The organism is Mucilaginibacter tolerans (assembly GCF_030519375.1).
In the GTDB taxonomy this organism is placed as follows: domain Bacteria; phylum Bacteroidota; class Bacteroidia; order Sphingobacteriales; family Sphingobacteriaceae; genus Mucilaginibacter.
The window spans coordinates 230,686-288,356 of the sequence record NZ_JAUMKB010000002.1; the positions used below are offsets into that span (position 1 = coordinate 230,686).

52 protein-coding genes and 2 tRNA genes (2 of these 54 only partly in view) are annotated in these 57,671 nt (G+C 41.4%); 30 read left to right on the forward strand and 24 right to left on the reverse strand.

Annotated elements, in window-relative coordinates; translation table 11 throughout:
* The 6 genes from Q3A68_RS03600 to Q3A68_RS03625 form a co-directional block, all read right to left on the reverse strand.
* On the reverse strand, positions 1 to 207 hold the 5' end (the start) of the coding sequence (locus Q3A68_RS03600; protein ID WP_302899681.1) for an aldose epimerase family protein. 867 nt of this gene lie to the left of the window's left edge; 207 of the gene's 1,074 nt are visible here — the first part of the coding sequence; its start codon is at positions 205 to 207; its stop codon lies beyond the left edge, outside the window.
* 127 nt (positions 208 to 334) lie between these two features.
* Positions 335 to 1,402 carry a glycoside hydrolase 5 family protein gene (locus Q3A68_RS03605; RefSeq protein WP_302899682.1) on the reverse strand — a complete coding sequence of 356 codons (1,068 nt, stop codon included), beginning with the start codon at positions 1,400 to 1,402 and terminating at the stop codon, positions 335 to 337.
* An 83-nt stretch (positions 1,403 to 1,485) separates the two neighbouring features.
* On the reverse strand, positions 1,486 to 2,784 hold the full coding sequence (locus Q3A68_RS03610) for a hypothetical protein (RefSeq protein ID WP_302899683.1): 1,299 nt from the start codon (positions 2,782 to 2,784) through the stop codon (positions 1,486 to 1,488).
* A 54-nt stretch (positions 2,785 to 2,838) separates the two neighbouring features.
* Positions 2,839 to 3,708 carry an HAD-IIA family hydrolase gene (locus tag Q3A68_RS03615; RefSeq protein WP_302899684.1) on the reverse strand — a complete coding sequence of 290 codons (870 nt, stop codon included), beginning with the start codon at positions 3,706 to 3,708 and terminating at the stop codon, positions 2,839 to 2,841.
* A gap of 19 nt (positions 3,709 to 3,727) precedes the next feature.
* Complete coding sequence (locus tag Q3A68_RS03620; RefSeq protein WP_302899685.1) at positions 3,728 to 4,783, reverse strand: hypothetical protein; 1,056 nt, start codon at positions 4,781 to 4,783, stop codon at positions 3,728 to 3,730.
* Complete coding sequence (locus tag Q3A68_RS03625) at positions 4,784 to 6,142, reverse strand: glutamine synthetase family protein (RefSeq protein ID WP_302899686.1); 1,359 nt, start codon at positions 6,140 to 6,142, stop codon at positions 4,784 to 4,786.
* A gap of 121 nt (positions 6,143 to 6,263) precedes the next feature.
* Between Q3A68_RS03625 and Q3A68_RS03630 the strand changes: the two genes are divergently transcribed.
* Positions 6,264 to 6,650 carry a gamma-glutamylcyclotransferase family protein gene (locus tag Q3A68_RS03630; protein WP_302899687.1) on the forward strand — a complete coding sequence of 129 codons (387 nt, stop codon included), beginning with the start codon at positions 6,264 to 6,266 and terminating at the stop codon, positions 6,648 to 6,650.
* A 55-nt stretch (positions 6,651 to 6,705) separates the two neighbouring features.
* Here Q3A68_RS03630 and Q3A68_RS03635 read toward each other — a convergent pair whose 3' ends face one another.
* On the reverse strand, positions 6,706 to 7,710 hold the full coding sequence (locus Q3A68_RS03635; protein ID WP_302899688.1) for a glutamine synthetase beta-grasp domain-containing protein: 1,005 nt from the start codon (positions 7,708 to 7,710) through the stop codon (positions 6,706 to 6,708).
* Between the two features lie 568 nt (positions 7,711 to 8,278).
* Between Q3A68_RS03635 and mdh the strand changes: the two genes are divergently transcribed.
* From mdh to Q3A68_RS03665, 6 genes are all read left to right on the forward strand, one after another.
* Complete coding sequence (gene mdh / locus Q3A68_RS03640; RefSeq protein WP_302899689.1) at positions 8,279 to 9,217, forward strand: malate dehydrogenase; 939 nt, start codon at positions 8,279 to 8,281, stop codon at positions 9,215 to 9,217.
* A gap of 121 nt (positions 9,218 to 9,338) precedes the next feature.
* On the forward strand, positions 9,339 to 10,205 hold the full coding sequence (fdhD, locus tag Q3A68_RS03645; RefSeq protein WP_302899690.1) for a formate dehydrogenase accessory sulfurtransferase FdhD: 867 nt from the start codon (positions 9,339 to 9,341) through the stop codon (positions 10,203 to 10,205).
* Positions 10,189 to 10,545 carry a DUF7009 family protein gene (locus Q3A68_RS03650; protein WP_302899691.1) on the forward strand — a complete coding sequence of 119 codons (357 nt, stop codon included), beginning with the start codon at positions 10,189 to 10,191 and terminating at the stop codon, positions 10,543 to 10,545. The genes fdhD and Q3A68_RS03650 overlap by 17 nt, the downstream gene beginning before the upstream one ends.
* A complete protein-coding gene (locus Q3A68_RS03655) occupies positions 10,542 to 12,854 on the forward strand; it encodes an FdhF/YdeP family oxidoreductase (RefSeq protein ID WP_302899692.1) in 2,313 nt (770 codons plus the stop codon). The genes Q3A68_RS03650 and Q3A68_RS03655 overlap by 4 nt, the downstream gene beginning before the upstream one ends.
* Before the next feature lie 808 nt (positions 12,855 to 13,662).
* Entirely contained in the window at positions 13,663 to 15,006 is a 1,344-nt protein-coding gene (locus Q3A68_RS03660; RefSeq protein ID WP_302899693.1) for a PhoH family protein, read from the forward strand.
* Positions 15,007 to 15,140: 134 nt separating this feature from the next.
* The gene (locus tag Q3A68_RS03665; protein WP_302899694.1) at positions 15,141 to 15,299 is read left to right on the forward strand and encodes a lmo0937 family membrane protein; all 159 of its coding nucleotides are present in this window, start codon (positions 15,141 to 15,143) and stop codon (positions 15,297 to 15,299) included.
* Positions 15,300 to 15,366: 67 nt separating this feature from the next.
* Here the strand turns inward: Q3A68_RS03665 and Q3A68_RS03670 are convergent, their stop codons facing one another.
* Complete coding sequence (locus Q3A68_RS03670; protein ID WP_302899695.1) at positions 15,367 to 17,508, reverse strand: FUSC family membrane protein; 2,142 nt, start codon at positions 17,506 to 17,508, stop codon at positions 15,367 to 15,369.
* Positions 17,509 to 17,698: 190 nt separating this feature from the next.
* On the opposite strand from Q3A68_RS03670, the gene Q3A68_RS03675 reads away from it, so the two are divergent.
* The 3 genes from Q3A68_RS03675 (at position 17,699) to Q3A68_RS03685 (ending at position 22,555) form a co-directional block, all read left to right on the forward strand.
* Positions 17,699 to 20,284 (forward strand): phosphoenolpyruvate carboxylase, encoded by a 2,586-nt coding sequence (locus Q3A68_RS03675; RefSeq protein WP_302899696.1) that lies wholly within the window; start codon positions 17,699 to 17,701, stop codon positions 20,282 to 20,284.
* 108 nt (positions 20,285 to 20,392) lie between these two features.
* A complete protein-coding gene (locus Q3A68_RS03680) occupies positions 20,393 to 21,934 on the forward strand; it encodes an MFS transporter (protein WP_302899697.1) in 1,542 nt (513 codons plus the stop codon).
* Between the two features lie 87 nt (positions 21,935 to 22,021).
* Entirely contained in the window at positions 22,022 to 22,555 is a 534-nt protein-coding gene (locus Q3A68_RS03685; RefSeq protein WP_302899698.1) for a DUF4142 domain-containing protein, read from the forward strand.
* Positions 22,556 to 22,563: 8 nt separating this feature from the next.
* Here the strand turns inward: Q3A68_RS03685 and Q3A68_RS03690 are convergent, their stop codons facing one another.
* Complete coding sequence (locus Q3A68_RS03690; protein WP_302899699.1) at positions 22,564 to 24,126, reverse strand: serine hydrolase domain-containing protein; 1,563 nt, start codon at positions 24,124 to 24,126, stop codon at positions 22,564 to 22,566.
* Between the two features lie 74 nt (positions 24,127 to 24,200).
* Positions 24,201 to 24,512 (reverse strand): hypothetical protein, encoded by a 312-nt coding sequence (locus Q3A68_RS03695; protein WP_302899700.1) that lies wholly within the window; start codon positions 24,510 to 24,512, stop codon positions 24,201 to 24,203.
* Positions 24,513 to 24,685: 173 nt separating this feature from the next.
* Between Q3A68_RS03695 and Q3A68_RS03700 the strand changes: the two genes are divergently transcribed.
* Positions 24,686 to 24,826, forward strand: a complete 141-nt coding sequence (locus Q3A68_RS03700) for a hypothetical protein (protein ID WP_302899701.1) — start codon at positions 24,686 to 24,688, stop codon at positions 24,824 to 24,826.
* 52 nt (positions 24,827 to 24,878) lie between these two features.
* Here the strand turns inward: Q3A68_RS03700 and Q3A68_RS03705 are convergent, their stop codons facing one another.
* Both Q3A68_RS03705 and Q3A68_RS03710 read right to left on the reverse strand, forming a co-directional pair.
* Positions 24,879 to 26,081 (reverse strand): DUF763 domain-containing protein, encoded by a 1,203-nt coding sequence (locus Q3A68_RS03705; protein ID WP_302899702.1) that lies wholly within the window; start codon positions 26,079 to 26,081, stop codon positions 24,879 to 24,881.
* 39 nt (positions 26,082 to 26,120) lie between these two features.
* Positions 26,121 to 26,660: a carboxymuconolactone decarboxylase family protein gene (locus Q3A68_RS03710; RefSeq protein WP_302899703.1), complete on the reverse strand. Its 540-nt coding sequence runs from the start codon at positions 26,658 to 26,660 to the stop codon at positions 26,121 to 26,123.
* A gap of 324 nt (positions 26,661 to 26,984) precedes the next feature.
* On the opposite strand from Q3A68_RS03710, the gene Q3A68_RS03715 reads away from it, so the two are divergent.
* Positions 26,985 to 29,576, forward strand: coding sequence for a glycoside hydrolase family 3 N-terminal domain-containing protein (locus tag Q3A68_RS03715; RefSeq protein WP_302899704.1), 2,592 nt, complete (start codon positions 26,985 to 26,987; stop codon positions 29,574 to 29,576).
* A 101-nt stretch (positions 29,577 to 29,677) separates the two neighbouring features.
* Here the strand turns inward: Q3A68_RS03715 and Q3A68_RS03720 are convergent, their stop codons facing one another.
* The 5 genes from Q3A68_RS03720 to Q3A68_RS03740 all read right to left on the reverse strand — a co-directional run bounded on the left by Q3A68_RS03720 (position 29,678) and on the right by Q3A68_RS03740 (position 32,483).
* Positions 29,678 to 30,013: a TfoX/Sxy family protein gene (locus tag Q3A68_RS03720; protein ID WP_302899705.1), complete on the reverse strand. Its 336-nt coding sequence runs from the start codon at positions 30,011 to 30,013 to the stop codon at positions 29,678 to 29,680.
* 24 nt (positions 30,014 to 30,037) lie between these two features.
* Positions 30,038 to 31,282 carry an RNA polymerase sigma factor gene (locus Q3A68_RS03725; RefSeq protein ID WP_302899706.1) on the reverse strand — a complete coding sequence of 415 codons (1,245 nt, stop codon included), beginning with the start codon at positions 31,280 to 31,282 and terminating at the stop codon, positions 30,038 to 30,040.
* A 59-nt stretch (positions 31,283 to 31,341) separates the two neighbouring features.
* Positions 31,342 to 31,692 (reverse strand): YciI family protein, encoded by a 351-nt coding sequence (locus Q3A68_RS03730; RefSeq protein ID WP_302899707.1) that lies wholly within the window; start codon positions 31,690 to 31,692, stop codon positions 31,342 to 31,344.
* A 23-nt stretch (positions 31,693 to 31,715) separates the two neighbouring features.
* The gene (locus tag Q3A68_RS03735) at positions 31,716 to 32,066 is read right to left on the reverse strand and encodes a YciI family protein (protein WP_302899708.1); all 351 of its coding nucleotides are present in this window, start codon (positions 32,064 to 32,066) and stop codon (positions 31,716 to 31,718) included.
* A 75-nt stretch (positions 32,067 to 32,141) separates the two neighbouring features.
* Positions 32,142 to 32,483: a YciI family protein gene (locus Q3A68_RS03740; RefSeq protein WP_302899709.1), complete on the reverse strand. Its 342-nt coding sequence runs from the start codon at positions 32,481 to 32,483 to the stop codon at positions 32,142 to 32,144.
* 130 nt (positions 32,484 to 32,613) lie between these two features.
* On the opposite strand from Q3A68_RS03740, the gene Q3A68_RS03745 reads away from it, so the two are divergent.
* From Q3A68_RS03745 to Q3A68_RS03780, 8 genes are all read left to right on the forward strand, one after another.
* Positions 32,614 to 33,714, forward strand: a complete 1,101-nt coding sequence (locus Q3A68_RS03745; RefSeq protein WP_302899710.1) for a glycoside hydrolase family 88/105 protein — start codon at positions 32,614 to 32,616, stop codon at positions 33,712 to 33,714.
* Between the two features lie 41 nt (positions 33,715 to 33,755).
* Entirely contained in the window at positions 33,756 to 34,415 is a 660-nt protein-coding gene (locus tag Q3A68_RS03750; RefSeq protein ID WP_302899711.1) for an SDR family oxidoreductase, read from the forward strand.
* Positions 34,416 to 34,420: 5 nt separating this feature from the next.
* Positions 34,421 to 35,266 carry a ThuA domain-containing protein gene (locus tag Q3A68_RS03755; RefSeq protein ID WP_302899712.1) on the forward strand — a complete coding sequence of 282 codons (846 nt, stop codon included), beginning with the start codon at positions 34,421 to 34,423 and terminating at the stop codon, positions 35,264 to 35,266.
* 107 nt (positions 35,267 to 35,373) lie between these two features.
* Positions 35,374 to 36,312: a sugar phosphate isomerase/epimerase family protein gene (locus tag Q3A68_RS03760; protein ID WP_302899713.1), complete on the forward strand. Its 939-nt coding sequence runs from the start codon at positions 35,374 to 35,376 to the stop codon at positions 36,310 to 36,312.
* A gap of 131 nt (positions 36,313 to 36,443) precedes the next feature.
* The gene (locus tag Q3A68_RS03765; protein ID WP_302899714.1) at positions 36,444 to 38,126 is read left to right on the forward strand and encodes a GMC oxidoreductase; all 1,683 of its coding nucleotides are present in this window, start codon (positions 36,444 to 36,446) and stop codon (positions 38,124 to 38,126) included.
* A 138-nt stretch (positions 38,127 to 38,264) separates the two neighbouring features.
* Positions 38,265 to 40,085 (forward strand): glycoside hydrolase family 9 protein, encoded by a 1,821-nt coding sequence (locus tag Q3A68_RS03770; protein WP_302899715.1) that lies wholly within the window; start codon positions 38,265 to 38,267, stop codon positions 40,083 to 40,085.
* A gap of 213 nt (positions 40,086 to 40,298) precedes the next feature.
* Complete coding sequence (locus tag Q3A68_RS03775; protein ID WP_302899716.1) at positions 40,299 to 41,546, forward strand: sensor histidine kinase; 1,248 nt, start codon at positions 40,299 to 40,301, stop codon at positions 41,544 to 41,546.
* Between the two features lie 119 nt (positions 41,547 to 41,665).
* Positions 41,666 to 42,952, forward strand: a complete 1,287-nt coding sequence (locus Q3A68_RS03780) for a sugar MFS transporter (protein WP_302899717.1) — start codon at positions 41,666 to 41,668, stop codon at positions 42,950 to 42,952.
* A 1-nt stretch (position 42,953) separates the two neighbouring features.
* Here the strand turns inward: Q3A68_RS03780 and Q3A68_RS03785 are convergent, their stop codons facing one another.
* On the reverse strand, positions 42,954 to 43,376 hold the full coding sequence (locus tag Q3A68_RS03785; RefSeq protein ID WP_302899718.1) for a secondary thiamine-phosphate synthase enzyme YjbQ: 423 nt from the start codon (positions 43,374 to 43,376) through the stop codon (positions 42,954 to 42,956).
* Positions 43,377 to 43,497: 121 nt separating this feature from the next.
* Here Q3A68_RS03785 and Q3A68_RS03790 point away from each other — a divergent pair, with 121 nt between their 5' ends.
* Together Q3A68_RS03790 and Q3A68_RS03795 are read left to right on the forward strand one after the other, a co-directional pair.
* A complete protein-coding gene (locus Q3A68_RS03790) occupies positions 43,498 to 44,724 on the forward strand; it encodes a DUF1015 domain-containing protein (RefSeq protein ID WP_302899719.1) in 1,227 nt (408 codons plus the stop codon).
* Positions 44,725 to 44,749: 25 nt separating this feature from the next.
* Positions 44,750 to 45,112, forward strand: coding sequence for a DUF8817 family protein (locus Q3A68_RS03795; RefSeq protein ID WP_489671729.1), 363 nt, complete (start codon positions 44,750 to 44,752; stop codon positions 45,110 to 45,112).
* A 16-nt stretch (positions 45,113 to 45,128) separates the two neighbouring features.
* Here the strand turns inward: Q3A68_RS03795 and Q3A68_RS03800 are convergent, their stop codons facing one another.
* Both Q3A68_RS03800 and Q3A68_RS03805 read right to left on the reverse strand, forming a co-directional pair.
* Entirely contained in the window at positions 45,129 to 45,536 is a 408-nt protein-coding gene (locus Q3A68_RS03800) for a hypothetical protein (protein WP_302899721.1), read from the reverse strand.
* A gap of 197 nt (positions 45,537 to 45,733) precedes the next feature.
* Positions 45,734 to 48,376 carry a glycoside hydrolase family 2 protein gene (locus Q3A68_RS03805; protein WP_302899722.1) on the reverse strand — a complete coding sequence of 881 codons (2,643 nt, stop codon included), beginning with the start codon at positions 48,374 to 48,376 and terminating at the stop codon, positions 45,734 to 45,736.
* Between the two features lie 102 nt (positions 48,377 to 48,478).
* On the opposite strand from Q3A68_RS03805, the gene Q3A68_RS03810 reads away from it, so the two are divergent.
* From Q3A68_RS03810 to Q3A68_RS03820, 3 genes are all read left to right on the forward strand, one after another.
* Positions 48,479 to 48,748 (forward strand): hypothetical protein, encoded by a 270-nt coding sequence (locus Q3A68_RS03810; RefSeq protein ID WP_302899723.1) that lies wholly within the window; start codon positions 48,479 to 48,481, stop codon positions 48,746 to 48,748.
* A 274-nt stretch (positions 48,749 to 49,022) separates the two neighbouring features.
* The gene (locus Q3A68_RS03815) at positions 49,023 to 49,187 is read left to right on the forward strand and encodes a VOC family protein (RefSeq protein ID WP_302899724.1); all 165 of its coding nucleotides are present in this window, start codon (positions 49,023 to 49,025) and stop codon (positions 49,185 to 49,187) included.
* A 149-nt stretch (positions 49,188 to 49,336) separates the two neighbouring features.
* Positions 49,337 to 49,759: an organic hydroperoxide resistance protein gene (locus Q3A68_RS03820; RefSeq protein ID WP_302899725.1), complete on the forward strand. Its 423-nt coding sequence runs from the start codon at positions 49,337 to 49,339 to the stop codon at positions 49,757 to 49,759.
* A gap of 113 nt (positions 49,760 to 49,872) precedes the next feature.
* Here Q3A68_RS03820 and Q3A68_RS03825 read toward each other — a convergent pair.
* Both Q3A68_RS03825 and hscB read right to left on the reverse strand, forming a co-directional pair.
* Positions 49,873 to 49,956: transfer RNA gene (locus Q3A68_RS03825), tRNA-Leu, on the reverse strand.
* 31 nt (positions 49,957 to 49,987) lie between these two features.
* Positions 49,988 to 50,515 carry a Fe-S protein assembly co-chaperone HscB gene (gene hscB, locus Q3A68_RS03830; RefSeq protein ID WP_302899726.1) on the reverse strand — a complete coding sequence of 176 codons (528 nt, stop codon included), beginning with the start codon at positions 50,513 to 50,515 and terminating at the stop codon, positions 49,988 to 49,990.
* Between the two features lie 106 nt (positions 50,516 to 50,621).
* On the opposite strand from hscB, the gene kdsA reads away from it, so the two are divergent.
* From kdsA to Q3A68_RS03855, 5 genes are all read left to right on the forward strand, one after another.
* Positions 50,622 to 51,401, forward strand: coding sequence for a 3-deoxy-8-phosphooctulonate synthase (gene kdsA / locus Q3A68_RS03835; RefSeq protein WP_302899727.1), 780 nt, complete (start codon positions 50,622 to 50,624; stop codon positions 51,399 to 51,401).
* A gap of 9 nt (positions 51,402 to 51,410) precedes the next feature.
* The gene (locus tag Q3A68_RS03840; RefSeq protein ID WP_302899728.1) at positions 51,411 to 52,346 is read left to right on the forward strand and encodes a KpsF/GutQ family sugar-phosphate isomerase; all 936 of its coding nucleotides are present in this window, start codon (positions 51,411 to 51,413) and stop codon (positions 52,344 to 52,346) included.
* A gap of 6 nt (positions 52,347 to 52,352) precedes the next feature.
* Positions 52,353 to 53,138: an ABC transporter substrate-binding protein gene (locus tag Q3A68_RS03845; RefSeq protein ID WP_302899729.1), complete on the forward strand. Its 786-nt coding sequence runs from the start codon at positions 52,353 to 52,355 to the stop codon at positions 53,136 to 53,138.
* Between the two features lie 66 nt (positions 53,139 to 53,204).
* Positions 53,205 to 53,286, forward strand: a tRNA-Leu gene (locus Q3A68_RS03850).
* Positions 53,287 to 53,406: 120 nt separating this feature from the next.
* Positions 53,407 to 54,180 carry a hypothetical protein gene (locus Q3A68_RS03855; RefSeq protein ID WP_302899730.1) on the forward strand — a complete coding sequence of 258 codons (774 nt, stop codon included), beginning with the start codon at positions 53,407 to 53,409 and terminating at the stop codon, positions 54,178 to 54,180.
* A 249-nt stretch (positions 54,181 to 54,429) separates the two neighbouring features.
* Here Q3A68_RS03855 and Q3A68_RS03860 read toward each other — a convergent pair whose 3' ends face one another.
* Positions 54,430 to 55,815, reverse strand: coding sequence for a SusD/RagB family nutrient-binding outer membrane lipoprotein (locus Q3A68_RS03860; protein ID WP_302899731.1), 1,386 nt, complete (start codon positions 55,813 to 55,815; stop codon positions 54,430 to 54,432).
* Positions 55,816 to 55,841: 26 nt separating this feature from the next.
* Positions 55,842 to 57,671 carry the 3' portion of a SusC/RagA family TonB-linked outer membrane protein gene (locus tag Q3A68_RS03865; protein WP_302899732.1) on the reverse strand. Its footprint extends 1,206 nt past the window's final position, so the window shows 1,830 of its 3,036 coding nt (coding positions 1,207-3,036); its start codon lies off the right edge, out of view — the gene reads right to left on this strand; it ends in the stop codon at positions 55,842 to 55,844.

Consider the following 57,671-nt stretch of genomic DNA (forward strand, 5'->3'; position numbering starts at 1 on the left):
CACATTACCCATACCTACCGAAACATCTATCATTTTGCCAGCACTATCCGGGACCAATAAAGCCACCAAACGACCACCGTAATTGGTTATCGCTGCCTCCATGCCATTTTTGTTTTTTAGCACGAATAAATGTGTTTGTTTACCATCAATAGTTTTTTCAAAGGCCGAATCAGCCGGTAGTTTGGTGTAGGTTATACTATCTTTCATATTTTTTGATGTGTCTGAATTGTTATTAGCGGATTGTTTGCAGGCTCCCATCAAAGCCACGCAACCAGATAAAAGGCCCAAAGATAAATTCCTTAGTTTCATATTTATATTATTTATAGTTGGTTTATTATTTGTTATTTAACTGCTTTATCAAATTGGTTTCCTCCTGTTTGTAAGGGGTGCCATCTTTTCTAAAAACATCATGAAACCATAATTTGGGTTCGTCACCGTTAGGCATGGGTGTGTCCCAGGCGTATATAGTGTTTGTTTTACCCGACACCAGCCCCCAATTGATAGCACCTATATTTTCCTTCTTCAACATAGGCATGGTATTCTCAAAAGTGCTTCCGCGCAAACGTGCCATATATTCGGTACAAATTACCGGCCGGCCAGTGGCTTTTAATATCTGTACAACACGCTGATGGTTTTCAGGCTCCTCGTAATCATGATAGGTGATCACATCTGAATGGGTTAATTGAAACTTATTGAGTTTCTCTAAATTCCAGTCCCACATTCCGGAGCTTACCGGTTGGTCAGGGTTTACAGTTTTGGCCCACGAAAATATTTTAGAAAGTAAATCCAGTGAGGCATTACCCTTGTTGCTATTACCGGGTTCATTATACAAATCCCATAAAAGGATACGCTTATCATGCTTAAATGTAATTAGTACATTGGTCACATATTTTTGAAGTAAAGGCAATTCACCGGCATTTTTTATCCTATTCCCCGGGTCTTGCAACCACCCTGAATTATGGATACCTGTCTTTGGTTCCGGCTGCTTACCAATCTTAGATTCAGCGTTCCAGCAATCATCCAGGAATACAAATATGGTTTGGATATGATGCTTATCAGCAATAGTTAAATATTGATTGACACGGTTGTTAAAACCTTTAGGATCCTGCTGCCAGGCCATACTATGTAAGAAAACACGCATGGCGTTAAATCCTATTCCTTCGGCGTAACCTAACTCCCGGTCAATAGTTTTTGGATCGAACGTATCGGCCTGCCACATTTCCAACTGGTTAATGGCAGTACTTGGCGTAAAATTGGCCCCATTTATCCATTTGTGTTTGGCATACCAGGCATTCGCTTTGGCCGCTGACCAGATGGGAGCGGGTTGCATTTTTTGCGCCCCAACAGACAATGTAAAAAGAATAAAGAATAAGATCAGGAAAAATTGATTTCTGGGCCTCATGATATTCAGGTGTGCAGGACTGGTTAATTCCTGAATGCTAAATTGATAAAAAATGTAATAATTACAATTAATTTTAATTCATTTTATCTTTCGATGCGTTGCTGATGCTCAGTTACCCAGTGAAATTTCTGTTTTAACAGCGGCAAACTATCCAGATTAAACCGCTTTAACCGTATTTGCAGTGAATCAGTATAATGTTTCCCGGAAAGAGATAACACGCTGTCTTTTAAATTATAAGATAATATATAACGATTTGTGGCATCATTTTCAGCGGTTAGCAGAATCGTTCTCCTTACTGTATCCGGTTTAATATCAAAATACCGCATATCATTATTCATCAGTACTATGCCAGCTTTTCCGGATATAGAGGAAATAACCAATTTCCTCCATCGGGTTGTATCTGAAGTTAAAGGCTTTAGCGTGTCTTTGTTAACAATGAAAGTTTCTGCGTTGTAAACTCCATAAAGTGGGGCTTTTTTGCCGATGTAGCCTAATTGTTTGGATTTACCTGATAGGGCATGCAGGTCAAAGAATATCACAAATACAATTAACCCGCATTTGAAAATATTAAATACGATGTTTTTGCCTCTCGTATTAAAGCGAAAAAAATCTGTTGTTTCAAGCGATGCTGCTTTGCCACGGAAAAAGAAATCTGTTAGACGCCTTATATCTCTTGCCAATAAAAACAGGCTCATGACCATCAGCATTGTGGATAATAGCTTTACATTATCATCAAAGTAGTAGTTAAAGGCCAGTACATTTGCCAATGCACCTATAGCAAGCAGGTTTCCAAGCGTATAAGTTCTTCTGAAAAAGAGCAAAATGCCAATGATATATTCAGCAATACCTATAAAATAATTAAACCCGGTGGAATATCCCATAAAATTCCAGGCCAACTCTCGTGGCATTGAATTCCCGTAAGTATGTAATAGCGTTATAGGCGTAAGTTCGGGAAACTGGAGGTGAATGATCTTAAGTGTAGCATAAGTAATCCATGTTATACCTAAATAATATCTGAGGACAATGATTAACGCTTCATTTATTTTACTGTAATTGGATGATTTTCTGTCTATTGTCCCCCAAATAACGGAAGCAATAGCAGCAATGCAAATAGTAAATAAAACTATCAGATAATTAGATACAGTGTCAGTGGCGGGGTGCCTGGCATTGGATAAAGTGCCCGGTATATTAAAAAAAAAGCTGCCAAACCAATTTACCAAATGATAATAAGGCCACCTGGTAAATTTCTGTACAACAGAAAAATATGGAACAATATCATTAGGGTTTATCAGGATAAAAAGCGATAAAAAGATAAATGAAAATCGAAATACCTGTTTTTTACCAGGCGACCATTCATTTACAGAAGAATTAGCTTCGGGCATTGATTGGTTAGATTGCTCGGAATAAATATAAAGAATACCCGGAATTACTTTACACTAAAAGTCGAGGCCGCTCAAATCAACGACCGCTGAATCGCAAATATAGGTAGGCATAATGCCCGCAGCTGTGATGCGTGTCTCATAGTCTTTTGCCAACGTATTGCCCGTTAGCACCAACACAGTATCCAGACCAAACTTATTTCCCCCCAGGATATCTGTATTTAAAGTATCACCAACCATTACGATCTCACTTTTGCTAATTTGACGGTATTCACGTATCAGATCGTAAGCAAACATAAACATTTGCGAATCAGGCTTACCAAAGCGAATAAATTGCTTACCGACAACACTTTCTATCATGGCTGCGATACCACCAATAGCAATCGACACGTTAGCAGCAGAAAGGGGATAAGCACGGTCAGTATTGGCTACAATAACAGGAATAGTCTTCTTCCTGATCAGATTGACAGTTTTATTCAGATCCTGGCACCAGTCGAAACCTTCATCATCTAGAAATATCAAGGCACTCACTTTATCCAGGTTGCTTTCGTTCACCTCACTCATGGGCAAAGTTTGCAAACCTGATCTTTCAATATAGTGCGCCGAATTTGGCGTGCCGAGATAGGCGACAATTCCATCGGGAACTTTCAGGTCAAGAAACTCTTTAGTTAACATTCCTGATGAAACAATACGGTCGGCAGTGATAGCCTTTAAGCCCATGCGATGGTAAGATTCAGCTAACTGCTGCGGACCGCGTGAAGCATCGTTAGTAACTATGTAGTATTCCTTGTTTTCCTTTTCGAGGTAAGTAAAGGTACTTTCAATTCCACTAACCAAACCTGAATAATTTTTAATAACTCCAAAAGCGTCAAAAAAGATAATCTTATACTTATCTACTATCGATTTAAAGTTATCTACTTTCTTCATTTATAATTGGTTAGTTTGTTTATACTAAAGTTTTACTTTCTTCAAGATTAAGGGCTTGTATAATGTGCTCTGCGTCAAAATCACGATCAACTGATGGCAGATAAATATCAAAAGCCTCAGCCTGAAGTTTTTTTGCGTATTGCTCGTTAAAGAAGTATTTACCATCTTTTATTACATAATTCAGGATAAAGAAACGGTAGGCTTCTTTCAAAAACCGGATTTCATTAGCTGTCAATGGATTAACTTTATGATATTCCTTCAGGAATATAACAAAACGATCTTCCATTAAAGTATTGATGCCATAGCTGAATACGGTTCTATCTCCGAGATTAGAAACTACACGACTAAAGAAGTAGAAGTCAAGTACACGGTAGCTCATCCTAAACCAATCATAGTCCCAGCGGGAGTAAAGCTCCAAATCTTTGGTGACAGAGAAATTACCGATGTTCCAGTCAATAAATACCGGAATGATCTCAAATGAGCTCATATTGTATTTCGAACGGTTTTTAAGAAACAATTCGCAATGATATTTCAGAAAATCCACCTGCATGGCAGAGCCAAATCGCTTTTCATTCTTTTCCAATTGCTGCTGAAGGGCATAAATATCCGTGCGAAGTGTTTTCGAAGATTTTGGCAACACATTCTTGGCACGTGAGCAAGCTTTATGAAACTTGCCGATCTGTTGCCCTAATTTGCGAATATGCTGCTCATCTAAGCGTCGTGGCATGCGTTCAGCAATACGGGTGGGGTTATAAAACACCACCCAGGCATCCTCTTTTCCCTGTTTATGGCGATAAATATAAACCCGGTTGTTCTTTAAAAGCGATTTAGATAGTACGTTTTCAAAAGGGTAAAGCAGGTTATTGGACAAGCTATGTATGATCCTGTGATCTTCTTTAAAAAGTTCGAATTTTCCAAAATGTGAAAGCTTGGCAATAATAATATCATCATCCTGAAAGGTTATCTTAAACACATGATTGGTTGAAACCATGGCGCTGATATCCTCAATATCACGTATCGTTTTAGAAGCATCATAGCCTTCCCAGGCTCTTTTTAGTATAAAATGGTAGTTCATTTAAATTATCTCAAAATATCTCTTCAATTCCCAGTCGGTCACACTTTTTGCAAATTGTTTGCATTCCCATAGGCGGGTTGTAACAAAATGATTTACAAAGCCTTCGCCAAACAACTCGCGGGCGATCTTTGAATCTTTCATCATATTTGCAGCATCGAGCAGATTAGATGGTATAACTCCATTTTTAGTATCATGATAGCCATTTCCTGCTGTGGCTGGAATATCCAACGACAGTTTATTCTTCACACCATATAATCCCGACGCTAATGCAGCTGCCATAGCCAGGTAAGGATTTGTATCAGAACCTGGAATGCGTGTTTCTAACCTGGTATAAGCAGGAGAGGTGTTGATTACGCGGAAAGCTGTAGTCCTGTTTTCAACCGCCCAGGTAATGGTAGTTGGCGCCCATGCACCTTCAACCAAACGTTTATAACTGTTTATGGTAGGCGCATACATTGGTAAAATATGTGGCAAACAATACAACTGGCCGGCAAGGTAATGCTTATGCAGATCACTCATTTTATTGGCATCGTCCGCTTTATAAAATAGATTTTCGGTTTTATCCTTATTCCACAAACTCTGGTGTACATGTCCGCCACAACCTGGTAAATTCTCGTTCCATTTTGCCATAAAGGTTGCCATGATACCATGCCGATAGGCAATTTCTTTGATGGCTGTTTTTAGCAATACGGCTCTGTCGGCAGCTTCTATTACATGATCGTGTAATATCGCTGCTTCGTACACTCCCGGACCTGTTTCGGTATGCAAACCTTCTAACGGGATGCCGAACTGCATCAACAGATTAAACAGGTCATAATAGAAATCACTATTTTCTGATGTACGGAGTAAGGAGTAACCAAACATTCCCGGTGTTAAGGTTTCCAGATTGGTAAAGCTTTTCTCCTGCAGTGATTGTGGCGTTTCCCTGAAATTGAACCATTCAAACTCCTGCGCAAATTCAGGGTAAAAACCTAGTGATTCGCAATCCTTGGTGATTCGTTTTAGTAAACTCCTTGGACAAGCGGGCAAATCATTTCCATCTGCTTTGCTAAAATCAGCCAGGAAAAAAGGAATATTATCTTGCCACGGAATTGTACGAAAAGTTGACAGGTCAATGCGGCAAATCTGATCCGGATATCCTGTATGCCAACCGGTCAGTTCTATATTGTTATTACAAACGTCGCTGCTATCCCAGCCAAAAACAACGTCACAAAAACCATAGCCCTTTTGCAACCCGTCGGCAAATTTTTTATGGTGGATCACTTTTCCGCGCAACACGCCATCGATATCAGCAAAAGCGAACTTAATTTTATCAATATTTTTTTCCTTTAACCAGGTTATAATTTGTTGTTCATCCATGAGTAGTGATACGAAAAAAACGTTGGCAAGTTAGGTATAAAATTAGTGAATTAGTGATTGAGTGAATTAGTGAAAGGTTAATTAAGCGATATTTTATTTAGGAGTATTAACTTTGATCATCATGAAAAGTGCACTGTTATTTGTATATGGCACATTGTTAAATCATAACAATGAATTTGCGGTTTACCTGAAGGAGCATAGTCATTTCTATGCAAATGGTAAGGTTAGAGGAAAGCTTTATGATATTGGCGAATATCCGGGTGCAATATTAGACAAGAGCGATGAATACATCTATGGCGTCATTTTGCAAATCGATGATCCCGAGGTGGTATTTTCTGAAATAGATAACTATGAAGGTTATGGCGATGAGCAACCAGAGCCTAATGAGTTTATCAGGGTATCAGCGGATGTTGAAACAGCATCAGAAATTGTTCCTTGTTACACCTATGTTTACAATCTACCAATCGATAGTTTGGAAAAGATTGAAGGTGGCAGATATGTTAAATAAAAAGCCCCGCAGAAACACAGATCTGCAGGGCTCAGTTTAAATTAATTAGGAGTTATTATATTGCTGACTTAACAGTTTTAATGATACGAGCAGCTACTTTGTATGGATCAGCAGCTGAGTTTGGACGACGATCTTCCAGGTAGCCCTTCCAGCCTTTTTGTACAGTATACAAAGGGATACGGATAGAAGCACCACGGTCAGATACACCATAGCTATAATCGTGAATAGAAGCAGTTTCGTGTTTACCGGTCAAACGCTGATCGTTGTCAGCACCGTAAACTGCGATGTGTTCTGCAACTACTGGGCGGAAAGCTTCAAGGATTTTTTTGTAAACATCCTCGCTGCCGGTAGTTCTCAATAATGTATTTGAGAAGTTAGCGTGCATACCTGAACCGTTCCAGTCCAGTTGACCAAGCGGTTTACAATGCCAGTTGATAGAAACTCCATATTTCTCACCAATTCTTTCCAGTAAATAACGGGCAACCCAAATTTCGTCACCGGCTTCTTTAGCTCCTTTAGCAAAGATCTGGAATTCCCACTGCCCAGCAGCAACCTCAGCGTTGATACCTTCAACGTTCAGACCAGCATCCAAACAAGCATCTAAATGCTCCTCAACGATTTCGCGGCCATAAGCGTTTTTAGCACCTACAGAGCAGTAGTATGGACCTTGAGGGCCAGGGTAACCGCCAGCAGGGAAGCCCAGCGGCTTATTAGTTTCAGGATCCCACAGGAAGTATTCCTGCTCAAAACCAAACCAAAAATCGTTATCGTCATCTTCAATTAGAGCACGGCCATTAGATTCATGGGGTTTGCCAGTTGAATCAAGTACTTCGCACATTACCAGGTAAGCGTCTTTTCTTTGAGGATCTTTACAGATGTAAACAGGTTTCAAAATACAATCAGAAGATCCGCCTGGTGCCTGTTCGGTTGATGAACCATCAAAGCTCCAATTTGGGCAATCTTCTAATTTACCGCTAAAATCGCCTTCAATTTTTGTTTTACTACGAAGGCTTTGTGTTGGTTTGTAGCCGTCAAGCCAGATGTACTCTAATTTTGCCATTGTTTAGTTGTTTTTGAAAATTGGATTCAAGTATTAGTTCTAATAACGTAAGTTTAAATTTCGAGTGCGAATTTAAATATTTTTTACAATTTTCATCATAATTGTGATAAAAAATTAAAAATATTTTCAAAAACCATCATTTTATCCATAAAAATAGATAAAAAATCAATCAAAAACGCTTTTCGATTAAAAATGAAAAAAAATCCACCATAAAAACGGATAAAAATTCAATTTTATGATTAAGGCCTAAAAATATTAACGACATAAGATTACCAAAGTCCGGGCTTTTTATCAAAATGTCAAAAAATAGAAGGTTTTAATCCATAAAATAATGAAAATGATAAATTTCAACACTTTGCTGACTGATAGTTATATTTTCAATTAATTAAAGATGCTATTCTAAAATTTTCTTAAAATTGCCTGAAATTTTTTGACAGGCGATCTGCCGGTCGTTAATTTAAATGTCTCTTCCATAAATTAATTACAATATGAAACCACCAATGAGCAGCCAAAACAAAAAACACACGCTCATGGCAGCTTCATTGCCTTTTAAAAACAAATTAAGAAAATGAAAATAACTGTTGTTGGTGCCGGGGCTGTAGGCGCCACTTGCGCAGATAATATCGCAAGAAAAGAGCTGGCCGAAGAATTAATTTTGTTAGACATCCGCGAAGGCTTTGCAGAAGGTAAAGCGATCGATATGATGCAAACTTCGGCACTGCTTGGTTTTGATACCAAGATAAAAGGTGTTACCAATGATTACGCCGCTACTGCCGGTTCAGAAGTGGTTGTAATTACTTCTGGTCTGCCACGCAAACCAGGAATGACTCGCGAAGAATTAATCGGCACCAACGCTGGTATCGTAAAAAGTGTCACCGAAAGTATTTTAAAGTATTCTCCGAATACCATTATAATAGTAGTATCGAACCCGATGGATACGATGAACTACTTAACCCTGAAAACTTCAGGCTTGCCTAAAAATAAAATATTAGGTATGGGTGGTGCATTAGATTCATCACGATTTAAATATTATCTGAGCCAGGAACTAAACTGCTCACCTGCCGACTTGAATGCGGTAGTAATTGGCGGTCACGGTGATACTACTATGATCCCATTGATCAAACATGCTACCTGGAACAGCATCCCTGTAACTGAGTTCCTGAGCCAGGAGCAACAGGATAAGATTGTTGCTGCTACAATGGTGGGGGGTGCTACATTAACCAAACTGATCGGTACTTCTGCTTGGTATGCACCGGGCGCAGGTACTGCTGCAATGGTTGAAAGCATTGTTCGTGATGAGAAAAAACTAATCAGCTGCGGTGTGGCCCTTGACGGCGAATACGATCAGAAAGACATATCACTTGTTGTACCTGTGGTATTAGGCAAAAGCGGTTGGGAGCAGATCGTTAACTTCAAATTGAGCGATGCTGAACAAGCTGAGTTCAATAAGAGTGCTGATGCTGTTCGTAACATGAACCAGGTATTGGTTGACAGCAAAATCATCTAATTTAATTTCCTAATTAAATATCAAACGGCTTCTCTTAACCGAGAGGCCGTTTTTATTTAAACCATTATTTGGCTGTGATGTTATCCTGTAAAAGATTAAATTAGCTTATCATTTACCTGTTATGTCCATCAATTCAAGCACACGGTTACCTGTTATCAAAATAACTGATAACGAAGAATTTGCCACTCATGACACACTTGCTATTGAGGAGCCATTAGAAATTCGCATGGAATATGGAGACACTGATGAACGTATAATACGGAGCATTTCCGTCACCATGCGTACTCCTGGCAATGACGCCGAACTTGCATTAGGCTTTTTGTTTACCGAAGGAATCATCAGACAACCAGAAGATGTCAATTCTGCTAAGCATTGTTTCATCGCCTGCACTGAGAATAAGGAAAACATCATACAGGTAAGTTTAAAAGAAGGCGTTGAACCTGTTCTTCACAATACCGAACGTAATTTTTATACCACTTCAAGTTGTGGAGTTTGCGGGAAGGCGTCTATCAATTCAATAAAAACCGTTAGCACCTATAATAATAGCATTACAGAAAATCGGGTTAGCTCAAATTTGCTGCATGCACTGCCGTCTGCATTGCAAAAACATCAGAAAGTATTTGCTGCTACCGGTGGCCTGCATGCCTCCGCATTATTTACCTTTGATGGTGAATTGGTATTAGTTAAAGAAGATGTAGGCAGACATAATGCGCTGGATAAAATGATCGGCGCAGCTTTGAATAAAAACATACTGCCGTTAAATCAACATATATTATTGTTAAGCGGCAGGATAAGTTTTGAATTGGTGCAAAAAGCGGCAATGGCAGGCATTACCATTATAGCCGCAGTAGGAGCGCCGTCGAGTCTGGCGGTGCAATTGGCCGAAGAATTTAATATAACACTGGTTGGTTTTTTGCGCGATCAACGGTTTAACATGTATACCAAACCTGAGCGCATTTTATTATTAAAATATGAAGATTCGTATTAAGGGCAATTCACTGCGTTACCGGCTTACCAAAAGCGATATGTACAGATTGTCACATGAGGGGTATTTAGAGGATAAAACCAATTTTGGTAAGAGAGAACTGGTATATGTCATTCAAAAAACGAATGAAAGCAAGCTTTCTGCCTTTTTTGATGATAACGTGATCTGCCTGCAAATGCCGGGCAATATGATACAAGAATTGGATAAAACGGATAGGGTAGGATTTGAAGGTAAGCAAGATGATCTGCTGTTATTGGTAGAAAAAGATTTTACCTGCCTGGATAATGTTGATGAAGACCAGAGCGATAATTACCCCAATCCCTTAGCTGAGAAATTGAAATGAATAAGAAAGTTGAACAACCATCAGCCGAGAACCCTGAAGAATTATTGGATTTAGAAGTTACCGAGCCAAAGCAATGGGCTGCGGGGTTGCCTGCGGTTTATGAAGCTGTTAAAGATATCGTTCATGAAACAGGTGCCATTCGCGGAATGATGGCTGCCTTTAAAATGAACCAAAAAGGTGGGTTTGACTGTTCAAGCTGTGCCTGGCCCGATCCGGATGATGACCGTTCGCCCATAGCTGAATATTGTGAGAACGGTGCAAAGGCGCTGGCGGAAGAAGCTACCACAAAAAAGCTAACAGGTGATTTTTTCGCACAAAATTCGGTAGCAGATCTGGCCAAACTGAATGACTATGAAATAGGGAAGAAGGGCCGGATAGCTCAGCCGGTATATTTAGCTGAAGGTGCTACGCATTATGAAGTAATTAGCTGGGAAGATGCTTTTAAAAAGATTGCTAACAAACTCAATGGCCTTAATTCTCCAAATGAAGCCGCTTTTTACACTTCCGGACGTACCAGTAATGAGGCCTCATTTATGTACCAGTTGTTTGTGCGAGAATTCGGTACTAACAACATGCCCGATTGTTCGAATATGTGCCATGAATCTAGTGGAACAGCACTTAACGAAGTAATTGGCATAGGAAAAGGAACTGTGACGCTCAATGACTTTTATAAAACTGATGTTATCATCATTATGGGGCAAAATCCGGGTACTAATCACCCGCGGATGTTGACTGCGCTTGAAAAAGCCAAAAATAATGGCGCTAAAATAATAGCTATTAATCCGTTACATGAGGCTGGCCTGACTGCATTTAAAGATCCGCAAAAAGTAAAAGGTTTTTTAGGCATAAGTACAAAATTGGCCGATCTGTATTTACAGGTTAAAATTAATGGCGATATGGCCCTGCTAAAGGCGATTGAAAAGCTATTACTGGATGCAGAAAAAGAAAACCCAGGAAAAGTATTCGATCATGATTTTATCGATAAAAGTACAGTTGGGTATAATGAATTAATACAACACCTTGAAAAACAGGACGCAGTTCGGTTGGCTGAACAATCAGGTGTGCCTTTTGAGGCTGTAAGCGAAGCGGCTGGAATGCTAAAGGACAAACACCGGATTATAATTTGCTGGGCAATGGGCATTACGCAGCATGTAAACGGGGTAGACACTATTAAAGAGATCGTCAACCTAACTTTGTTAAAAGGAAGTATTGGTAAGCCCGGAGCTGGATTGTGCCCTGTTCGTGGTCACAGCAATGTGCAGGGTAACCGAACCATGCTGATCTGGGAAAAACTGAAAGAAAGCTCAGCTAAAAAAATAAAGGAAGTTTTCGGTTTCGACCCGCCTAAAGAGAATGGGTACGATGTGGTAGAGTCAATAAAGGCGATGAATGAAGGTAAATTAAAAGTGCTTTTTGCAATGGGCGGTAACTTTCTTTCGGCAACGCCAGATACAAATTACACAGCTAATAGTATCAGAAACCTGGATATGACGGTGCATGTATCTACCAAATTAAACCGTAGTCATTTGGTGCATGGGAAAGAAGCGTTAATCCTGCCTTGTTATTCACGAAGTGATAAAGATATCATCAATGGCGTAGAACAGATCGTGACATGCGAAAACTCAATGGGGGTAGTGCAGGCATCCAAAGGTGTTCTTAAGCCGATATCCGATCAGTTTTTAAGTGAAACACAAATAGTTTGCCGTCTTGCTAAAGCAACGTTGGGCGATCGAACAAAAGTGGATTGGGAGAAATACGAATCGAATTATGACCAGATACGAGACCTTATAGCGAAAGTTATTCCAGGCTGCGAGAATTATAACGAAAAGATTCGTCAACCTGGAGGTTTTTACTTACCCAATGGCCCCCGTGAAGGAAAATTTAAGACTGAAAAATATGCTGATAAGGCGGCCTTTTCAGTTGTAGAAGTACCTGAAGAAAAATTGGAAGCTGATGATTATATCATGATGTCTATTCGTAGCCACGATCAGTTTAACACTACCATTTATGGATTGGAGGACCGCTATCGTGGTATCCACAATGAGCGCAGGGTGATATTCATGAATCCAAAAGATATCGCCTTGGCTGGTTTTCAGGCAGGCGATAAGGTGGATTTATTTAATTACAGTAACGGGATGTCGCGTGTTGCCCGGCTATTTGTAATTGTACCTTATAATATACCGGAGCGAAATACCGCTACTTATTACCCTGAAACCAATGTGCTGGTGCCTATTGACAGCGTTGCCGCGGGAAGCAATACTCCGGTTTCTAAGAAGGTAATCATCAAAATAAGAAGGCATGCTGAATAAAATTCATTCATTAAATTAAGCATAAACACCACTTAATTTCATTCTGAAATAACAGCACTTTGAAGAGTGTTTTCTATTAATTTTCTTATTTTGGGATTTTTTTTCCTTGAAGTAATATCTCCGGTGGGTGATTTTTGTTAATAAACAAACTGTTAACAACAACAATAATATTGATCAAAATAAACAGCAATCTACTATGGGTCAAGACTAAGTAATTGTTAAAAAAAGACCATAAAATTGTTAAGAACCTGTTCATAAAAAAGATAAAAAAAACCTTGACAAATGTTCATTTACACGCTACCTTAGATAACATCAAGAACGACGTACTTTGATAACCTTGACAGGAAAACAGAAAGTGAATCGGGCGAATCTTCGGAAGAGCTAAAGATCACCGGAAGTACCTGGGTAGCACAAAAAGACAAAGGATGCAAATCCTGAGAAACTGGTGAGTTACGGAAGGCGAAAGGAAACCAAAATGACGAAAGTCACAGAAAACGGAAAACGCTAAGAGGTATTGGAAACTATGCGGTATTTTACGGAGTAACGCAACAGGGAACAATGAGAAGCAAACAGTCAAAGTTCGCAAGAACTAAGATGAGAGCTGACCGATCAATTTACACAAAACTTGGTGCTTCGGCTCAACTACGGTTGCGCAGGAGTCAGGAGACGGAAGTCATTCGCAAGAGTGTGCTTCCGTTTTCAATTTTGGCCCCACCCAACCCTCCCCGAGAGGGAGGGCTTTAAAATCCTTCAACTTTTCAACCTTAGAACGTTCCAACAACTGCAAAAAATAGTAAATTTAGGCCCTATGTCTGGCACTAAAGCAAACGGGAGAGAAAAGATATTTGTATTAGATACCTCGGTTATCCTTTACGATCACAACGCCTTTGAAAATTTCCAGGAACATGATGTTGCCTTGCCCATACAGGTGCTGGAAGAGCTGGACAATATGAAAAGTGGGAACGACACCCGTAATTTCGAAGCGCGCAGCTTTATCAGATTAATGGATGAAGTTTCCCGCAAAAATTTATTGAACAAATGGATTCCTTTTAAAGGAAAAGATAAGGGAAGCTTTAAGGTGGTGATGGATGTTAAAACCACCTCTGTAGATGCTGAAACAGTATTTGGGAGCAACAAGATCGATCACCGGATATTGAATGCAGCCCTTGGTCTACAGGAGGAATATCCTGAAAAAAAAGTAATCCTGGTATCAAAAGATATATGCCTGCGCCTGAAAGCTAAAGCGTTGAATATCCATGCCGAAGATTACGAAACAGGCAAAATCAAAAACCTGGAAGAGCTTTATACAGGCGAAACTATTTTGAATAAGGTAGCAGACAAAACCATTAGTCAGCTTTCTAAAGAAGGTGTACTAACTGGCGGTGATCTGGATAACCTGCCTAATAAAAGCAATCATTTTTACAGTTTTAAAGGAAAAAAACAAAAAGTATCTGGCTTTTATAACAGCCAGACGGGGATTCTTGAAAAGGTATCAGAGCAGCCGGTTTTCAATATTCAGCCCAAAAACCCCGAACAGGCTTTTGCCATTCATGCTTTACTGCATCCTGATATCAAATTGGTTACCATACAAGGCAACGCAGGAACAGGTAAGACCTTGCTGGCGCTTGCCGGTGCATTGGAACAACGTAAGTTTTACAGACAGATATACGTAACACGCCCTATTGTCCCTTTAAGCAATAAGGATATTGGCTTTTTGCCGGGTGACGTAAAATCAAAAGTCGACCCGTACATGGCACCGATATGGGATAACCTGAAGTTTATCCGTGACCAATTTGCCGACGATGAAAAGATGCAGTTAAAGATAGATGAACTGGTATCAAATGACAAGATCACAATCGCGCCGCTTGCCTTTATCCGCGGCCGAACGTTGACTAAAATCTTCTTCATTGTGGATGAAGCACAAAACCTTACCCCGCACGAGGTGAAAACTATTATCTCACGCGCCGGAGAGAATAGCAAATTTGTGTTTACCGGAGATATTTATCAAATAGACACGCCATATCTTGATGCGGAAAGTAATGGTTTATCCTACCTTATTGATAAAGCCAAGGGACATCCGCTTTATGCTCATATTACCCTGCAAAAAGGGGAGCGGAGTGAGTTGGCTAATTTGGCAATAGATTTATTGTAAGCCATTTAAGCATATATTTACGATCCTCTGAACATTTCTGTCCCCGATTTAGAACACAAAAATCTAACGCTTTAGTTAATACCGGTATGGCATGGTTTTTTAACATGCCTAGGTATTAACTAAAACATCATATCATGAGATCACTATTGTATATTATCGCTGTCATCATGGTTATCGGATGGGCGATCGGTGTTTTTGCATATTCAGCAGGAGGATTAATTTATGCTCTGCTGGTTATAGCCGTAATAGCATTTTTGCTGGGATTCATAAGAAACGGTCCTACAGCAGTTTAATAATTTCTGAAATATTACAACTAATAAGGCAATCCGAATGGGTTGCCTTTAACATTTAATCTTCCGATTAAGCCAGTATATTGTCCGTCACCTTTGCTATATCATAACTGATTTTATTAATAAAGCCCAATTGCTCAGTTAAGAGAGTTTCATTTGCTGTTGGCGTTCTTTTTTCCTCGGGTGCAATTGTCTTTTCAGTTACAAAATCTGCACATTTGCCGCCTAATTTCTTGCTGGTTTCATTTAATATATTGACGCTTTTTCGAAGTAGCCTTACATTATCCGGTTGGGTTTTATGCAGGTTTTTTTCTGAAATGCTGGATGCCAGGTTAGCCAGGTAGGAAGATAGAATGTGTGTAAGCACCACAAATTTGTGTATCTCTCGTATATTTTTCTGTTTGCTTTTGGGCTCCGAAGTCATACGTTCAAAAGTGGCAGATAAGTTAGCCGATTTTACGTAAATATCTTTCCGGGCCAGTTTATAGTCGGTAACAGTTACTGTTTTACCGGTGATTGTTTCTGCAATCTTTACCAGGTAATTTACATTGGCATATACGGTATCCCGCAGATTTTCTTGCACCTGTTCAAATTCCCAGGTAGGAAAAATAATGTAGGTGGCAATGAAAGCAATGGACGAGCCAATAGCCGTATCGATGATCCGTTCTTCGGCCAGGTTTAAATGTCCAACGCCCAGGAACTTGAACAGGATCAATACGTATGGGGTCATGAAGATAACGCTTACCACATAATTCAGCCGGGTGAAGCTGTATGTTCCCAGCATAAATATGATGAAGAAAACAAATTGTGCATCGGTATTTTTTACCAGGGTTAAAACCAATATTCCTATAGCGCCACCCGCTATTGTACCTATTAAACGCTGATAATTCCGCTGCTTGGATAAGCTGAATCCCGGTTTTAGGATAACAATGATGGTCAGCAAAACCCAGTAACTATGATGTCCCAGGGCAAATAACCTTGCTATTGTAAAACCAATGACACAAACCAGCGACACCCTTAGCGCATGCTTAAATGAGCCCGACGACAAAGAGAAGTTATCAAAGAATATCCTCGGTGCATAATCCTGATGCGTTACAAATTTTGAATATTCCACATCTTCTGGTTTCTCGATCAGCGTTTTGGATGACCTTGAATTATAATAAACAAAAATATTGTGAATGTTTTTGTTCAGATCGCGCAGGTTAATCAATATCTTTTTTAATACCAGATTGCTGATGCCGGTGTCCTTTGCAGCAATCTCATCGATTTTCTTTTTAAGGAGTTCGAGTTCTGCATTAAAATCTTGTGAATGATTATACCTGTGATTTGACAATACAGCGTATCCTATATTCTCCAGTTCATGTGCCATTTGCTCCAGTACACGTGCAACAGCCTCCAATATGCCTGTATTGCCGAATCGTTCTCTTATTTGATTATAATCATAGTGCGTCGCTAATATCTGTTCATAAAGATCAATCAGGTCTATAAACGTGAGCACCAAAACCCGGCTTGCATTGGTGGATTCCTTTACCATTATCCGGCTCTTGAAAAGCAACTCACGCACGGCGTCCTGATGCTGGCTTACCTGTATCTGGTGTAAAACCAGTTTTCGGTAGTTTTCATCAATATCGGTATCCGGCAGGTAAAAATCAGCTTTGATACGAAGAAACTTTACCACATCCAGTATACTTTCGCCCAATGCCTGTTGAGCAGCACGATAAGGGCGAATAGTAAAAAACAAGACACTGAATACAAGGTACCATATACCTCCGGCAGTTACCTGCAAACTATAAGACAGGACCTGATCTGCCGGCAATGCCTTTTCGATCATGAAGATCATCATCAACAACGATCCTGTTCCTACTGCTGCTGCTCTCGTCCCGTAGACGATTAACATAGAAAAAAGAAAGGAAAATATAGCAATCTCAATCCCTAGCGTTACCACATTCATCCGAGCAAAACCGGTAACAACAGCAACCACAAAAATGCACAGGTTACATATGGCCATCGCATTGCGCTTATGCAGCACAGGACCTGGTATATCCACCACGGACACGCACAACGCCCCCAATGACAGCGTGACTCCTAAAGCAAACTGGTTGAGATAATTGAGCACCAGTGCAGGCAATAAAATGCCGATGCTGGTACGGATACCGTCAGAAAAATACTGGCTGTAAAAGAAACTCTTTATCTCGCGGACGGATATTTTCATCGGTCGGGGTTAGATGGGAAAAAGCGTATGCAAATTTACAAAAATTAAATCTTTACGGGATGTTTTGATAATTATCGCATTAATATTGAATTTAAATTAATAAATACTCATCTTTAAATGGTTTTTATCATTAATATGATTAAATTCACACCGAATTTTTATAAACCCTTACAACAAGCTACTAAGATTTATGTCCTCACCTGTAAAACTCAGCCACAGAGAAACAACTTTTAACCAGGAAGTTGTAACCCGATTTGAGTTGTATAACAGTCTTTTTCAGACACTTCCATTTTACCAGGTGAAGGATACCGGTATATTGCTTCCTTTTTTTAGTTCGCATTGCGAGAAGGGTACAGCTTCTTTCTCGTCACCTACTGAAATTATTGAATCATTTTTCAAAAAATATGTCCCGGGCATCGATCACCAGGAGCAAATCAACCGAATGTTCCGGTTTATTCAGTATATCGAGCGGCAGGTGGTATTGTTTGACGCTGTCGAGGATTCATCTTTTAATAAGATTGGCCGTACAGATGATAGTGGTTCGTTACAGAGCTTATTACAATTAGCAGCTCAAAACGATAAAACTAGGGAGGAGATAGGGCAAAAATTAAAGAACTTCTCATTGCGTCTGGTACTTACTGCCCACCCAACCCAGTTTTATCCCGGCACAGTATTGGGTATAATGACCGACCTTATCGAAGCTTTAAAACACAACGACCTGAATAATATCGATGTGCTGCTTCAGCAACTAGGTAAAACACCATTTTTTAATAAAACTTCACCTACACCTGTTGATGAAGCAGCCAGTTTGGTATGGTTCCTTGAGAATACATTTTATCATGCGGTATCGGGCATTCAATCAAAACTGGAAGAAGAATTTGATATAGAACATTTGGGGGATCACCAAATATTGGAGCTTGGTTTCTGGCCAGGCGGTGATCGCGATGGCAACCCGAATGTGACTACTGAAACCACAGCTTCAGTGGCCAGCTTGTTGAGGCAATTCGTATTCCGCAGCTATTACCGCGATTTCAGGTTATTGAAACGCCGCATTACATTCAGGGGGATTGAGAAAACTATTTCGAGGCTCGAGAAGCTGCTTTATCAAAATGCATTTAACGTTCAAGCTAATCCAAAAGATCTTCAAAGCGAATTATTATCGCTTTTAGATTCAATAAAGCAAACTCTGATAACCGATCACGGTGGTCTTTTTGTGAATATCGTGGATGGCATGCTCCAAAAGGTGCGCTTGTTCGGTTGTTATTTCGCAACACTGGATATAAGGCAGGACAGTCGTGTTTTGCGCAGCGTATTTAAATATTGTATTCAGCAATCACAGATCAAATCGGGGCTGCCCAAAGATTATGAAACATTAAGCGAGGAAGAAAAATTAAAAACAATACCTTTTAATGAAGCTGATTTTCATTGCCCGGACGAGGCGGATGATATGACCAAGGATACATTAAATACAATTCGCCTCGTTCAGCAAATTCAGGAATCGAATGGTCAAAAGGCTTGTCAGCGATTTATTATCAGCAACTGTCAGCGTTCTTCGGATATTTTACAATTGATGAACCTTTTCTTGTGGAGCGGTTGGAAGAAGGAATCATTAAGTGTTGATTTCATGCCGCTTTTTGAAACTGTAAACGATCTGACCCATGCTGCAGAAGTGATGGAAAGCTTGTATGTTCATCCACTCTACAAGGAGCACCTCAAACGTCGCGGCAACCGGCAAACGATTATGCTGGGCTTCTCGGATAGCACAAAGGATGGCGGGTACCTGATGGCTAACTGGTCTATCTACAAAGCAAAAGTCGAACTGACCGCGATGGCACGTAAATATGGCATCGACCTGGCATTTTTTGACGGACGAGGAGGTCCGCCGGCTCGTGGTGGTGGTAAAACGCATCGTTTTTATGCTTCAATGGGCAGCGAGATCGCCAATGAACATATCCAATTAACGGTACAAGGGCAAACAGTGAGTTCACAATATGGCTCTGCCGAAACCGCACGTTTTAATATCGAGCAACTGATCAACGCTGGTATCGTTTCATCGCTAAAGCCAAATGAAAATGACTTACTGAATAAAGAAAGCAAAGCGCTGATATCTGAAATGGCTAACGCGAGCTATAACCTGTTTATGGACTTGAGACAGCACCCCTTGTTTGTGGAATATTTGGAAAAATACAGTCCGCTGAAATTGTTATCGAAGATCAATATCAGCAGTCGTCCAACTAAACGTAATGCCGATGCTCAATTAAAACTGGAAGACCTGCGTGCGATTAGTTTTGTAACCTCATGGAGCCAATTGAAACAAAATATCCCCGGGTTTTATGGAGTGGGAACCGCACTTAAAAAGATGAAAGACGAAGGCAAATGGCAAGAAGTAAAAAATCTCTATGAGAATTCAGGTTTCTTTAAAACCATGCTGGATAACTGTAGCATGTCCATGTCCAAGTCTGATTTCAGGGTTACAGCTTATTTGGGAGAAGACAAAAAGTTCGCCGCTTTCTGGAAAACGCTGAAAGATGAGTATGATCTCACCAAAGCCATGATACTGGAGCTGACAGATACAGATAGCCTGATGCAGGAATACCCGGTTGAACGGAAGTCCATTTTTGTACGGGAAAAAATTGTTTTACCTCTGGTAATCATCCAACATTACGCACTGCAATGTCTTAACCGGAACGAGCATCCGGAATTTAACGACGTTTACAACAAACTGGTAATTCGTACTGTGTATGGTATTGTGAATGCGGGGAGAAATCTGGCATAAAACTTTTTTTAGTTGATTGCGCTAGATTGAGTTGATTTAGTTTGGTTAGATTTACAACATTGAATCTACCTAGTCTAAATTCTGTATATCCGGTTCAAGCAACACCAAATGGCAACAGTCGCACTCAAAAGCGCTGAGGGTAAATGGATCATGGTTTCGGCCATTCTGGCTTCGGCCATGGCATTTATCGATGGCACTGCACTCAATGTGGTTCTGCCCGCTCTTCAAAAAAGCCTGAATGCTAATGGATCTGATCTTTTCTGGCTGCTGAATGCTTACCTGTTGATGCTGGCCTCATTAATCCTGGTCGGCGGATCCTTAGGGGACAAACTAGGCCGTAAAAAGATATTCATGCTGGGGATATTGGTGTTCATTCTTGGTTCAGCAGCTTGCGGTTTCGCACCAACTGTATTTCTATTGATTATATTCAGAATAATTCAAGGCATCGGAGGAGCATTAATGATACCTGGCAGCTTGTCGCTCATTTCATCATCCATTAATGAAAACGAAAGAGGAAAAGCCATAGGCACATGGTCGGCCATAACCACTGTTGTTACGATGGGCGGGCCGATACTGGGCGGAACTTTGGCTGATGCAGGTCTTTGGCGCTATATTTTCTTTATCAACGTTCCGATTGGAATTGTGGCGCTTATCATTGTAGCATTCAAAGTAAAGGAAAGCAGGGATGAGGATGCAGATAAAGCTGTTGATATATCAGGAGCGATTACCATTGCCTTAAGCCTTGCTTTGCTTACGTTTGGTTTTCTCCGCATTCCGGCGGTTGGTTTTAAATCTGCACAGGTATATCTGACATTGTTAGGGGGAATCATTTTGCTGATTGTTTTTCTGGTTATTGAGAAGAAAAGCAAACACCCGATGATGCCGCTATATCTGTTTTCCAATCCAGTTTTTACGGGGGTAAATTTATTAACGTTTTTTCTGTACGCAGGATTGGGGGCGGGAATGCTTTTTCTTTCGCTTAACCTGGTACAAGTGCAGGGATATAGCCAATTGCAATCCGGACTTACCTTTTTGCCTTTCACAGTTCTGATGATCACTATTGCCCGTTTTGCAGGCACATTGGCTGATAAATATGGGCCCCGATTGTTGTTAATCATTGGCCCGGCGACTGCGGGGACGGGCCTATTATTATTATCCTTTGTCAAACAAACAGTCGGTCCTGATGAATATTGGACGACTTTTTTTCCGGGAGTTATCGTATTGGGTTTGGGTATGTCCCTTACTGTTGCTCCGCTTACAGCTACGGTGATGACTTCGGTTAGCGATCATCTTTCCGGTACAGCATCCGGAGTAAATAATGCACTCACACGCATATCCAATGTTTTTGCTAATGCTGTTTTCGGAGCCATGGCTGTTTTGCTTTTCGCTGGCGCATTACAAAAACAATTGACAAGGACGCCGCTTGATTCCAAAGTTAAAGTGTTGGTTATTAAAGAGGCGGCTAACCTTGGGAATGCCAAAGTACCAAAGGAAGTTGATCCCCAATACAGAAAAACAATAAGCACCGACTATCGTGAGAGCTTTATTAACGCTTATAGTGGTATTATGAAAATTTCGGCCGGATTGGGGTTCCTGGGAGCTTTAATGACGATGATTTTCATCCGCAATAAAACTTTACAGAAAGAATAACTATTTGCTGCGCCAACTATTTTCCTATCAGATAAACTTTTTGGTGTCCCCATTGTTTTTCCGGCATAATATCTAAAAACTTCAGCTATGAAAACGAGATTGTTGCTGGCATTGCTCGTGCCTGCTATATATGTTATATCATCGTGTGATGACCCCAAAAAAGCAAAAAATTATAACCAGGAAACTACAGTAGATCAAAGCGGCCTTAATTTTATCAATACGGCGATAGATGGGGGGCGTACGGAGGTCAAATTAGCCAGTGTCGCCGAACATGTATCTCAGAATCCAAGGATAATTCGCTTTGCTAAAATGATGATCACCGATCACACAAAAGGTATTGAAGAACTAAAAATGCTCAGAAAAAAAGAGTTGATCAATGGGGATGATGTGTTGAGCCCCGAACACAGAAAGTTAATCGATAGTCTATCCCGGCTTTCAGGAACAGACTTTGACAAAGCTTATATGCATGTGATGGTAGCCGATCATGAAAAAACAGCAGACCTATTTAAAGAAGAAACCCAAGAAAGGGTAGTGTCTGTGCAGTCCTTTGCCCGTAAAACACTGCCCACCATCGAAATGCATTTAGATTCAGCTAAGGCTGTTGCTGCAACATTAAAGTGAGATTGTTCTTATTCGGTTTGCGTACCATGTAATCCGATCTTCTTAGAACCATAATTAAAACTATACTCTACGTCCGCGTTCAGTTGCCTATCATTAAAATGCAAAGTGATAATCTCTGTATGCGGGCTTTCTATATAACGTAATTTTAATTGCAGTGTGTTGTTATCTTTCCAGCCATAACTTCCTTCAACTTTATAGGGCGATAAGATGGAAAAATCTTCTTTGCCGTTCAATAAAAGATAAGGCCCCTGCATTTTGGTTTCGCCGGGAAGCCATTTGCCGGATGCAAGTTTAAAGGTGTACCTGGAGGTATCTACATTCAAAGTAAAATCACATGTTTTACCATCCGATTTCAATGATATAGCTTTGATTTTCAAATCATTTTTATCGATCGTAAAAGTTTTGCTTAAAGGTATACCTGCATCTGTATTATTTGATAACGGCGGCAAACTTAATACAGCCAAATGTTCCTTGAGGTTCTTTTCTGCTGACTGATCAAGAGGTAATGCCTTCGGGTGCATAGCAGGAAGCAGGTATTTCCAAACCAAATTCAATTCGTCCTGCATATCGGGAGTTTCTGATGTGATCGCTATCACAGCATCCTGATCCGGCATGACGATGATGTATTGTCCGAAAGCGCCATCCGCTCTGAACGCATCGTGCCGGCAGCGCCAAAACTGGTAACAATATCCCTGCATCCAATCGCTGGAGTCCTTTTTGTTTTGCGGCACGCCCGGTGCCTGGTCTATCTTAAATGTTGTAGCCTCTTCTATCCACGCTTTGGCAAGTACCTGCTTACCGTTCCACACACCCTTTTGCAGGTACAGTTGTCCCATTTTAGCCAGATCCTCTGTTTTTACCCGCAATCCCCATCCGCCTGTATTAACACCTTGAGTATTCACTTCCCAATCCATATCCTTGATACCCAACGGATCAAATAGACGTGGTTTTAAATAATCAACTTCTTTTTGACCTGTTACTTTTTGTACAATTGCCGATAACATATAAGTGGCCATCGTATTGTACAAAAACTTGCTACCTGGAGCATATTTTATAGGTAAAGCCAGAAAATCTTTTACCCAGTTGTCACTGCCTAATGCCAATTGTCCGGTAGGATCTGGTTCTTGCCCTACACTCATGGTCAACAGATCCTTCACCGTGAGCGCAGCAAGATAAGTCTTTACTGAATCAGGTAAACTGCCTGGAAAGAAGGAGATTACCTTATCATTCACGGAAAGCAGTTTTTCGCTCACAGCAAAACCAACAGCAGTTGACGTAAAACTTTTGCTACAGCTATACAGCGAATGCCTCAGATCAGGAGCATAGGGGTTCCACCAACCCTGTGCGATCGTTTTACCATGCCGCAGAAATATAAAGCTGTGAAACTCATTCTTGCTTTTACCTACTGCATTTAAGAAGCTATCAATACTTGCCGACGATACCCCCTGCGCCTCGGGCTCACTAATAGGAAAAGCTTTTGATTTTTGCGCATACAGCGTATAGTTTAAAAAGATTAAAGCTGAAATTGTTAGGATCAATTTCTTGAGAGCAGACAGACAGGTTACTGGCATTCAGGTAAAATTTGGTGGTTTACAATCTCTGTGAAAATAAGAAATGTAATCTGGAAAAAGCGATAAGGCTATTATTAAAAATTTTTACCATTCTTTTTTGTGATCGTATCTTCATCTTTAAAAAGGATATTGAACACATCCATATTGATATATTCTAAAGGAGGAGCTTTTTTATATTCTTTTTCAACCTGAGTAATTACTTCACAAATTTTACTCAGTACCTCAGCATCCAGGCGGGAGTTGTTATCCAGTTGCTCGCACTCTTCAACGCCTAACGTTTTGAGCAGGAAATAATCAAGCTCATGATACCTTATACTATAGATCAACTTGGTATTGAACGGCTTAATAATATGACTGACTGAAAAAAAAAGCGGCACGTCTTTCATGGTTTAATAAATTAAATAATCTAATAAAATGAAAGGGGAAATGAATAATTAAGTCGGGGAGCAAGGCCTGTAAACCTTTAGTTAAATATACAAATAATAATTTAATAAAGGTTAATAAATTCAAATTGGAATGCTTTCATTTTTCAACTGCAGTCTGTATATTTATATTGAAAATGAAAAAAGAGAACACCATTTTTTATTACCTGATAAAGAATAATATGGGTACATGGATACTCATATTGGTGCACCTGTTTATTTTGATCGTTTTGATTTCGACGTTTTCCTTTCTTATCGAAAAGATTCAGGGATATTAGTGAGCAAATTCTAATCTCTAAATTCTAAACCCTATTTTCTAAACACTTAATACTAAAACAATTTCAACTGCATTTCCACAGGTGGTTTTGCTTTACCGAATACCGTTCGACCGCCATATCGCCAGGAATCATTTCGTTCCTGTTCTATTACTTTATCGAAATTGGCATTCGGTAAAAAATCCTTTTCGGCGTTCTCGGCTATTTTGGAAAGCCTTTTGATGGCTTCGCTTTTTTCGGTTTGACCGAGTTTGGCTTTATGAATAGCCGTTTGTAATACACCTAAGGTCTCATCATAAACTTTTGTCGGAACGGGGAAGGGATGACCATCCTTACCGCCATGGGCAAAAGAAAAGCGGGCAGGGTCCTTAAATCGAGACGGTGCACCGTGGATTACCTCACTTACCAACGCCAGGGACTGTAATGTCCGTGGACCGAGGCCTTCGAGTAAAAGCAAATCTTCAAAATCTGAGGGCCTTTTTTCCTGCGCCAGCCAAAGCACTGCACCAAGGCGTTTCAGATCAACATCCTTTGCACGAACATCGTGATGAGACGGCATCACCAGCTTATTGATCTCGCTCAGCATCTTGTCCGGCTTTTCGGCAGCAATCTGCATCACGCCATTGCGCGAAGCCAATGCTTGTTTATCGGCCATATTCAAGATATAGCCACTGTTTTGCCCATAAATAAACGTATGGGGATCATCCACAAAAGAATTCAATGTTTCTGAATGCCAGTGATAACGGCGCGCAGTTTTGCTTTGTGCGCTCATGCCTTGCTGCACCACTGCCCATTTACCCTCGTTAGTCAGGATGAAATTGTGAGTGTATAATTGAAAGCCGTCCTGAATAGCTGTATTATCTACCTTGGCGCTCAACTTGCTGCATTTAACCAGGTGATTGCCGTCGAGACCGGTTTGCTCACTGATCCTTAATAATTCACTTGGTGTCTCACGGGAATGATTGCCTTTGCCTCCGCAAATATAAATCCCCAACTCGCGGCTATGTGGATTGATGGCCCGCTTTAAAGCCCCCATTACCGACGTAGTAATGCCTGATGAATGCCAGTCCATGCCCATCACTGCACCCAAACTCTGGAACCAGAATGGATCGCTGATGCGTGTCAAAACCTCGTTCTTCCCATAATCCATCACAATGGTTTCCACCACGGCCAGACCCAGCTTTGCCATACGCTCGGCCAGCCACTGGGGCACATAGCCATAATGCAAAGGCAGGTCAGCACTTCCCGATCGCTTCATGCTAACAAATTTAGCAAAACACATCGAAAAGACAAACACTTAAGCAATATCTTTTGCCAAAGGGAAATCGATTGGTATCTGCATTAAGCGGAAGGCATAGTTGGTAAAACTCATTACATTAATCAGGACAAGCAGATCGATAATGGCAGCTTCCTGGTAACCTAATGCATAAAACTCGTCCAGCAGATCATCGCTTACCTGTCCTTTATTGTCAATAACTGATTTAATGACGCGATAGATTATCTGCCATTTTTTATCGGGATGATTGCCGGCACGCAGTGATAGCGTTTCTTGTTCTGTCCAACCATTTTTAATAGCTGATTGGGTATGAGATGCCAGACAATATTCGCAGCCATTTAATTGCGATACGATGAGGTAAACGGCTTCGCGCTCTTTAGCGTGGAAATTACCGCGTGCTTGCTCGCTCACATAAGCCAGGTAGGAGTTAAGCGCATTAGCTGAATAACCTATTGTAGCATACAAATTGGGCATCCTACCCATGATCTTAATAAAACGGTCGAATGCAGGCTGGGCGTTGTCGGCCACTTGGTCGTAGGTAGGGACGGTAAATGATTTCATGGTGATGTGATTTGAAAATAAAATTAGGAAGAAACTTTAAAGCGGTTGCAATTTTTTTGGAGACGTATTGCATTGCGTCTCTACGCCTCGTCGTTTTAAATACATTCCTCATCGTTATTCACACCTTATTCATCTATTAAATTTTGGATATATCAATTATATACCTACATTTAGTTGTGTCATTAGTACACAATAGATTGTAAACCTGTTTTTTTATTAGTTGATTAGGTTGATTGAGTTAAATGGTTGATTATGTACAAGCATAGTTGGCTAAAACAACTTAATCCAACACAATCAACCTAATCAACCACTCACTAAATCAACATGAAGAAAAGCATTACCCGTCCTGCAATTTATTTTGTCGGTTCGTTGTCGTTGCTTGCGTTTGCGGCAACCATTATCAGCAGTACCAATACCGGTTCGCTTAAACAGTGGACGAGCATTGATGATGGCGATGGAATTGTGCTGGTAAAAAACTCAAACGGCCCTACACTGGGTTATTCGTCCAAATCAGGCGTAAAAATTCTTACCGTAGATGGCCTGGCTTTTAAAGACCTGAACAAAAACGGCAAACTGGATAAATATGAGGACTGGCGCTTGCCTGTTGAGGAAAGAGCAAAAGACCTGGCCTCTCAAATGTCGCTCGAGCAAATAGCAGGACTGATGCTTTACAGCGCACACCAGGCTATACCGGCCATGTCCGGAGGCCCATTCGCAGGCGGCACCTACAATGGCAAAAAATTCAGCGATGGAGGGATAGATGCTGCTGAGGTAACCGACCAGCAAAAGAGCTTTTTATTGAAAGACAACCTGCGCCACGTGCTGATCACTTCGGTACAAAGCCCCGAGGTAGCTGCTCGTTGGAACAACAATGTGCAGGCTTTGGTGGAAGGCGCTGGGCTGGGTATACCTGCCAATAACAGCTCTGACCCACGCCATGGAACCTCGTCAGGCGTTGAGTATACTGCCGGGGCAGGCGGCAAAATATCACAATGGCCTGATCAACTGGGCTTGGCTGCGACATTTGATCCAGACGTTGTAAAGAAATTTGGGCATGTTGCCTCGCAGGAATACCGCGCTTTGGGTATCGCTACGGCATTATCACCACAAATCGACCTAGGCTCTGAACCACGCTGGTCACGTATCAACGGCACTTTTGGCGAAGACCCGCAACTGGATGCGGATATGGCCCGTGCTTATGTGGATGGCTTTCAAACATCGACCGGTGGGAGTGAAATAAAAGATGGCTGGGGTTATCACAGCGTGAATGCGATGATGAAACACTGGCCGGGCGGCGGTCCTGAAGAGGGTGGAAGGGATGCGCATTTTGCTTATGGTAAGTTTGCAGTATATCCAGGGAATAATTTTGATGAGCACTTAGTATCCTTTGTGGATGGCGCGCTTCACCTGCATGGCAAAACCAAAATGGCGGCGGCTGTGATGCCATATTACACCATCTCTTATGGTCGTGATACCAGAAACAAGGAAAATGAGGGCAATAGTTACAATAAATACCTGATCACCGATCTGCTTCGGGGGAAATATCATTATGATGGCGTGATTTGTACCGACTGGCTGGTTACAGCCGACGAAGGTAAAACCCCTGATCAGTTTTTAGGAAAATCGTGGGGAATGGAAACTAAAACCGTTGCCGAAAGACACTACAAGGTAATGATGGCCGGGGTAGACCAATTTGGCGGCAATAATGAATCAGGGCCGGTGATCGAGGCTTACCAGATGGGAGTAAAGGAACATGGCGAGGCATTTATGAGAGCACGTTTTGAAAAAAGCGCGCAAAGGTTATTAACCAACATCTTCCGCACAGGCTTATTTGAGAATCCATATCTGAATGCAACCAATTCAAAACAAACCGTAGGTAAACCGGAATTCATGACAGCAGGGTATAATGCCCAGTTGAAGTCGGTTATCCTATTGAAAAACAATAATCATGTACTACCACTGAAAAGAGGCATTACGATATACCTGCCTAAAAAATATACACCATCCATGCAGGGCTTTTTCGGGCCGCCATCAAAAGAACACTGGGATGAAGCGGTTAAATCGGAACTATTTAACAAATATTTCAATTATACCGACGACCCGGCGAAAGCGGATTGTGCGGTGGTGTTTGTAAGCAGTCCTTATGGTGGTGCCGGTTATGACAAGGAAGATGTAGCAAAAGGTGGCAATGGGTATGTTCCGATCACTTTGCAATATGGAGAATACAAGGCTACCCATGCCAGAGCACACAGCATTGCAGCAGGTGATCCATCTGAACCAGGGGTGAACAACCGCTCATATAAAGACAAAACAATCACAGCAGGAAACTACAATGATCTGAAAACGATCCGTGAAACCAAAGCAGCCATGAAAGGCAAACCGATAGTAGTGGTGCTTACCATGACAAAACCAACTATTCCGGCTGAGTTTGAAAAGGATGCCAATGCCATTGTAGCTGATTTCGGCGTACAAAACCAGGCGATATTAGACATTCTGAGCGGAGCGGTTGAGCCATCGGGATTATTGCCATTCCAGATGCCGGCCAATATGAAAACAGTTGAGTTACAGGACGAGGATATTCCGCACGATATGGTATGCTACAAAGATGCTGACGGCCACACTTACGATTTTGGTTTTGGCATGAATTGGAAAGGGGTGATCCATGATGCACGCACTGCGAAATATGTAGGTATTGTTAAAAAACCTGTAATAAACACCAGCAACGGTATAGTAAGCATTACTTGTGCTACACCTGGGGCTAAGATCTATTACACAACGGATGATGCAACGCCATCATTTATTGCGGGTAACGAGTATAGAAAACCATTCAAAGCGAATAAAGGAGCTGTGATAAAGGCCATCGCAAAGATTTACGGCAAGGATAATAGTAGTATGACGGACGAGGTGGTGAAGTAACTGAATGCAGTCTGGGGGCATCCTGAGCCTGTCGAAGGACGCGCGCAGAGTCCCTAGCACTGCGCTTCGAGAGCCTCAGCATGACACACCGTTGTTTGGATTTACTTTTTTGATGATTTAGCCCTTGGATTATATTCCAGGGCTAGGTTTATCCAGTGATCGAAGTCCTTTTGATTCTTGAAGCGTTCGGGACTGATATAAACAAATCCTTTCATATGTTTCCCGCCATGAACCATCGGGCGGGTGCCGGGCTCTTCCACCAGTTGTTCGGTCAGGTCCGGATCGAGGCGGAGCATTAATTCATTTCCACTTACACTAACACACATTTTATCGTCGACCATAAAAGTGACGCCGCGAAACATCTTCTTCTCCTCCACATTCGCGATATCTGCCAGGGCCTCGCGAACACGGTCGGCTAATTTTTCATCGTATGCCATAGGTTTGTAACTGAGTCTGTCAAATTAAACATTTTTCAGCTTACCCAGTTTGCTGATTTTGTTCTTTATCACCTTTTTATCAGCTGTAACACGTGATAATTTTAGGGCCTGCTGCAAATGCTCAATGGCTTTTTGAAGATCGACATCACTGTAAAGCTCTCCCAGCAGGCAATGATATAAGTGGCTGTTCTCCAGTTTAAGTTTTTCAGCTTCGATAATGGCTTCTTCGCTACCGAACACCTTCGATAGCGCATAAGTGCGGTTCAGCGCAGCAATGGGTGAATACTCCATTATCAACAATTGGTTATACAGACTGAGTATCTTTTCCCATTTCTGCACGTCATTATTAGTTGTGGTATGCCAATAGGCAATTGCAGCTTCCCAATGGTATTTTGACAGATAATTACCTGTAGATGCTTTGTTCAGGTAACGCTCGCCTTGTATAATCAACTCTCTGTTCCACAATGAAGTATCCTGATCTTCATAAAGTATTAATTCACCATTGGAATCAACCCTTGCCTCGAAACGTGAAGCGTGAAAACACATTAAAGCAAGTAAGGCATTCACGGCGGGCTTATTGGTAGTTTCGTTTTCAGTCAGCATATGCGTTAACCTCATGGCTTCCAGGCAAAGGTCTTTTCGCAGCACTGCATTATTGTTTGATGAGTAATATCCTTCGTTAAACAACAGGTAAAGTGTAGTCAATACATTTTCTATCCGTTTATCGATCTCACTTTCCGGCGGGAGTTCGATCTTCACATTGTCTTGCTTCAGCTTTTCTTTAGCGCGATATAAACGCTTATTGATGGTTTCCTTGTTGGCGAGGAAGGCATCAGCAATTTCATCAATGCTAAAACTACATAGGATGCGAAGCGATAAGCCGATCTGTGCTTCAGCAGGTATACCTGGATAGCAAATGGCAAACATCATCTGCAACTGGCTATCCTGTATGTTTTGTGCCGAAAGATCAATCTCTATTTCGTGCTTATCATTGGTAGCATATTGTATTTGGGGCGATATTTTCTGCGAAAAAAGCGTATTCCGCTTTAATAGGTCTTTTGCTTTGTTTTTGGCAACAGTATATAGCCAGGCAGCCGGGTTTTGTGGAATTCCTTTTAAACCCCACGTCTCAGCAGCAAGCAGAAAAGTATCGCCGACAAGATCTTCGGCTATGGAAATATGTTCTATGCCCAGCGACCGGCAGAGTACGGCGGTTATTTTCCTGAACTCTGTCCTGTACAAATATGGAATCAGCTCCTTTTCCTGCATAAGTAGAAAGGCTTCTGCCTGATTACAATATTAGGCAGAAGCTTATTAAAATTCACATTTTAACCATTCATCTGGATAATGTCCCTTACCTCAACGCTACCGTCAGCGACGTTCAGCATCGGGCAGCTTTTAGCCAATTCCAAAGCCTCTTCTATAGATTCGGCCCTGAAGACACTCAGACCGCCCACGATCTCCTTAACCTCGGCATAAGGACCGTTGGTTATGATATTGCCTGGTTTTACGGTACGCCCTTCATTACCTAACCGCATGCCTGGCGAAACCAGTTTATTTTGTGCGGCTATGCCACCCATCCAGTTTTCCCATTCTTTTGATACCACAAGATTTCCTTCCGGTGTCAGTTCGATCTCGCCCATAGGCTCTGATCGGTATATCATTGCAAATTCTTTCATCTCTTTTAAATTTTTATTGAAATTTAATTAGCTCCTATAGGAATAATATTTCTTACCTCGACGTTCCCGCCGGCATTCAGGATAGGGCAGCCTTTTGCGATCTCTGTTGCCTGGTCTATATCACCCGCTTTTACAACGATGACTCCGGTTATCATTTCCTTGATCTCGGCATACGGGCCGTTGGTCACTAAACTCCCTGGTCTTACGGTTGAGCCGTCGCCGCCCAGGCGGGTGCCTGGATTTGCCAGTTGTCCTTTAGCGGCCATACCGCTCATCCAGAGCTGCCATTGTTTCATAATTTCCTGCAGTTTGTCTGGTGAGTACCCTGTTTCAGGATGGAAATCGTTCCTGAAGATTAATGCAAATTCGTTCATAACTTTTAAGTTTTTTATGTTTTATAACCGAATGACGATTGCGCCGGTTATTATTGGACAAGGGCTTCAATTTTTTTATTCACCCGAATATAACCCGCGTATTTCAATACTTCCTGACCCGACCAATGGGGCGCTCCTTGCAATATTAGCAGCTTCATCAATCGAGTTAGCCCGGATGATCAAATAACCTCCGATTATTTCCTTGGTTTCAACAAAAGGACCGTTGGTGATTACTTTACCATTTCGGATAGTTCTTCCATCGTTGCTTAGGCGGTTGCCGCGGCTAACGAGGATATCCCGGGATATGATATCATTTACCCATTTTTCCCAAACAGCCATTCCGGCCTGCATTTCTTCGGGAGAAAATTTTATCTCAGGCAAGTTTTCTAACCTGATGATCATTACAAATTCTTTCATGGTTTTGATTTTTGGTTTTTAGGTTATTGACGATCCCGAAAAAGAAAACTGGACAAACCTTTTAATTTTTTTTCACAGATTAAAATTTAGTGCTTTAATTTATAGCTTTAACCCATATAAACCTTCTACCGTGAAAAAACCTCTTACTTTCATTTTGCTTGCGACTATTACTATGCAAGCTGTTTATGCTAAACCCAAGCCCGATTCCATATTAAGGATCATGAATAAAGTTGCCGATTGGCAATTGCACGAGTGGCAGGCGCATGGCGCCAGGAACCCAAAATGGTTCTGGACAATGGGCGCTTGTTATGCGGGATATGTTGCACTGAACCAGGTTGGCCATAATCCAAAGTACTTTAACGAGCTGCGCAGCATCGGCGAGACCCTAAAATGGGATACCGGCCCAAACCGGGAAATGGCTGATGATTATTGCGTAGCGCAGATGTATTCTCAACTGTATGCTGTTGACAAACGGCCTCAAATGATTGCACGTTTTAAGGCTTTGGCGGATAGTATCATGGCAAGGCCGCACACGGAATCGCTTGAATGGAAAAATAATATCGCCAGCAGAGAATGGGCCTGGTGCGATGCCCTGTTTATGGGGCCGCCTGCCTTTGCTTATCTGTCGACAGCGACAAGTGATCAGAAATACCTCGATTTTGCCGCTAAAATGTGGTTTAAGACCACAGACTACCTATTTGACAAAGATGAGAGCCTTTATTTCAGAGACAGTCGTTTCTTCACACTAAAAGAAAAAAACGGGCAAAAGATATTCTGGTCAAGAGGAAACGGCTGGGTAATGGCTGGATTGGTAAGAATGCTGTCCAATATGCCTGCAAATTATCAGTCGCGTGTTCATTTCGTATATCTGTATAAAAAAATGGCCGAGAAAATAGCCAAACTGCAAAATGCCGATGGCACCTGGCATGCTGCATTATTAGATCCCGACAGTTATCCGGTAAAAGAGACCAGCGGAACTGGTTTTTATTGCTATGCGCTGGCATACGGTATCAACAATGGATTACTGCCTTATAATAAATATCATAGTATTGTTGAAAAGGCATGGGCTGCTTTGGTAGCGTCTGTACATGCTGATGGTAAACTGGGTAATGTACAGCAAATAGGTGAGAAGCCGGAAACCGTAACCAATGATGATACCGAAGTTTACGGTGTCGGAGCGTTTTTATTGGCCGGATCTGAAATGTACAAGCTGAAATTGAAGTATCATTAATAATCCTAATTTTATTATCCAACTATTAACCTTCTGATGATATGGAAAAATCTCCCGTCTTTATTACAGGCGGAACGGGTTATATCGGCAAAAGACTGATCAGTATATTATTAAATGAGAGGTATGATGTAACTGCATTGGTTCGTGAGCAATCTGTAAAGAAATTGCCGAATGGGTGCAAAGCTGTAATAGGCAGTCCTTTTGATGCAGCAACTTATTTGAATTCTGTGCCGGCTGATTGTATTTTTATTCATTTGCTAGGGGTGAGCCATCCGGGGCCTAAAAAGAAGTTATTATTTTATTCGGTTGACCTTGCTTCTCTGAAAGTGTCTGTCGAAGCTGCAAAACAAGCCGGAGTAAAACATTTCATCTATATGAGCGTGGCGCAATATCCAACAAAAGTAATGGCTGATTACCAGGAAGCAAGGCGACAAGGGGAAGAAGCTGTTCTGGCATCGGAGCTTACCTCCACGTTGATCAGGCCCTGGTATGTAGTAGGGCCCGGACATTACTGGCCGTTGCTATTTCAGCCGGTGTTTAAATTGTTGGAGATAATACCATCTACTTCTGTCCAAGCAAAAGCATTGGCGCTGGTATCGTTAAAACAAATGCTTTTAGCTTTAAAAAATACCGTTATTTATCCCCCGAAAGAAAAAAAAAATCGTGTAGAAGTTCAGGATATTAAAAACGCGAAACCATAACCATTATGCCTAAAATCTATACCCGCATACAGATCTTTACTGTATTACCATTGATCTTCCTTTTCTCCTCACTTATAGCTCAGACCAACAAAAAGTCTTTTCATGTTATCGCATTTTACACTGCCCGGAACGATCAGGCGCATATCAGTTTTGTTCATGAAGCCAATAAATGGTTTGAGGAAATGGCGAAAAAATACAACTTTAGCTATGACTCTACTAAAGACTGGACGAATATGAATGCCAAGTTCCTGGCCAAATACCAGGCTGTGATATTTCTGGACACAAGAGTAGAAGCTCCAGCCCAACGAAAGGCATTTGAAGAATTCATGAAAAATGGTGGTGGCTGGCTGGGTTTTCACTTTGCCGCATTTGCTTTAACGCCTTCAGATTTTAATGCAGATTGGGACTGGTATCATAATGAGTTCCTGGGTTCTGGACAATATGTAAGCAATACCTGGCGGCCCGTATCGGCTTTTTTGAGGGTTGAAGACCATAACCATCCAGCGACGAAGGGATTGCCCGATATTATCAAAGCATCGCCAAGCGAATGGTACCGTTGGGAAAAGGACATTCGCAAAAATCCGGATATCAAAATATTGTTGTCGGTTGATTCAACTAGCTTCCCGTTAGGTACAGGTCCAAAGCTCCATGAAATTTGGCACAGCGGCTATTACCCAATCGTATGGACCAACAAAAACTACAAAATGGTTTACTTCAACTTTGGTCATAACGATATCGATTATGAGCACCATACTAACGAAGACTTATCGCATACGTTTCCTAACCCTGAACAGGAGAAACTTATCCTCAATTCGTTGATATGGGTGGCAACAGGTGAGAAAGTTAACTAAGTGTAACTGACACACTATTGTTACAAATGCTACAGTTTTTTTATAGAATCAAAGAGTAACTTGGTAAATTAGTTTATCAGTTTAACAAACCCACCAATTTTACCTTTATGGAAGAACAGCATATTTCCCGTCGCCGGTTTATCGGCAGTACGGTACTCGCCGCGGCAGGTATGGCATTGACCTCCAAATCAGTTTTTGCAGCAGGATCGCTATTCCAGGCAAAGCCAAATTCTGTTATCAACGGCGTACAAATAGGGGTGATCACGTATTCATTCAGAAGCATGCCGGGTACAGCCGAGAATTTATTGCAATATTGTCTCCAATGCAATATCAACGCTATTGAACTAATGGGCGATGCGGCAGAAGCATTTGCGGGAAAACCAACACGCAACAGCGGTGAAGATGGTACAGCTTACTTTAAACGGGTAGCCGATTGGCGCGCCAGTGTATCAATGGATAAATTCAAGGAGCTGCGGAAATTATTTAACGAGGCTGGTATTAAGATATATGCCTGGAAACCCAATGCATTAGGTGCTAAAAACACCGATGCAGAGATTGATTATGCATTCAACGCAGGTAAGGCATTAGGCGTAACCCATGTAACCGTTGAACTGCCAACTGATGATAATCAAACCAAACGCCTCGGTGATATTGCTACAAAGCATAAGATATATGTTGGCTACCATGCGCATACGCAAGCTACGCCAACCCTGTGGGATACGGCGTTGAGTCAGTCTGAATACAATGCCATCAACCTTGATATCGGTCACTATACTGCTGGTACCAGCAGCAGCCCGGTACCTTTTATTGAGAAAAACCATCCCCGTATAATGAGCATGCACCTGAAGGACCGCAAATATCACGATGGGCCAAATCAACCATGGGGGCAAGGTGACACACCAATTGTCGAGGTGTTACAATTAATCAAAAAGAATAAATACAAATTCCCTGCAACTATTGAGTTAGAGTACAATATCCCGGCAGATTCAGACGCTGTAAAAGAAGTGATCAAATGCCGCGAGTTTGCTGTAAAGGCATTGAGTTAACAGAAAATTTAAAAAAAAAACGGGAAAAGCGGCTCAATTCCATTGTGTAAAACAGACGCAATAGTCATGTTTTTTAATTAATAATTTTCTACATTAGACGAACAAACCAATAAATACCTATTAAACAAATCATGGCAACAAACACATATGACGCTATTGTGATCGGCTCGGGGATATCGGGTGGCTGGGCCGCTAAGGAGCTAACTGAAAAAGGATTGAAAACCATTATGCTTGAACGCGGCCGGAATATCGAGCACGTAAAAGATTATGTAAATGCAAGCAAAGCACCCTGGGAATATCCGCACAGAGGCGGCCGGACTCAACAGATGATCCATGATTACCCCGTATTGAAAAGGGATTATCCGTTGAACGAAACCAATCTGGATTATTGGGTTGACGAGAAAGAAAGCCCATATACCGAAGTTAAACGATTTGACTGGTTCAGAGGCTATCATGTTGGTGGTCGCTCATTAATGTGGGGGCGTCAAAGCTATCGCTGGGCCAATCTTGATTTTGAGGCCAACCTCAAGGATGGTATAGCAGTAGACTGGCCCATCCGTTATAAAGATCTTGATCCATGGTATAGTTACGTAGAAGGATTTGCCGGAATATCAGGCAATAATGATGGCCTTTCTATTTTGCCTGACGGCAACTTTATGCCACCGATGGAAATGAATTGTGTCGAGAAGGATGTCTCTGCCCGCTTTAATACATTCTACAAAGAGGCGCGGCATATGGTAATTGGCCGTACAGCCAATATTACTAAACCATTACCGGGAAGAACCAATTGCCAGTATCGTAACAAATGCTGGTTGGGGTGCCCTTTTGGTGCTTATTTCAGCACTCAGTCGTCCACTTTACCTGCGGCTGTTGCCACTGGTAATCTGACCGTTAGACCATGGTCCATTGTGACCAAAATTCTTTATGACAAGGATACCAAAAAAGCTAAAGGTGTGGAAGTCTTGGATGCCGAAACAAACAAAACTTATGAGTTTTATGCAAAGATCATCTTCTTGAATGCGTCAACTATCAATTCAGCATGGATATTAATGAATTCGGCAACGGATGTTTGGCCTGATGGTTTGGGCAGCAGCAGCGGCGAACTGGGTCATAATCTGATGGATCACCACCTAGGTGTAGGGGCCAGCGGGCACGTAGAAGGGTATGAGGATAAATATTATTTCGGCCGTCGTGCAAATGGCATTTATATACCACGCTACCGTAACCTGAATGGAGAAAAACGGGATTATATCCGTGGGTTTGGCTACCAGGGCCGTGCATCCAGAGAAGCATGGAGCAGGAATATCCCTGAATTAAGCATCGGTGGCGACTTTAAAGATGCATTATCGGAACCAGGCCACTGGACGATGAACATAGGTGGATTTGGGGAGACCCTACCATATCATGACAACAAAGTCACCCTGGATAAAACTAAAAAGGATAAATGGGGATTGCCTGTACCGGCTATCGACGCAATTATTCGTGATAATGAATTGAAAATGCGCATCGATATGACAAATGACGCCAAGGAAATGCTGGAAACAGCAGGAGTGAAGGAGGTAAAAACGCATACGATGGAAGGTGTGTTAGGCCGTGGCATTCACGAAATGGGTACAGCACGCATGGGTCGCGATCCGAAAACCTCTGTATTAAATGAATGGAACCAGGTATGGGACGCAAAGAACGTATTTGTAACTGACGGCGCTTGTATGACATCATCAGCCTGCCAAAACCCATCGTTAACTTACATGGCCTTAACTGCCCGAGCAGCTAACCATGCTGTGGAGGAACTTAAAAAAGGGAATTTGGCGTAGTTATCTGTTAATTAGTGACCGGTTAACCAGTTTAATTAGAATCAGAATATTATCTGTTAAATCATTAAATCGCATACAATAATTATTAATTTAAGCCCTTGCAGGATCAACCTGCGAGGGCTTTTTATTCCTTTATTTATGAAAACGATCAAACTTGTTACCCTGTTACTTTGCCTGCCGGTGTTTCTATTTGCGCAACCTGTTAAAATTGTAACTAATCACGTTGGATATGAACTTGACGGGCCTAAGAAAGCGATCATTGTAGCCAATAGTAAACTAAACATTCCGGCATTCACCCTGATCGATTCCAAAACTAGCAAAGTAGTATATAATGGCAGGCCAGTTTTCAGCGGACCGGTTGATAAATGGAAAAAATTCCAGTTTTGGGTACTGGACTTTAGTACTGTGGCAACTAATGGCAACTTCAAATTACAAGCTGTAACACAGCGAGGAACAATCTCCTCTTATTCGTTTGTAATCGGAAAGAATGTGCTGGAACAAACTACGTTGTCTGACGTAATCTATTATTTTAAAGGGCAACGCAGCTCAGGTTTATTGGACAAGGCCGACTGTCATTCTCATCTACAAGGAAAAACCGATACCATTGATGCCCATGGCGGTTGGTATGATGCTACGGGTGATTACGGAAAACATTTGTCACATCTTTCTTTTTCATCCTATTTCAATCCTCAGCAAATATCATTAACAGATTATAGTTTATTTAAAACCTATGAATTACTAAGCAAAAAGCCCGGTACTGATTACCGGCAGTTCAACCGAAGGATATTAGACGAAGCGATGTATGGCGCAGATTACTTATGTCGTATGCAAGTAAAAGGCGGAGCTTTTTACCGTTCAGTTGGAGCACCGGGGCCGGGTAAATTGCCTCAGGACAGGGCGATCGGCCCTGAAGGCAAAAGCTATCGTATTAAAGTTTCTAAAAATGATGATTCATTTAAAACGAGGCCGGAGGAACATGACTGGCGCAGTTACCAATGTAGTTTTCGCTCAGGCGGTGGTATGTCAATAGCGGCGCTGGCAATGGCATCAACTTATAATGTTTCCGGAGACTATACTAATTCGGATTATCTGAAAGCTGCTGAAAACGCATTTGACTTTTTGGATAAAAATAATGTATCGATGACTAATGACGGGAAGGAAAACATACTGGATGATTATTGTGCCCTTACAGCAGCAACGGAACTCTATAAAGCTACCAAAGATGAAAAATATAAAGCTGCCGCTGAAAAACGTGCGCTATCATTAATAACCAGGTTTGCCACATGGAAAAGCTATAAAGACTACTGGCGCGCCGATGATAAAGACCGACCATTTTTTCATCCATCGGACGCCGGCTTACCTGTAGTGAGCCTCGTATATTACTATCCTTATGCATCGGCGGTTACCCAATCTCAGATCAAAGCGGCAATTCGAAGATCTATGGATTATGAATTTGCAATTACCGCTGAAGTAAATAATCCGTTTGGTTATAGCCGCCAACTAACACAGGATACTTTAGGCAATCGTCGTAGTGCGTTCTTTTTCCCGCACGGTAGTGATGCTTCACCATGGTGGCAGGGGGAAAATGCAAGATTGGGTTCAGAAGCTACTGCTGCAAGACTTGCCGCAGGTTTATTTATCGATGACAAGGCCTATCATGACAAATTGGAAAGCTTTGCATTGGATCAATTGAATTGGATATTGGGATTAAACCCATTTGACTCGTGTATGCTGGAAGGAATAGGGCATAATAACCCTGCTTATGCCTTCTTCGGTACATTCGAGTATACTAATGCACCGGGCGGCATTGTTAATGGCGTTACCTCCGGTTTTGAGAATGAGGACGACATCGATTTTAACCTTCCATACTCACAAACAGGTAAGGATGCCGACTGGCGTTGGGCCGAGCAATGGCTGCCACATGCGGCCTGGTATATGTTAGCAGTGGCGTCGAAATAAAACACTACAATGGAAAAATAGCAATTGTTCTGAGAATTAAACTAACCCCTCAACATACCCGCAATGAGCCTATCGTTCTAACTGATGGTCACAATCATCTTGAATGAGCAACTCAATTTCGGGAAACACGTTAAAAGAAATACACTAAACAGGCGTTCTTAATTTTCCCTGCTTAATGTTAAAACGTAACTTGGTGTATTTAAGAACAATATAATGCAAGCTAATTCTAATAAGACGCTGCCAGGGACACATGCTGCTTGTGATTCCATGTGCAATTCGCATCATATAATCAGCCAGCATACACAAGCCGGGCTCTTTGGCCAGGTCAAAGATTTTTTTTCAAAACTATTTAATACCGCCGACTGGCCGCCGCGCTGGCATTGCGGTACATGGAGCGATTTCCATGGCTGGTTGTACATTCTGTCAGATATTTCTATCGGGGCAGCTTATTTCGCTATACCTTTTCTGCTTTTCCGCATCATAAACAAACGAAAAGATATACCTTTTCCAAAAGTTATCTGGCTTTTTATTGCGTTCATCCTTCTTTGCGGCACCACACACTTAATAGATGCTGGTATATTTTGGTGGCCGGCCTATCGCTTAAGCGCGTTAGTCCGTTTTATTACAGGGATGGTTTCCATCTTTACAGTATTTGCTCTTTATAAAATCCTGCCATTGATCTATAATCTTCGGACCCTTGATCAGTTGGAGGCAGAGATCGGAGAGCGGAAAAAAGCAGAAGCAGAAATGCGGCATCACCAGGTAATGAAGCTGGCTGCAGAAGAGCTGATCGTTAAAAAAGATGAATTCATGAGTATTGCAAGTCATGAATTAAAAACCCCCATCACCAGTTTAAAAGCCTCACTTCAGGTAGTGGAAAGAATGGCAAATAAAAATGAAGTGTTGGAACCGGTTGTTCCTTTTGTGCAAAAAGCATCAAAACAAGTAAATAAATTGACGGAAATTATTCATGACTTGCTGGATGTTACCAGGATGCAGGCAGGAAAACTTGAGCTGAATAAAACGGATTTCAACCTAACTGAAGTATTAAAAGAATGCGCTGATCAATGCCAGGCAGAAGACAGCAGGCACGAAATAAAAATCGACGCTGCGCCAGTATTAATGGTGCATGCAGATAAAAACAGGCTAGACCAGGTACTCAACAATTTTCTAACAAATGCTATGAAATACTCTCCGGATAGCGAGCTTGTTAGCATTAAGGCCGCTAAACTTAAAGATGGTACCGTGAAAGTATCTGTAACAGACTATGGGATAGGGATACCTGACGACAAAATTGAGAATATATTTGACCGATTTTATCGGGTAGAAAATACATCGAAGAATTATTCCGGTATCGGTTTAGGTTTGTATATCTCGTCTGAGATCATTAAAAGGCACAATGGCCAGATAGGGGTAAATAGCGTATTGGGTAAGGGCTCAACATTCTGGTTTATTTTATAAATTCATGATAATCAGAATGCGATCTAACTCATTTTAATAAGAGGATAAAGTTTTTAATATTTTTTAAAAACTATTGCTACTTTTTTACTATCATTGGATTTCATTATCAAATCATCAGTATGCAAGAAACTTCCACAACCCTTCAAACAGCTAAAAAGAGTTCTGCGATTAACCCGATCATTATCATCGGCGTTTTATTCTTTGTTTTCGGATTCGTCACATGGCTCAATTCAGTACTTGTGCCTTATTTGAAGATAGCTTGCCAACTTACTAATCTTGAGTCATACTTGGTGGCAACAGCATTTTATATCGCCTATTTGGTAATGGCTGTGCCATCCTCAATGGTATTGAAAAAATTTGGGTTTAAAAATGGGATGGCGATTGGTTTACTGATTATGGCTGTGGGAGCAATTATTTTTATACCTGCTGCTTTAACGCGTACTTATGCGTTCTTCCTTGCCGGGCTTTTTGTGCAGGGAATGGGACTGGCGATACTCCAAACAGCATCCAATCCATATGTGGTTGTATTAGGTCCTGCTGAAAGCGCCGCCAAACGGATAAGTATTATGGGGATCTTTAATAAATCTGCCGGTGCTATAGCACCGATTGCATTGGGAGTAGTTGCTCTTAAAAATGTTGACCAGTTGAAAGTGAAACTGGCAACCATGAGTGCAGCTGAGAAAATTCCTCTTTTAAATGAATTGGCATTAAGAGTAGTCGTTCCATACATCTGTATTATGGTATCACTGGTTATACTGGCTGTGTTAACTTACCGCTCTACCTTACCGGAAATTGATACGGAGCATGAAGATGAAACTACAGCATTAGCTAATTCAGGCAAGACAAGTGTATTTCAGTTCCCTAATTTAGTATTAGGTATCGTTGCTTTATTTTTATATGTTGGTGCCGAAGTTTTAGCAGGCGATTCCATTATCAGCTATGGGTCTGCACAGAATATACCTCTCTCTACAGCAAAATTCTTCGCAACATTTACCATGATCTCCATGCTGGTTGGCTATGTAATAGGAATTATCTGTATACCTAAATACATTACGCAGCAAAAAGCGCTCGTGATTTCGGCTATATTGGGATTTATTTTTAGCATTTTAGCATTGGTCACACACGGCTATGCCTCTGTTTTCTGCATCGCATTACTCGGTCTTGCCAATGCACTGATGTGGCCCGCAATATGGCCATTGGCATTAAATGGATTAGGTAAGTTCACCAAAATCGCATCATCCTTGCTGGTAATGGGCATATCAGGCGCCGCAGTGATCCCACCGTTATATGGTCACTTTGTTGATCTTTATTCGGCGCAAACTGCTTATCTGATTTTGTTGCCGATATACCTGTTCATTCTTTACTACGCTGCGTGGGGGCACAAACTGGGGAAAACAACCGCATAGTTTAATCACCCCAGGCAGTTATTACGATGGTCCGTGAACCACCGTAATTACGGTGCTCACAGAAATATATGCCCTGCCACATACCTAAGGCCAGTTCACCGTTTTGAATCGGGATAGTGACCGAACTGCCTAAAATAGCAGCCTTCAGGTGAGCGGGCATGTCGTCGGGGCCTTCATCATCGTGCACGTAATCCGGGTCATTTTCCGGTACCCTTTTATTGAAATAAGTTTCGAAATCCTGGCGTACCGTCGGATCAGCATTTTCATTAATGCACAACGATGCTGATGTGTGCTGTATAAATACCTGACAAATGCCTGCCTTTATCTCCTGCATTTCAGGCAGTGCGTGAATCACTTCCTGTGTAATCAGGTGAAACCCTCTTTTTCTTTCCTTAAGATTAACCGTTTGCTGATATATTTTCATAATTATTTAATTGTTAAAAGTAGGTTTTGTTCATATTATTTTAAGCTTTATTAGTAACTATGCTATCTATTCTCAATATGAACTCAAACAGGAAATAAACCAACCTGTTAATAATTAAATTATGGCGAAAATTCAACCTTTTAGGGCAATAAGGTCGAACCCTTTTTATGCTGATCAATTGGTATTTACTTCTTTGCAGGTCGAGTCTGTCTCGGGTGACGAAACCAAGGATGGTACTTTAGCTCCTTTAAAACATCTGCTCGAGACCGGAGCCAGGTTACGCCCTGAAACACCAGAAGGGCAGGTTAAAGCTTTCCGGGAAATAAAAAACACTTTAAAAAGTCTGCTTGAAAGCGATAAACTATGGTACGAACAGGCACCGGGTATATATGTGTATGAGGTTGAACACAAAACTTATCGCCAAACGGGTATATGGGCATTAACATCGCTGGATGATTATACACAAGGCAATATCAAAATACATGAACTAACCTTTGCCGACAGTATCAGGCGTTTGACCAATTATCGGAGGAACACGGGTTTGGAAGGCAGCCCGATTTTGCTGGCTTACCATCCGGACATTACTGTTAACCGCATCATTGCCGAAACAATAAAAAACAATAAGAAGATTACTTATGGTAATGAACATGGCCTGCATCATCTCTGGAAAATAGAAGATCCGAAAGTTCAGCAGTTGCTTATTGATGCTTTTGGCCGGATCAAAACAGCTTATCTGGCCGACGGTCACCATCGCATAGAATCATCAGCTTTACTGGCGGCAGAGCAACAGGCAAAAGGCTTACCGGTGTTCGATCACATATCTTCGCTTTACATGGCGACGGACCAATTGCGAATTGAGGAATATGACAAGGTAGTGGTTCCCTCGGAAAAGATTGAAAAAAAAGCCCTCATTGATCAATTAATACAGCATTTTGATATCAATCCTTCAAATCAGCAAGTGCAGCCAAGAAAGCCACACCATTTCGGAATGTATTTTTCAAATAACTGGTTTGAACTTACTGCTAAACCGCATCTTTATAACGATAAAAATGCTGCAGCCAATTTGGATGCCTACATTTTGCAAGAAACAGTGTTATCGCCAATTTTTGGTATCGAAGACCCTAAAACCGACCTGCGATTAAAGTGTGCAGGTGGTGAAATGGCGATGGATGAGATCAATGCAATACTTAGCGTTTACCCTAATGCTATTGTATTTACGCTATGCCCGGTAAGTGTTGAGCAATTGATCTCAGTTGCTGAAGAAGGTGAAATATTGCCGCCAAAATCAACCTGGATTGTGCCCAAGATACCCTATGCTTTATTGTTGCATCACCATTTGACGGAATAATAAATTAAACAAGTGAGCCATGAAAATGATCCCTCTATTTAAGTGCAGAAACATGAAAACCGCGTTGGATTTTTATACAAGAATCCTCGACTTTAAGTTGAAATACGCTGATGCATCTGTCAACGATTGGGTGATTGATTTGATCAATGGAGATGCAGAGCTTCAGCTGACTGTGCTTGAAAGCAATAACCTGTTTGGCTCGGTAGTAAATGTTTGGGTTGACGACATAGATGGCCTGTTCAACAAGTACCTTGAACGCGGGTTGGACACCTCCCGTAAAAAAGAATCTCCTGTACATCAGGGGCCACTTAACCAAACCTGGGGTACAAGAGAATTCTATGTAACAGACGATGATAACAACACGCTGCGCTTTTGCAGGTCACTATAAAGTTGACGTTCTGTGCTTACTTTATTGAGGCTTTCGCCGCAGGCGTTTTTGCTGCTTCTTTTTTAGGGGCCTCTGCCTTTGCAGGAGTTGCCTTGACCGCAGGTTTCTTAGCTGGCATCGACGCAGGTTTCTTAGCTGGCATCGACGCGGGTTTAGCTGAAGGTTTTGCCTTGCTTTGTGCTGGTGCCTTTTCTACTTTCTTCGCTTCAACTACAGGTGCAGCACTTTTTTCAGGCTCTTTAGCAGACTTTAAATTTTTGGTGATTTTCTTGGCTAGTTTTTTCGCCTCTTTCTCTATGTCGATCTCTACCTGACCTAATTCTGCGGTTATGGTTTTTATTGTTTTAATTAGCCGTTGCTGGATCGATTTGGTTGCTATTTTCTTGGCTGCTTTTGCAGGAGATTCTTGTTTTTCCTTTTTCATATTTGATTGAGTTCAAATGTATGTGATAGAAGTATAAATTTAATATTATCTTTTTGTTAAGTCAATTACATAAAGTCAATTAACCTCAAAATTGCCGTAACAATAAAATGTCGCTATAAAAAAGGACTGAACCACTGCCTTAACCTAAAAGAAGGTTGGGTTAAGGCAGCGGTTCAGGAATTGGAAAAATAAACTTATCAGTTTGCAATATCAACAAACCTTAAAGGTGTGTTCCAGCCATTTATGGAAACTTGTATATTTTTGTCGTTTTTGAATTGATCACAATCAATTATAATCTTCTTTTGCTCGCCTGGTAAAACAGTGAGGTAGTTATCACTATAAAATACCGGTAGAAGTCTGGCTTTGGTACTGCCCTCAGTTATTGAAACCCTATTGAAAAATGCAGGAACATTCTGTTTATCATTGGTAAGGGTCACTTCAACTTTACCCGGCTTCAGATATTTGGCATTTACAACCAGTTCGCTCTTATTCATTTTCTGTAACCCTGAATAATTCCCTTTACTGTCAGGTATCCAGTAAATGTTTTGAGTAATTGGCTTTTTATCAGCATCCTGAAATTCCAGGTCGAGGAAGATACCCTTATCCGCTGCTAACTGGTCGACTTCCTTTTTAATTGAAAAATATTTCTTGGCAAGTGCAGGGCCGACATCAGCAAAAACCTGGTTAAGCACAGTCTCCTTACCATCCATGTCATAAGTCTTCACAACCAGCATCATACCGCTGCGAGGCTTAAAGGTATTATTAACCGCCATTACGATACCATTAACCGGATTATACATGATATGTAAAGGCTCGCTTCCGTTATGTAAACCATATAAGCAGGCATTCGGGTCGAGGTAATAATCATACATCTGACCACGCATGGCAGTCCATGGGTTTTGAGTTTTCCAGATGATGGTTCCGGTATACCATTCCCACATGTGAGCGCTAAATCCCTCCATCAAACCACGATATTGATCATAGTTCACTAACTGAGCTTTGAAAGCAAAGTCTTCGGCATTTTTTGCCTCGCCGTATTTGTTGATGCTGGTATCATATCCTATATACTTATGATAATCCCAAACTTCGTCGGTTTTTGTTTTATGGGTTGATTCGGCATACACGGGAATATTATCCAGATGGTCTTTTGGGATGAATTTTCGTAATGATTCAATATCGCTTACGCCAATAGAACCTACCTCAGAGTTAAATGGATAAGTTTGATGTTGCCAGAACACTGATAAAGGTTGAATACCATAAGGCCCGTCGCCATTACCCAGAAGTGAATTGTACGACATAGCATCCGAATTCGAGTAATCTACAAACCAGCGTGTATTATCCAACTTTGGCATAATAGTATCGCGAAGCGCCGCTAAAATATCTTCAGGAGGAGTGATCTCGTTACCACCGCACCAGATAGCTAATGACGCATGGTTGCGCACCATTTTTACCTGATCTTCGATTGACCGTAAAAACAGCGAGTGATCATCCGGATATTTTCTTCTTGTCCATTGGTCGTCCAGTTTCATAGGATCCTGCCAGCGGCCATTGCAATCGCCTGATCCCCACATATCCTGAAAAACCAACATGCCATATCTGTCACACGCGTCATAAAACTCAGGACGCTCTATCATGGCCCCACCCCAAACCCGTATTAGGTTCAGGTTCATATCACGGTGAAAACGGACCTCAGCATCATAACGCAAATCGGATAGACGCAGCATCTCGTCAGAAATGATCCAGTTACCCCCTTTAATGAATATCTTTTGCCCATTCACCGATACCTGTCTACTTTTGGTTTGCGTATTCCATTCGGTTTGGATTTGGCGCACGCCAACCCTTGTAGTCTGTTGGTCGGATACTTTGCCATTGATTAAAAACTGGGCATGCAGGTCATACAAATTCTGTGGTCCATACCCATTTGGCCACCATAATTTCGGATTTTTCAAAACAAGATCATTGAGACTGACATCCTGCGTACTATTAGGCTTCACGGTCACATTTTTTGATATCGTTTTACCGTCGATCTCATATTCTAAAACACCTGACACAGCAGTGGAAGCAGGGTTTTTTAGTTCCGCGGTTACTTTGATAATCGCTGCCTGCTGCGGTCCGTCAACCTGTCGTATTCCTGGGACCAAAGTGATTATGTGTGTATCAGTGATACGGATTTTAGCGGTCTTATGTATAATAACTTTATCCCATATACCGGTATTTCTGTCGCGGACAGGTTGTATCCAATCCCATCCAGCTGTGTATTGTAAACTAACATTTCGGGCAATAGTACCATCACCGCCCTGTCCGCCATTGGGATTACCCGGAACATCCGGTGGGTGTACCAGTACAGCTAGTCTGTTATTGCCATTTTTATTTAGAAATGAGGTGATATTGTAACTATAGCGGAGAAACATCCCCACCTGGGGAGCTTTGTTGAGCTTTTTTCCATTCAGGTAAATATCGCAGCTATAATTTACCCCTCTGAAATCGAGATAGACCTGATCATCAGTATTGGCTTGCTCTTTAAAATCCTTAACGAACCAGTATGTATAGTAATCGCGCCCAGTTTTATAAATATCTGGAATTTGCTCGTTATTCATACCAAAGAAGGGATCTGGGACCTTCTTATTGTCCAATAAAGTTGTCAGCACTGTCCCAGGAACAGTAGCCGGCATCCAATTATCGAGATTAAAATCAACTGATGAAATTTTATAACCATCAAACTTGACACTGTTCACAGGCGCACATTTCCAACCATTGTTGAGTTCATTGCTGCTTTGGGCTTTTGCATCAGGAAGATATAGAATTGAGATAAAAAAAATGAGTAGGAGCGAAAGTTTCATATTAATTACGGATAAGGCTGCAAGATAACAATTGGCATAGTTTTGGCTTATTTTTTTAAAATATTTTTAATTTTTCCTGTATTATATTACAACTACTAACATATGAATAACCTTTTATCATTACAATTACAAATGCCCAATGGCAATACCAATGAAATAAAGCTGATCGGTAAATATGATAACCTCAAAGATTACGGAATAGACAGCTCTATGATTTATTCCGTATGGTTCGAAGAGGACGAGACACCGGGCGGTTACTTTTCTTTTTCACCCGATACCCAGGCATGGGAATATTACGGCTATCTTTCTGTTGATGAGCAGGCCCAAATCTCTAATTTCCTTGAAGGTTACCGGGAGATTAAATGGGCATAATATGATTAAATGTCTGATTGGGATGTATACAATATCCAAAAGACATGAAACCAAAGAAGTTTATCAGGAGCAATCCACGTCTTCCTGTAAAAAATCTAAGGCAAACACTGGACTATTACCCTGATGTACTGGGTTTTTATGATGAATAGACCTGGGACGACAAAAACAGCAACTTAACCGGCGGCAGCGTCAGACGGGATGATATGCGATTACTTTTTGGGAAGCCCCGGACTTTGTAAGAACCGTCAACAGTCATTCAAAAGGCCGTCTGTCTTTGATGTGGTTTGTCGAAAACATTGACGAGATATTCCAGGAGTATCAGACCAAAGGCATTGAGTTCGCCGATACTTTGTTAACTCAACCCTACGAGTTACGCGAGTTTGCTTTTGTTGATATCAATGGATATTATATCCGCGTTGCTGAAGAGGCAGAAAAGTAAAAATGTCCTTATATAAATAGCTTAATGAGGACATGACAAATAACAGACTAAATGATGACATAAAATATACCATTTGGTATATTTTATTGCTTAAAATTGTACTGTTATTTAAGCAATACAATTACAAACGCATATTATTAAGTTAAAAAATGGAAACAACTAAAAAGGTGTTGTATACTGCCAAAGTATCCACAACTGGTGGCCGTACCAATGGAACTGCAAAAAGCAATGATGGACAATTGGATATAAAGCTTTCAACTCCCGGCACTTCACGTCCGGGCACAAATCCTGAACAACTGTTTGCTGCTGGCTGGTCAGCGTGTTTTGAGGGTGCAATGGGAATTGCTGCTAAACAGCTAAATATTAGTCTGCCTGATGATACGATAATTAATGCAGAAATTGATCTAACCCTATCACCTGCTGATGGATATGCCTTGCAGGCTCGTTTGAATATCAGCATACCGGGCGTTGAGCGCGAAATTGCTCAACAGTTGGTCGACGCTGCTCACCAGACTTGTCCTTACTCTAAGGCCATCCGAGGCAACGTTGATGTTGAGATCAATTTGATATAAACAAATCTGATATTTTATTGAAAGGGCTGCGAATTGAAAATGCGCGGCCTATTTTTTTTTAATACAAGGCCAGTAAAACAACAAAGGCCCCTGACATATCAGGAGCCTTGCAGTACCCAGAGCCGGGGTCGAACCGGCACGGCCTTGCAGCCATTGGTGTTTGAGACCAACGCGTCTACCGATTCCGCCATCTGGGCCTCTTTTGGTCTGAACGGTGGATTAGTTCGTTCAAAACCGGGCTGCAAATGTATTTAAACTCTCTTTAATACGCAACAAATATTTTTGTCTGTAGTAAATATCTAATATTTCATTCAGCCGGCTTTCCTTGGCTGTATCGTCGAGTCTATGATAATCCGTTGTTAATGAGTGTAGTTTCTGATTGATGTCATCATCTACTGCCAGCACCTCATTATTGATCTCAGCCCATTGATCAGCGTCCTCAACTTCCATCAAGCGTTCGTTAATATCCATCATTTCCATCAGGAAATCGCCGGGTAATGCAGGCTTTGCACCATCAACCAACAACTCATGCTGGCGTAAAATATATTCAAGTCTTTTAGCCGGATCACTCAAAGTCTGCCAGGCTTTGTTGTTAATAGTTGATAACTCGAGAATCTCCTGCTGCTTTTCATCCGTATCATTCGCATAAAAATCCGGGTGATACTGCTTGCTTAGCTCGTAGAATTTCTTTTTCAGGGCTGGTACATCGGGATGGAAAGATTCAGGTATTCCGTAGAAATCGAAGTAATTGATCATGTCGCAAAGTTATAGGTTTTACCTGATAGGTTCGATGTTTCGATTGTTATATGACACGTACCACGTAACGCGTTTAACGTATTACCAAAAAATTGCATCTTTGTGCATGAGTTTATACGACCAGATACGGCAAAAGCCGTTCTTTATATTGGGCCCCTGCGTTATGGAAAACCAGGACCTGCTTTACACTATCGCCGAAAAAGTTGCCGAAATAGGGCAGAAGTACCCGCTGACCGTAATCTTTAAATCCTCTTTTGATAAAGCAAACCGTACTTCTATCCACTCGTACCGCGGACCCGGCATAGAAAAAGGCATGGAAATGCTGCAGAACGTAAAAGAGCGTTTCAATTTGCCTGTTACCACCGATATACATGAGCCATTCCAGGCCGCGATAGCTGCTGAGGTAGTTGATATTTTACAGATACCCGCCTTTTTATGCCGTCAAACTGATCTGTTAGTTGCAGCTGCTAAAACAGGCAAAGTTGTCAATGTAAAGAAAGCACAATTCTTATCAGGACAGGATATGTTTTATCCTGCACAGAAAGTAATTGAAGCAGGAAATGAACAGGTAATTCTAACTGAACGTGGCAATATGTACGGTTATAATAACCTGGCGGTTGATTTCAGAAATATTTATGATATGAAGAAATTTGGTCACCCCGTATGTATGGATTGTACCCATTCGGTGCAACGACCAGGTGGGGCGGGCGGTAAAACCGGTGGCGATCGTACGTTTGTACCGATGATGGCATTGGCCGCAAAAGCTTTTGGCGCTGACGGTTATTTTATGGAAACACACCCTGATCCGGATAACGCCCTGAGCGACGGTCCAAACATGGTAAAATTGCATCAGTTGGAAGAAGTTATAAAGCCTTTAATAGCCTAACACTATCGAATGAAAGACACCGCCAAAAAGGTATTTGATATTGAGATCGAATCGCTGAATGAAGTTGCTAGTGCTATCAACGATGATTTTACTGCCGCCGTTAATGCTATCTTGGAATCAAAAGGAAAGCTCATTGTCGCTGGTGTCGGTAAATCGGGCCTGATAGGGCGGAAAATAGCTGCTACTTTAGCAAGTACCGGAACTCCGAGCTTTTTCCTGCATCCCGGCGAAGCTTTTCATGGCGACTTGGGCATGGTGGAGCACGATGATTTGGTTATCTTAATTTCTTACTCAGGCGAAACGGATGAAGTATTGAAAATCATTCCTTTTCTGAAATGGAACAATAACAGGATCATCAGTATTACCGGCAATCCAAATTCAACCATTGCAAAAAATAGCGATTACCACCTGAACGTATGTATTACACGCGAGGCTTGTCCGCTGGAATTAGCGCCAACGTCATCAACCACAGTTACTTTGGTGATGGGAGATGCTTTGGCCATAGCATTAATGGAGGCAAGGCAGTTTCAGCATGAAGATTTTGCGAGATTCCATCCAGGCGGCAGTTTAGGCCGAAAGCTACTGGTAAAGGTGAAGGACCTGATGCGCAAGGAGAGCCTGCCGTTTATCAATAAGAATGCTTCATTTACAGAAATGCTGCTTTGCATGTCTGAAGGCAAACTGGGAATGGTGATCGTGGGAACCGCCGACAAAGTAGAAGGCGTGGTAACCGACGGTGACCTGCGTCGCGCGTTATTACGTAATCCGGATACTAAACAATTACATATAGACGATATGATGACCATCAATCCGGTAATCGTCGAACCTGATGAATATATCCATCAGGCTGAACAATTGATGATCGAACGCAAGATTGCGACTATACTAGTTGGTTCAGCACAAGATCGTACCGTAACAGGCGTTTATCAAATTTATAACGGTTGATATAATATGCCTCTGTACACCGATCAGATGAATCGTATGGTAGATATACCGTCTCCACCCAAAAGGATCATTTCGATCGTGCCGTCCCAAACTGAATTGTTATTTGATCTTGGACTTGAGGAGGAGATCATTGGCGTTACAAAGTTCTGCATTCACCCGGCTGATAAAGTTAAACGGAAGCTTAAAGTAGGTGGAACTAAAAAACTAAACATCAATCAGATAAAAAAATTAAATCCCGATCTGATTATCGGTAATAAGGAAGAAAACGAAAAAGATCAGATAGAAGAGTTGATGGAGCATTTCCCGGTATGGATGAGTGACATTTCTAATCTGGGAGACGCGGTTAGTATGATCCGAAAAGTAGGGGAGTTGGTTGGCAGAGAAGAAAAAGCTGATCTGATGGCCGCTACAGTTTCTGATTCTTTTGATAACCTGAAAATAAAATCTTCTTCCCTAAAAGTTGCATACTTGATATGGCGCAAACCCTACATCGTCGCCGGGAAGGGGACTTTTATTGATGATATGCTTAAAAAATGTGGTTTAAAGAATGCGTTTGAGCAGGAACGATACCCGGAAGTTTTTCCAGCGCAAATAGTAGAAGCAAATCCGGATCTGGTATTGCTTTCGTCAGAACCTTATCCCTTCACGGACAGACATATTACAGAATTTCAGGCTTTGGTACCCGATTCAAATATTCAATTGGTGGATGGCGAACTCTTTTCATGGTACGGGAGCAGATTGCTACAGGCACCGGAATATTTTAAACAGCTGATTTCGAGCTTGAATCGATGAAATCACAAAAATAATCTGTGAAATCCGTATAAATAATTATCTTTGCCGCTCTTAAAAATCCTAACTGCGGAAGTGGCGTAATTGGTAGCCGCACCAGACTTAGGATCTGGCGCCGCGAGGCGTGGGGGTTCGAGTCCCTTCTTCCGCACTGAAAGCCGTTAACTGATATGTTAATGGCTTTTTTGTTTTTAGTATTCTAAATGCCAGTTCGTTATTTATAAAATTTAGTACATTTAAGGAAACTATAAACTTAAACCCTAACGACCACATGAAACATTTATTAATTCTTCTGATGACGGTAATTACTGTCGGTCAAGCTACTGCCCAAAAAATTGACTATAAAAATAATATCATCAGCGTTGACGGAAAAGAACTCGCAAGGGTTAACAAGATCAAAACAAATTTCGGCCTTACAGGCAATTTTGAGCTTTATTCCTTATCGGTCAAAAAATTAATCATTGCAACGTTGGCTACAGATTTTGTGCCACCTAATGGTGATAATTCGTTTTATTATTACCGGTTTACATTCTTAACCGCAAACCAGGTGGGTATTTTCCCGATAGCGAAGTTATGGTCTGAAAAATCGTTTGCCAAACTGATCGGCGGAGCTAATATTATTACTGATGACGACCTTAATTCTGCTAAGGTTACCGAATTTATTGCTTATAAGAGTATGAACCCGCGAGTTGCTGCTGATTATACCGTGGTGCAACGGAGTCTTATTTTTCCGATTGTGTTAAAGGAAGATCAAACGATTGAACAAGAGCGTAAACTGATTGGTCGTTTTAAGGATCTGGGTTCGGTATCCGATGTTGACAGTTACGATTTTAGTTTGCCTAATGGTTTAACAGTAGTAAAAGTAAGCTTTACAGGTGGAAACAATGCACAAAACTTTGAGGTGTATACTGTAAAAGACAATGACAGAAGAATAGTGTCATTACCTACAAAGGATAAAGTTATTATGGCTTCTACACCGGCAAACCGGAATGAAATCGCATTGGGAAGAATTTTGCGATGGATGGTAGCTAAAGGATATTTATAGCGCCGCGAGGCATAGGGGTCTGAGTCTCTTCTTCCACACTGAACTGGGATGGTATAGAACCATTCCCAATTTTCATTTTATACTGATCGTAATACTTAAAATTCCCAGTTTGATATGTATTTAAAGCATTACTAATTTTTTTGAAATTCCCCGAAAAAATTAAAGCCACCTTACAGGTGGCTTTAAAAATGCGCCGATATTAACTGATCTTATTAATTTCAGGTTAGCATCGGCTTGATATAAATTGCTTTATTGCGCGTCCCACCAAACCCTGTCAGTCAACTTTGCGGACTGTTGAGGCTGTGGATTAGAAATAATCTCCACCTCCGGATATAATACCCTGCGAGGAACGGTAGAAAGAGCATTCGGAACCGGCGGTAAAACCGGGAACCCTGTGCGCCTGTAATCATTAAAATTCTCGAGAGAAAGAAAATTTGCTATATTTTTTTCTTCAATGATCAGTTGCTCAGCATTGGCGCTCGTGAGCATTCTTTTCGAAAGATAATTATTGGCAGCAGTGTCAGCTACCCCCAGTTTATTCATGTGCGACATAACAGCAGCTTGATAGATCGGCTGGGCGCTGGCATAGCCCGAGGTGACCAGTGTAGCCTCAGCCTTCAAAAACAGCGCCTCGGAGTAGTTTACAATATAATTGGCAGCTCCGGCTGCACCGTAAAAGTCGCCAGGACGGGAATAGTCTTCCAGCGAATTGATGCTTGTCAGGCCTTCGGGCAGGCCAGTGTATAAACCGGTGTTTGTTGCTGGCGCGACCATAATTGTTTTCCGGGGATCTTTGCGTGTTCCAAATCCGTCAACCACCGTATTGGCAAGCACTAGAGTACTGGCCGATATAAAGTTTTGCTGCCATGGGTTTTCCTGCCCCGCAGCGCCTGGATAAGCCATTTTAAAATCATCGTCATTTGACTTCATCCCATTTTCGAGGGCGGTTAGTACTAATTGCGCCTGTGTAGCAGCAGTATTGCCCGGAGCTTTGCTCAGGTGCATATAATAACGGGCTTTCAGGGTATAAGCCAGTTTTGTCCATTTGGTCATGTCACCGGCGTAAATATAATCGTCTCCATTTGGTACAATAGTGCTACCTTTTGCAATGTCAGCAATACCTGCATCCAGCAAACTTTGTATCTGGGTATAAATGTCCTTTTGAGCATCGTACTTAGGGGTTAGGTTTGCAATTCCTTTAAAGGCTTGTGAATAAGGGATATCGCCCCACAAATCGGTGCCTGTGCCCAGGCAATACGCTGTCAAAATCTTTGCAATACCTGAATAATTTGATTTCCCATCTTTTTCAGCTACCCGGTTCAATGTTACCAGGTTATTTAAGCATGTGGTATACAGATTGGTCCAATCTCCGTCCATATCTGTATTATACATTAAATAAGTACCTGCATCGGGCGCTACCTGGTTTAATGCAGCTACTTGCATATATTGCTGAACAATCGAGGCTACATTTCCGGCAAATAAGTTGGAGGATATATCCACTTCAACAGGTGCTAAAATCTGAGCTTCGCCAACAACAATAGGATTGTTAGGGTCGTTATTGACATCTATATATTTCTTACATCCCGAAATACTTATCAGGAGACATGGTAACAGAGCTATTAATATTTTTTTCATGACTTTTCTAATTTGGTAAACGATGATTAAAGCGTGAGTTTCAGGTTAAAGTCGATTGATCTTGATGTAGGTGTGGAAAAGGAATAAATCCCTTGTGAACCATTTGATGAACCGAATGAGCTTACTTCTGGATCGCCTCCTGTAAAGTGCGGTGCATAGAGCCACAAGTTACGGCCGGTAACACTTACAGCCATCGCTTTAAAAGGGCTTCCCTTTAACCAAGTTGGCTTTAAGGTATACCCTACGCTTACATTTCTTAATTTAATATAAGTTCCGTCTTGTATTACCGATTGCTCAATACCACTTATCCGTTGAAAATAAGATTGCCCGTCAACAGATATGGTATTAGGCTGGCCTGTTGAAGCAACAATACCCGGAACTACTCTGGGCCCCCTGTTTTCGGTTGCTTTAGGCGTTCCATAAAAGTAGCCATAGCCATCTACATTGTTCTGAATATCGCCGCCTTTCTTCACATCGAAGAAGAAACTCAGATTAAATTGTTTGTATTTGAAATTGTTAGTCAGGCCACCCATCCAGTCAGGGTTGGTATTGCCAATCACGCCCTGTTCCGAATCAGCATATGGCAGTCCGGTATCATCGATCAGCAGTTTTCCCTGTGCATTTCGGGCATATTTTGTACCAAAAATAGTTCCATAAGGCTGGCCTACTATTATTGTGGTAAAGCCATTCCCTATTTGTTGATATCCGTCATAAATGCTCAGTACCTTGTTTCTTATACGTGTATAATTGAGTGTTAAATCCCATTTGAAATCCTTGGTTTTTACAGGCACCACATTTAATAACACCTCCAAACCCTTATCCTGCATAACCCCCGTATTTACAGTTGTCCCACTGTAGCCGGTAGACGGAGCAGTTTGTACACCTTGTATTATACCATCTGTAGTTTTCTTAATAAAGTAAGATGCTTCAAGACTTATTCTATTGTTGAAAAATCCAGTTTCAAGGCCCACTTCAAACTCATTTACTCTTTCGTTTTTTAGTAAGGGATTACCCAGTGTCGGGCTCAGCAAGAATCCGGATTGCCCTTGATAAGGAAAGGTTATATTTCGAATGGGATTACTACTATTTTGACTCAAATAGGGTGTAGTAAGTGAATATGCCCCGACATTGCTATCGCCTGTTGTAGCGTAAGATATACGTACCTTGCCAAGGTTCATTACATCCTGCAATTCTTTAGAGAAAAACTCGGAGAATATAAAACTTGTAGCGGCTGAACCATAGGGATAGTAGTTATGAATAGTTGATAGTACGGAGCTGCCATCATATCTTCCGGTCAACGACAGGATGAGAAACCTTCTGTAATCAATATTGGTTTGAGCATAGAACCCGATCCTGCGTGACAGGTAATGGTTCTCAGAAAAGCTGATATTAGAAGCCGAGCTAATATTATTCAAACTGGCAACTGCTAATCCCAAACCATTGGCATAGGCATATTCGGAATAGGTAGAGTAAATGTTATTACCGATTATGCCGTCTATATTAAAATCGCCAAACTCGTGCTTCGCACTTATGATCAGGTCGTTATTAAACTGTCTGAACATGGCATTATTGACCACGATACGGCCATTGGGGTTAGATACCGACTGAGCTGATTCATGATAATTATCCTGCTCGGTATATACGTCTGCTCCAAACCGTTCAGTTACCGAAAGCCAGCTCAACGGCTTATAGTCAGCAGTGAAAGTAGGCAGGAAACGATTAATGGCGGCGGTATTAGATATATTATTCAGTACCCAATATGGGTTATTCCTCGAATAACGGTATAAACGTTGCGTACCATCTTCATTTTCATAGGGTAGCATATTATAAGATATCGGAGCCGCGAAAATGGTCCA

Excerpts from the sequence above, each read along its gene's own strand:
- Q3A68_RS03605 (WP_302899682.1), bottom strand. The coding sequence starts at position 1,402 with ATGAGGCCCAGAAATCAATTTTTCCTGATCTTATTCTTTATTCTTTTT.
- Q3A68_RS03610 (WP_302899683.1), bottom strand. The coding sequence starts at position 2,784 with ATGCCCGAAGCTAATTCTTCTGTAAATGAATGGTCGCCTGGTAAAAAA.
- Q3A68_RS03615 (WP_302899684.1), bottom strand. The coding sequence starts at position 3,708 with ATGAAGAAAGTAGATAACTTTAAATCGATAGTAGATAAGTATAAGATT.
- Q3A68_RS03620 (WP_302899685.1), bottom strand. The coding sequence starts at position 4,783 with ATGAACTACCATTTTATACTAAAAAGAGCCTGGGAAGGCTATGATGCT.
- Q3A68_RS03625 (WP_302899686.1), bottom strand. The coding sequence starts at position 6,142 with ATGGATGAACAACAAATTATAACCTGGTTAAAGGAAAAAAATATTGAT.
- Q3A68_RS03630 (WP_302899687.1), top strand. The coding sequence starts at position 6,264 with ATGAAAAGTGCACTGTTATTTGTATATGGCACATTGTTAAATCATAAC.
- Q3A68_RS03635 (WP_302899688.1), bottom strand. The coding sequence starts at position 7,710 with ATGGCAAAATTAGAGTACATCTGGCTTGACGGCTACAAACCAACACAA.
- mdh (WP_302899689.1), top strand. The coding sequence starts at position 8,279 with ATGAAAATAACTGTTGTTGGTGCCGGGGCTGTAGGCGCCACTTGCGCA.
- fdhD (WP_302899690.1), top strand. The coding sequence starts at position 9,339 with ATGTCCATCAATTCAAGCACACGGTTACCTGTTATCAAAATAACTGAT.
- Q3A68_RS03650 (WP_302899691.1), top strand. The coding sequence starts at position 10,189 with ATGAAGATTCGTATTAAGGGCAATTCACTGCGTTACCGGCTTACCAAA.
- Q3A68_RS03655 (WP_302899692.1), top strand. The coding sequence starts at position 10,542 with ATGAATAAGAAAGTTGAACAACCATCAGCCGAGAACCCTGAAGAATTA.
- Q3A68_RS03660 (WP_302899693.1), top strand. The coding sequence starts at position 13,663 with ATGTCTGGCACTAAAGCAAACGGGAGAGAAAAGATATTTGTATTAGAT.
- Q3A68_RS03665 (WP_302899694.1), top strand. The coding sequence starts at position 15,141 with ATGAGATCACTATTGTATATTATCGCTGTCATCATGGTTATCGGATGG.
- Q3A68_RS03670 (WP_302899695.1), bottom strand. The coding sequence starts at position 17,508 with ATGAAAATATCCGTCCGCGAGATAAAGAGTTTCTTTTACAGCCAGTAT.
- Q3A68_RS03675 (WP_302899696.1), top strand. The coding sequence starts at position 17,699 with ATGTCCTCACCTGTAAAACTCAGCCACAGAGAAACAACTTTTAACCAG.
- Q3A68_RS03680 (WP_302899697.1), top strand. The coding sequence starts at position 20,393 with ATGGCAACAGTCGCACTCAAAAGCGCTGAGGGTAAATGGATCATGGTT.
- Q3A68_RS03685 (WP_302899698.1), top strand. The coding sequence starts at position 22,022 with ATGAAAACGAGATTGTTGCTGGCATTGCTCGTGCCTGCTATATATGTT.
- Q3A68_RS03690 (WP_302899699.1), bottom strand. The coding sequence starts at position 24,126 with ATGCCAGTAACCTGTCTGTCTGCTCTCAAGAAATTGATCCTAACAATT.
- Q3A68_RS03695 (WP_302899700.1), bottom strand. The coding sequence starts at position 24,512 with ATGAAAGACGTGCCGCTTTTTTTTTCAGTCAGTCATATTATTAAGCCG.
- Q3A68_RS03700 (WP_302899701.1), top strand. The coding sequence starts at position 24,686 with ATGAAAAAAGAGAACACCATTTTTTATTACCTGATAAAGAATAATATG.
- Q3A68_RS03705 (WP_302899702.1), bottom strand. The coding sequence starts at position 26,081 with ATGAAGCGATCGGGAAGTGCTGACCTGCCTTTGCATTATGGCTATGTG.
- Q3A68_RS03710 (WP_302899703.1), bottom strand. The coding sequence starts at position 26,660 with ATGAAATCATTTACCGTCCCTACCTACGACCAAGTGGCCGACAACGCC.
- Q3A68_RS03715 (WP_302899704.1), top strand. The coding sequence starts at position 26,985 with ATGAAGAAAAGCATTACCCGTCCTGCAATTTATTTTGTCGGTTCGTTG.
- Q3A68_RS03720 (WP_302899705.1), bottom strand. The coding sequence starts at position 30,013 with ATGGCATACGATGAAAAATTAGCCGACCGTGTTCGCGAGGCCCTGGCA.
- Q3A68_RS03725 (WP_302899706.1), bottom strand. The coding sequence starts at position 31,282 with ATGCAGGAAAAGGAGCTGATTCCATATTTGTACAGGACAGAGTTCAGG.
- Q3A68_RS03730 (WP_302899707.1), bottom strand. The coding sequence starts at position 31,692 with ATGAAAGAATTTGCAATGATATACCGATCAGAGCCTATGGGCGAGATC.
- Q3A68_RS03735 (WP_302899708.1), bottom strand. The coding sequence starts at position 32,066 with ATGAACGAATTTGCATTAATCTTCAGGAACGATTTCCATCCTGAAACA.
- Q3A68_RS03740 (WP_302899709.1), bottom strand. The coding sequence starts at position 32,483 with ATGAAAGAATTTGTAATGATCATCAGGTTAGAAAACTTGCCTGAGATA.
- Q3A68_RS03750 (WP_302899711.1), top strand. The coding sequence starts at position 33,756 with ATGGAAAAATCTCCCGTCTTTATTACAGGCGGAACGGGTTATATCGGC.
- Q3A68_RS03755 (WP_302899712.1), top strand. The coding sequence starts at position 34,421 with ATGCCTAAAATCTATACCCGCATACAGATCTTTACTGTATTACCATTG.
- Q3A68_RS03760 (WP_302899713.1), top strand. The coding sequence starts at position 35,374 with ATGGAAGAACAGCATATTTCCCGTCGCCGGTTTATCGGCAGTACGGTA.
- Q3A68_RS03765 (WP_302899714.1), top strand. The coding sequence starts at position 36,444 with ATGGCAACAAACACATATGACGCTATTGTGATCGGCTCGGGGATATCG.
- Q3A68_RS03770 (WP_302899715.1), top strand. The coding sequence starts at position 38,265 with ATGAAAACGATCAAACTTGTTACCCTGTTACTTTGCCTGCCGGTGTTT.
- Q3A68_RS03775 (WP_302899716.1), top strand. The coding sequence starts at position 40,299 with ATGCAAGCTAATTCTAATAAGACGCTGCCAGGGACACATGCTGCTTGT.
- Q3A68_RS03780 (WP_302899717.1), top strand. The coding sequence starts at position 41,666 with ATGCAAGAAACTTCCACAACCCTTCAAACAGCTAAAAAGAGTTCTGCG.
- Q3A68_RS03785 (WP_302899718.1), bottom strand. The coding sequence starts at position 43,376 with ATGAAAATATATCAGCAAACGGTTAATCTTAAGGAAAGAAAAAGAGGG.
- Q3A68_RS03790 (WP_302899719.1), top strand. The coding sequence starts at position 43,498 with ATGGCGAAAATTCAACCTTTTAGGGCAATAAGGTCGAACCCTTTTTAT.
- Q3A68_RS03795 (WP_489671729.1), top strand. The coding sequence starts at position 44,750 with ATGATCCCTCTATTTAAGTGCAGAAACATGAAAACCGCGTTGGATTTT.
- Q3A68_RS03800 (WP_302899721.1), bottom strand. The coding sequence starts at position 45,536 with ATGAAAAAGGAAAAACAAGAATCTCCTGCAAAAGCAGCCAAGAAAATA.
- Q3A68_RS03805 (WP_302899722.1), bottom strand. The coding sequence starts at position 48,376 with ATGAAACTTTCGCTCCTACTCATTTTTTTTATCTCAATTCTATATCTT.
- Q3A68_RS03810 (WP_302899723.1), top strand. The coding sequence starts at position 48,479 with ATGAATAACCTTTTATCATTACAATTACAAATGCCCAATGGCAATACC.
- Q3A68_RS03820 (WP_302899725.1), top strand. The coding sequence starts at position 49,337 with ATGGAAACAACTAAAAAGGTGTTGTATACTGCCAAAGTATCCACAACT.
- hscB (WP_302899726.1), bottom strand. The coding sequence starts at position 50,515 with ATGATCAATTACTTCGATTTCTACGGAATACCTGAATCTTTCCATCCC.
- kdsA (WP_302899727.1), top strand. The coding sequence starts at position 50,622 with ATGAGTTTATACGACCAGATACGGCAAAAGCCGTTCTTTATATTGGGC.
- Q3A68_RS03840 (WP_302899728.1), top strand. The coding sequence starts at position 51,411 with ATGAAAGACACCGCCAAAAAGGTATTTGATATTGAGATCGAATCGCTG.
- Q3A68_RS03845 (WP_302899729.1), top strand. The coding sequence starts at position 52,353 with ATGCCTCTGTACACCGATCAGATGAATCGTATGGTAGATATACCGTCT.
- Q3A68_RS03855 (WP_302899730.1), top strand. The coding sequence starts at position 53,407 with ATGAAACATTTATTAATTCTTCTGATGACGGTAATTACTGTCGGTCAA.
- Q3A68_RS03860 (WP_302899731.1), bottom strand. The coding sequence starts at position 55,815 with ATGAAAAAAATATTAATAGCTCTGTTACCATGTCTCCTGATAAGTATT.